We start from the raw sequence: 55,785 nt of genomic DNA, 5'->3' as shown, positions 1-55,785 counted from the left end.
CGGACTCGGGGTTTGCACCCCATGGGTTGTACAGCACGACGGAGTTGTCATCGCGCACGTCGACGACCGTGTAGGCGTGCCGCCCGACGATGGGCGAATCGTCGGGGAGGTCGTTCCGCGTCGTGAGCACGACGGACTGTCCGCTGTCGATCGAGCCCGCGATGCTGTCGCTCGTCGCCCCCTGCTGCCACGGGAGGAATGGATCGAAGCCCTGCGTCTCGATCTCTCGGCCGGTGATGAGGGCGAGCGCCTCTTCCGGTTTGCCGCCCCAGATGTCACCGTACGACTCGCCGTAGTGGTCGGCGATGGCCTTCTCGTAGACGCTCGCGTAGTTGGGCATGCCGTCGTCACCCACGGCGTACTCGTATGCGCCGGCCTCGTCGTTGTAGACGAAGCTTCCGTCAACCCGGACCTCGATCGGCTCGCCGTCCTCGTAGAGCGTCACGAGGTAGTCGTTGCTTGCCTCGTCGTACTGCACGTTCTCGGCGAGAAGCTCGGGATCGGTTCCGGCGACCGCCGCGATCGATGCGAGTGCCCAGCAGTCGCCGAGCGCCTGCTGGTTGATGTCGTACGGATCGATCGCCACTTCGTCGTTCGGAATCTCGTCCGGCACCGTCTCGTGGCGGTCAGGATCGTCGACGCGCGTGTCGTGCGCGCGTCGCTCGCCGTCACTCTTGCCCGACTCGACGTCGCCCCGGTCGGGAACGCCCGCGCCTCCGGTGCCGCCGGCGGCCGCGCTCGCGTCGTCCTGTTCGTCGGCCTGGCGCGGAAGATCGTGGATGCCGATGCGCTCGACGAGGTCTCCGAGGTCGACGAGCGCTCGGTCCGTGCGTGCTCGCCACTCGTCGACGAAGCGATCGCGATCGGGGCCCTCCCAGTCGATCCGCTCGATCTGGCCGCGCAGTGTGCTGGCGGATTGCAGCACCATGCCCCCGCGGAAGGTGAATCGGCCGGCGATGTCGCGGAGCTCCGCGGTGTTCGCGCCGTGCATCCCGAATGGCATTCCTCGCCCGCTCCCCTCGTTCGCCAACGCCTCACGCTCATCGAGCATGCGCACCGCAGGTTCGCCACGTGCGCCCGTCGTCGCGGCTCCCCCGCCGCTTCGGCCGGAACGTTCCGGACCGGCCGGCGACCACGCTACCCGGCGAGGTTAACGCATGCGTCAGACTCCGGGGGCGCGCCCACACCACCCAGAGGGGCATGTCCCGCGGGGCGCGGGGCGCGAGGCGCGCTCACGCACGCGCGAGCAACTCGCCGTGGAGCATCGAGAACCACGCGTCCGGATGCTCGGCGAACTCGAGCCACCCATCGCGGATGCCCACGAGCTCCTCTCGCGTGGCGTGGCCGCCGGCGAGCGCCTGCGTCGCGAAGGCCGATGAGACCGCCCGGTCGGCCCACGAGTGCCCCCACCACGCGGCCAGCTCGGGCGTCGCGTAGACCCACGGCGTCGCGGTCAGGCTCACGTCGCGCAACCCGGCCGCGCGCGCCCACGCGCGCAGGTGGCGTGCCGCATCCGGCTCGCCGCCGTTCTCGCGCGCGAGCAGCTCGTACAGTGCGAGCCACCGATCGAGCGCCGGCAGCCGCGGGTACCAGGCCATGGTCCCGTAGTCGGCGTCGCGCGCCGCGATGACACCGCCGGGGCGCGTCACGCGCGACATCTCCCGGAGCGCCGCGATGGGGTCGCCGAGGTGTTGCAGCACCTGGTGCGCGTGCACGACGTCGAAGGATGCTGCCGGATGCGCGAGTTCGTACACGTCGCCGACCTCGAACCGCGTGCGGTCGTCGGCCCGCAATGTCGCCGCATCCCGCGCCGCCGCGATCGCGGTCGCTGCCGCGTCGACGCCGACGACCTCGCCGCCTGGCCCGACGAGCTCGGCCAGGTCGAGGGTGATGCTGCCGGGACCGCATCCGACATCGAGCACGCGCATGCCTGGGGTGAGGTGATCGAGCAGGTAGCCGCAGGAGTTCTCGGCCGTCCGGGCCGAGTGCGAGGCCAGCACGCTGCCGTGGTGCCCATGGACGTATCCGCCGGCGGGGGCAGCTCGCATAGCCGGCGTGCAGGGCTCGGTCGTCATACCGTCAAACCTACGGCGCGGTGCCTCCCAGCGCGACAATCCGCGCGCCGTCAGTGCAATCCCAGATCGAGGGCGACATACTGAACGGCATGACTGAAGGTGGACCGAAGATCCTCGTTGTCGACGATGAGCCGAACATTCGCGAGCTGCTGAGCACCTCGCTCCGTTTCGCCGGTTTCATGGTCCGGACGGTAGGGAACGGCGCAGCGGCCATTTCCGCCGTGATCGAAGAAGAGCCGGACCTCATCGTCCTCGACGTCATGCTGCCCGATATGAACGGTTTCGGCGTGACCAAGCGTCTCCGTGCGTCGGGATTCACGTCGCCCATCCTTTTTCTCACGGCGAAGGACGAGACCGACGACAAGATCGAAGGGCTCAACTCCGGCGGCGACGACTACGTCACGAAGCCCTTCTCGCTCGACGAGATCGTGGCGCGCATCAAGGCGATCCTCCGCCGCACGATGGCCGCCGAGGAAGACGCGGTCATTCGAGCGGGCGAACTGACGATGGATCAAGACACGCACGAGGTCTTCCTCGCCGACGATCCGATCGAGCTCAGTCCCACCGAATTCAAGCTCCTGCGTTACCTCATGCTCAACCCGAACCGCGTGCTGTCGAAGGCCCAGATCCTCGATCACGTGTGGGAGTACGACTTCAACGGCGATGCCGGCATCGTCGAGTCGTACATCTCCTACCTGCGGCGCAAGCTCGACCAGCACACCGACGAGCCGCTCATCCAGACAAAGCGCGGCTTCGGATACATGTTGAAGGTCCCAGGCGCCAAGGCCTAGTCGCTCGTGGCGTATCGCGCGATTCGCTGGAACGAGCTGAGCCTCCGCAACAAGCTCACGCTCGTCATCGTCGCGCTGCTCATGCTCGGCATCGTCGTGGCCGGCATCGGCACGACCCTCTTGCTTCGGCCCACCCTGGTGGCACAGCTCGATTCGGAGCTGACCGCAGTCGCCGCCGATCCGGTCTCGGTCATCGGCGGTGACCAGACCACGCGAAGCTTCACCTACGACAACGTCCGCCAGGCGCCGCAGCCGTACTACGTCGCGGTTGTCGACGACCGGGGGCAGGTGCTGGTTGACAACTGGGGCACGCGCCCCCGGGCCGTCGCGCCGTCCCTCGCGCCGGTCGAAGGGCTCGCGTCGGCACCGGGGGGCGAGTCAGGCGCCGCTCCGCACTACACGGTGGTCGATATGAGCGACGGGCTCGGCACCAGCTGGCGGGCCGTCGTGGTACTCGAGGGCGATTACCCGAGCGATCAGGTCAACGGCACGCTCGTCATCGGGCTGCCGCTCGCAACCGTGAACTCGACCATGGCATCGTTCCTCGCCATCTTCTTCGGCTTCGGGCTCACGGTCGTGATCTTCGGCGCGGCCCTCACGCGCCTACTCGTCTCCGCGACCCTGCAGCCCCTCCGCTCGGTCGAGTCGACGGCCATGTCGTTCGCCGCGGGCGACTATGCCCAGCGCCTCCCCGAGTCGACCCCGAACACCGAAGTCGGCCGGCTGTCGCGCTCGCTCAACATGATGCTCAGCCGCATCGACGAGGCCCTCGACGAGCGGCAGGCGACCATCGCGCGGATGCGCCGCTTCGTGGGCGACGCGAGCCACGAGCTGCGGACCCCGCTCGTGACCGTGCGGGGCTACGCCGAGCTCTACCGCATGGGCGCGCTCGACGAGCCCGCCAAGGTCGGCCAGGCAATGGACCGCATTGAGAAGGAAGCCCTGCGAATGGGCGGACTCGTGGAGGACCTGCTGCAGCTCGCCCGGCTCGACGAGACTCGGCAGCTCGAGAAGTCCATCGTCGACCTCGAGCCCATCGCCGAGGATGCCGCGATGGACGCCCGCGCGCAGTCGCCGAACCGACCGGTCACGGCACTGCCAACCCGCGTGGTCCTCGGCGACCGCGACACGCGCGACGAGCGGGTGCCGACTGCTCCCGCGCTCGCTGACGCGCGCGTCAGCGAGCCGCGAGGGGACGATGTCGATCGTGACGACGACGCGGGCGCCGGGACGCCTGACCCCGGTAACGGGTCGGCGAGCGAGGGCGAGCCGGAGCCGGCGGAGACCGCCGCCAAGGCTCGCCGCCGTTGGCGGCCACGCACGCCGACCATCCCTCGCGTCTCGCGTCAGCAGCTCAGCCGATTGCTGGGGCGCGGCACGGTGACGACCTCGACACCGGAGCAAGATGAGGCGGCCGGCCGTGTGCGGGTCGGCGGCGGGCCCGACGACGACGATTTCGACATCCCGGCGATGGTGCTCGGGAACGAGGACAAAATGCGACAGGCCGTCTCGAACATCATTGGGAACGCCCTGCGATACACACCCGAGGATTCGCCCCTCGAGGTCGGCGTCGTGCTCGACGTGCCGAAGCGAACCGCGACGGTAGAGGTCATCGATCATGGCGAAGGCATCCCGCCCGAGACCCGCGACAAAATCTTCCAACGCTTCTGGCGCGCCGATACCTCTCGAGCCCGCGAAACCGGCGGCTCGGGGCTCGGCCTCGCCATCGTGACCGCCATCATGCGCGCACATGACGGCTCCGTCGACGTCGTTGAGACCCCGGCAGGAGGCGCGACGTTCCGGCTCACCTTCCCATTGCTCGTCGCCGACGATGTGGACGGCCCGTCTCCCACAGGCGGCACGGGCGAGCGAGCGGCCGACGCTGCCCCCGCGTAGCGTCGCTCGCGTCGGCGGCCATCGGGGCTGCCACGTGACACCCGGGAGACCGCAATGGCACAGATCCGCGTCGATAGTGACATCCTGCTCGCCGCCGTCAACACGACGAACGCCTCAATCGACCGCGTACGCACCGAGAACGCGAGCTTGACCACGAATCTCATCAACCTGCAGTCGACATGGACCGGCTCGGCGTCGGCGTCCTTCCAAGACCTCCTGTCGCAGTGGCGGGCCGTCCAACTGCAGGTCGAAGAGCAGCTGGCGCAGATGAACATCGCCCTCGCCACCGCGGGCAACACCTACGGTTCGACCGAGTCTGACGTGACCCGCATGTTCGCCGGTGGTGCCCGCTAGCTCGGGCCGAGCATCCAGCCCCCTGCTCCCCCGGAGTCGTCCACGCCGAAAACGACCGAACGGGCGGCCCCTCGTGGGACCGCCCGTTCGTGTGGAGTGCGTCGGCGACGCCGGCAGGACTAGAAGTCCATGCCACCGCCCATGTCGGGCGATGCGGGGGCCCCGCCGCCCTTCTCTGGCTTGTCGGCGATGACGACCTCGGTCGTGAGGAACAGACCGGCGATCGAAGCCGCGTTCTCCAGCGCCGAGCGAGTCACCTTCACCGGGTCGATGATGCCGGCGGCGACCATGTCGACGTAGTTGCCGGTGGCGGCGTCGAGGCCGTGACCGACCTCGAGGCCGCGGACCTTCTCGGCCACGACGCCGGGCTCGAGGCCGGCGTTGAAGGCGATCTGCTTGAGCGGCGCGTCGACGGCGACCCGGACGATGTTGGCGCCAGTGGCCTCGTCGCCCTCAAGGCCGAGACCCGCGAGGGCCTTCGCGCCAGCGTGGATGAGCGAGACGCCACCACCCGCGACGATGCCCTCTTCGACGGCGGCCTTCGCGTTGCGGACGGCGTCCTCGATGCGGTGCTTGCGCTCCTTGAGCTCGACCTCGGTCGCCGCACCCGCGCGGATGACGGCGACGCCGCCGGCGAGCTTGGCGAGGCGCTCCTGCAGCTTCTCGCGGTCGTAGTCGCTGTCGGTCGCGGTGATCTCAGCGCGGATCTGCGCCACGCGGCCGGCGATGGCGTCGGCCTCGCCGGCACCCTCGACGATCGTGGTCTCATCCTTGGTGATGACGACCTTGCGGGCGCGACCGAGCATGTCGAGCGTGGTGTTCTCGAGCTTGAGGCCGACCTCTTCCGAGATGACCTGGCCGCCCGTGAGGATCGCGATGTCCTGCAGCATGGCCTTGCGGCGGTCACCGAAGCCGGGCGCCTTGACGGCGACCGACTTGAAGATGCCGCGGATCTTGTTCACGACGAGCGTCGCGAGGGCCTCACCGTCAACGTCTTCCGCGATGATCAGGAGCTGCTTGCCGGCCTGGATCACCTTGTCGACGACGGGCAGCAGGTCCTTGATGTTCGAGACCTTGCTGTTGACGATCAGGACATAGGCGTCCTCGAAGACGGCTTCCTGACGCTCGGGGTCGGTCACGAAGTACTGCGAGAGGTAGCCCTTGTCGAAGCGCATACCCTCGGTGAGCTCGAGCGTCGTGCCGAAGGTGTTCGACTCCTCGACGGTGACGACGCCTTCCTTGCCGACCTTGTCGATCGCCTCGGCGATGATCTCGCCGATCTTCGCATCGGCGGCCGAGATCGACGCGGTCGCGGCGATCTGCTCCTTGGTCTGGATCTCGACGGCCGACGAGAGCAGCTCGGCCGAGACGGCCTCGACGGCCTTCTCGATGCCGCGCTTGAGCGAGATCGGGTCGGCACCGGCGGCAACGTTGCGCAGGCCCTCGCGAACGAGCGCCTGGGCGAGCACCGTGGCGGTCGTCGTACCGTCACCGGCGACGTCGTCGGTCTTCTTCGCGACCTCCTTCACCAGCTCGGCGCCGATCTTCTCGTACGGGTCCTCGAGCTCGATCTCCTTGGCGATCGACACACCGTCGTTCGTGATCGTGGGCGCGCCCCACTTCTTCTCGAGCACGACGTTGCGGCCGCGGGGGCCGAGGGTGACCTTGACGGCGTCGGCCAGCGTGTTGAGGCCGCGCTCGAGGCCGCGACGGGCCTCTTCATCAAACGCGATGATCTTCGACATAAGTGTGCTTCGTCCTTTCCGGACGTCCGGGACGTTCATGTGTTGGCACTCGGCAAGCGCGAGTGCTAGAGCAATACTTGCACTCGACGTGGGCGAGTGCAAGCCGCGAGCCGCACCCCGCCGGGCTCACCTCGAGCATCCGGAAACACGAACGGCGGCACCCGGCCGGTGCCGCCGTTCGTGACCGGTGCCCTAGAGGGGTCGCACCGCTTCGGCTTGAGGCCCCTTGGCCCCCTGGCCGATCTGGAACTCCACGACCTGGCCCTCCTCCAGGACCTTGTAGCCGGGCATGTCGATCGCCCTGTAGTGCACGAAGACGTCTTGCTGCTGCTCTCCGCCGGCGGCGTCGACGGTGATGAAACCGAAGCCCTTTTCAGCGTTGAACCACTTCACGGTTCCGTTCGCCATGATCTCCCCATTGCGTGTCGCTCGGCCGGGACATACCCGACCGCCCCGACGACCTTCCCTGCGGCGTCGGGGCGCCATGAGCGTACGTTTGCGAGGTTGCGGGAACGTGTCGCGCGGATATCGGGCGATCGACATCTGCGGGGAGACGGCTACTGGGCGACGTCGTAGCCGATGATGACCGTGATGGTGCCCGGCGGAGCCATGTTGGGGTCGAGTGTCGGCGTTCCGCCACCCAGATCTTGCGCGAGCTGGAGCGCCGCCCCCTCATTCGCCGCGTCGCCGTAGTAGATGGTCGTCGACGAGTAATCGGCCCGGTCGGCGTCGTCGATCACGGTCACGTTCCAGCCGAGGCCCGTGAGCGTCTCGGCGTTTCCGCCCGCGATTCCCGGCAGGTCGGTGCCGTTGAGGACCGTGACCTGCACGTTCGGGTCGAGCGCCGGTTGCGCCTCGGCGGGGTCGTCCGTCGGCGCCTCTTCGGTGGCGGTCGGCGTCGGCTCGGGCTCGGCCTGGAACGACACGACGTTGTCGATGACGAACATCGCGATGAGGCCGATGGCCACGAGCACGATGACGGCACCGAGGCCCCACAACCACGAGGTGATCTTGTCGCCCCGGGTTCTGGGCGCACGGTGCGCCCCGCGTCGGTCGAGCGACGCAGGGATGTCGTCGAAACGGTCCTTCGAGTACTTCACGTTCGTCTACCGGGCCTTCGTGCGTCCGGACGCTGCACTCGAGCGTCGCTGGGCTCGCCGCTCGTCGCGTTCTGCGGCGCGTGCATCTCGGACGCGACGCAGGCGCGCGACGACCAGGGGGTCGTGGGCCAGGGCTGCTGGCGCCTCGATGAGCGTAGCGAGAATTTGATAGTACTGCGCGACCGACCGGTTGAACCGCCGGCGAATCGCGTCTTCCTTGGCGGACGAATGGCGTGGGTGCGCGGCCTCGAACGCGAGCACCTCGCGTTCGAAACTCGTCAGTTCGGGAGCTGCCGAGCGTTGCGCTGCCTCCAGAGCCAAACCGCCTCCTCGTTCGACCGCGACGCACTCCGCGGGTGCCTCACTGTAGGCGCAGCCTCACGAGAATCTTGGTTCCGACGCGCGTAGACTCGCGCATCGGCGGGACCCCGATCGGCGGGGCACGGTCGAGAGGAGGCAGCACATGGGCGAGTACCAGGTCACGCGGAATGACGCGGAGTGGCGCGAGTTGCTGCAGCCGGTGGAGTTCGCCGTGCTGCGGCAGGCCGCGACCGAGCGCCCGTTCACGGGCGAACTCCTCGATGAAGAGCGCGAGGGGCTGTACTCGTGCCGCGCTTGCGGCAACGAGCTGTTCAAGAGTGGCACGAAGTTCGACGCCGGCTGCGGCTGGCCGAGCTTCTACGAGTCGATCCGCCCTGACGCGGTCGAACTGCTCGACGACGACTCACAGGGGATGGTGCGGACCGAGGTGCGCTGCGCGAAGTGCGGCTCGCATCTCGGGCACGTGTTCCCCGACGGCTTCGGCACGCCCACCGGCGACCGATACTGCATGAACTCGGTGTCCCTGACCTTCTCACCCGAGTCGTCGGGCGAGTCGAATGGCAGCGGCACGTCCGCATAGACTGGTCCGGCCCCGCGCGGGGCATGCCGGCTTAGCTCAGTTGGTAGAGCACCGCTCTTGTAAAGCGGATGTCGCGGGTTCGAACCCCGCAGCCGGCTCGATAGCGCACACGCTGCCATCGGCCCGTGCCCGGCGCGGCCGGTCTCGCGTCAGAGGTGCTCGTCGAGGAACGACCGGAACTCGGTGCTGTTGTCGATGCGACCCGTGTACGCGTCGCCGTTCGCCAGCACGAGGGGCATGCGGTCGAGTTCGGTCCCCTGGTCGCCGACGCCCCCTGCAAGCGCGGCGTCGGACTGCGACTCGATCCAGTCACCGAATCGACCCTGACTGATGCACGTGTTCACCGCGTCGATCTGCTGCACCCCCGAGTCGCGTGCGAGCGCCTTGAGATCGGCGTTCTGCAGATTGGCGAACCCTTCACTCGGCTGCATGGCGAGCAGGCCCACATGGAAGGCCCAGAGGTCCTTCTGCGACAACTCGCCCACGCAAGTGACGGCGTTCCCAGCGCGTACCGCGGCGCCGCGCTCGCGAGGATCGTCGCTCACAGCGAGCGGGTGCAGCGATATGCGCACGGCCCCCTGCTGTGTGAGGCCCTGGATCACGAGCGCGTTGACCGAGGCGAACCGCGCGCTATCTGGATGCGTGTAGTCGGTGTAGAGGGCCAGCTGCACGGGCGCGGGGGCCGGGATGGCTTGCGCATTGGCCGGGTCAGCGACGGTGGGGCCCGAGGCGTCGAGGCCGCCGTCGGCATTGACCATGGTCGGCCATTCGACGCTACCGCGGCCCGTCCCAAGCGCAAAGACGGCGACGGCGACGGCGATCGCGAGCGCCGCGACAGCGAGCACCAGGCGGCGGCGAGGTCGACTCGACGCCGCGTCTCGCGCTGTCGCGCGGCGCAGTCGGGGTTCGGGTGAGATCACAGTCATCGCTCGTCTGGGTGGCCGCGGCGGTCGGCACGCACGACCTGGGAGAGGCTACTCCCCTCCCCTTGAGGTTGCAGCCGCCGAAGTCGAAACGTCACCATTCCGCAACCTCTCCGCCCGGAGCTTCGCGACTTCGTAGAGCGTCACGCTCGCTGCGATCCCGGCGTTGAGTGACTCAGTGGCGCGGTCGATCGGGATCGACACGATCGCGTCGCATTGCTCGGTGACAAGGCGCGAGAGCCCCTTGCCCTCGCTGCCGACGACAACGAGGAGCGGCGAGGTCGCGAGATCGAGCCCTGGAAGGGACATGTCGCCATCCCCGTCAAGGCCGATGACGAACAGACCCGCAGCCTTATACGCCTTGATCGTCGCGACGAGGTTGGCTGCCATCGCGACGGGCAGGCGACTCACGGCACCCGCCGACGTCTTCCACGCCGACGCGGTCACGCCGGCCGATCGACGCTGCGGCACGACGACCCCATGGCCGCCGAACGCGGCGACCGAGCGAATGATCGCACCGAGGTTCCGGGGGTCGGTCACGCCATCGAGGGCGACGACGAGCGGCGTTTGCCGTCGCTGCGTGACACGGTCGAGGAGGAGCATCGGGTCGTCGTACTCATAGGGCGGCACCCTGATGAGCACGCCCTGGTGCACGGCATCGCGGCCGGCGAGCCGGTCCAGTTCGGGGCGCATGACCTCGAGCACGGGGATTCCGCGCGACGTGGCGACGCGCAGGATCTCCTTGACACGGTCGTCGAACTCAATGCGCGCCGCGATGTGGAGCGCGGTTGCGGGAATGCCCGCGCGGAGCGCCTCGAGCACGGAGTTGCGACCGGTCACGAGCTCGGTCTCGTCGTCACTGCGGCGCCGGGGCGCACCACCATCCCGCCCGGCGGAACGTCCGCCGGGCTGACCGCCGTGCTTCGACTCGATCCGCTCGCGGGCGGCCTTGCGCTTGCCGGCCGAGTGCCAGGCCCGGTCCTCGGCCTTGGGTGTCGGCCCGCGGCCCTCGAGTGACTTTCGGCCGTGGCCGCCGGTGCCCTTCAGCGGGCCCTTTTTCTTGCGGGCGCCGCCCTTGCCTGGTGTTGCAGCCATCGTCAGTTCACGCTCCAGGTCGTTCCGGTCGGTGAGTCTGCCACCGTAATACCTGCCCCCGCGAGAGCGTCGCGGATGCGGTCGGCGGCAGTGAAGTCTTTCGCGGACCGAGCTTCGCGACGCTGCTCGAGCAATTGCTCGACGAGCGTCGCGAGAGCCGCGGTCTCTCGATCGGAGCCGGTATCGCCGGCCCACTCGGGCGTACGCGGGTCGATGCCGAGCACGTCGAGCATGGCGCCGACCGCGGCGAGGGCCACTTCGACGCCGTCGGTGTCGTTCGCGTCGGCTGCTTGATTGCCCCGCGTGATCTCGCCGTGCAGCGCGGCGAGGGCCTGCGGAATGGCGAGGTCATCGAGCATCGCGGCCTCGAAGTCCGCGGTGACGGGCGCGGCCGGTGGTATGTCCCGTCCCGCCGCCCGCAGGAGCGACTCGGCGCGGCCGAGGAAGGACTCGATACGCGCGAAGGCCGCCTCGCCCTCCGCCATCGAGTCGTCGTTCAGCTCGATCACGGAGCGGTAGTGCGCGGCGCCGAGCACGTAGCGAATGACGATGGGGCGCGCCTGCGCGAACAGATCGGCAGCCGTGACGATGTTGCCGACCGACTTCGACATCTTCTGGCCGCGGAAATTGACGAGCCCGTTATGGAGCCAGGTCCGCGCGAACGCGTGCCCGGCCGCGTTCGACTGCGCCATCTCGTTCTCGTGGTGCGGGAACCGCAGGTCGAGGCCGCCCCCGTGAATGTCGAATGTGTCGCCGAGGTACTTCGTCGACATCGCCGAGCACTCGATGTGCCAGCCCGGCCGGCCCGGCCCCCACGGGCTCGGCCACGACGCGGATTCGGGTTCGCCCGGCTTGCGTCCCTTCCAGAGCGCGAAGTCGTGCGGCCCGCGTTTGGCGCGCGGAGCACCGTCGTCGGCCGGCTCCATCTCCGCCGTCCGCTGGTGCGTCAGCGAGCCGTATTCTGGCCACGTCGACGTCTCGAAGTACACGTCGCCAGTTCCGTCGGCGGCCACGTACGCGTGACCGCGCTCGATGAGCCGTCGAATGATCGCCTGCATCTCCATGATGGACGCAGTGGCCCGCGGCTCGTAGGTGGGCGGACGAATGCCGAGACGCGCATATGCGCGGGTGAATTCGCGTTCGACCCGATACGCGAGCGCCCACCACGGCTCCGTGTCGGTGGCGTTCGCGAGGGTCTTGTCGTCGATGTCGGTCACGTTGCGCACGAGCGTGACTCGCACGCCTCGAAACTCAAGCCACCGGCGGAGCTGGTCGTACACGAGGGCCGAACGGATGTGGCCGACGTGGGGGCCCGACTGCACGGTCGGCCCGCAGACGTACATCGACACCTCGCCGGGAACGAGCGGCGCGAAGTCGCGCAGCGCCTGCGTCTTGGTGTCATAGAACCGCTGAGTCACCCCCCGAGTCTAGGGCGGGCGGACCGTCGGATAGGATGACCGTCATGGAATCGACCATGGCCATCGTCGACCGCGGGCGTCGCGCCTAGCGGCGGACGACCGAACCCGCTGACCACCCCGCGCATCCCCGCGGAGAGCTGGTCGGCAGTGCGCGCTTCTTCGCGCGTCGACTCCGCCGTTTCGCAGGCCAGACCGGGCCCCGCGCATCCCTGCGCCGTCGTGCCCGGACCCTTCGATTCCTCCGGAGCAGCATCTTGCCGACCATGCACGGCGGCCGTCACGAGCACGGCCAGAACTTTCTCTCAGACGCGGCGACCATCCGCCGAGTCGTCGACCTCGTCGCCCGAACGCGCGGTCCAATCCTCGAGATCGGCCCGGGCCGCGGCGCCCTGACCTTCGAGCTCGAACGGCTCGGGCGACCCATCACGGCCGTCGAGATCGACCTGCGCCTCGCCCGCCGGCTCGAACAGCGCGTCGGCCCCCGCGTGAATATCGTCGCCGGAGACTTCCTCCGCTGGCCCCTGCCGACGAACCCATATGTCGTCGTCGGCAATCTCCCGTTCCACCTCACGACGGCGATGCTCCGCAAGGTGCTGCACGCGCCCGGATGGACGAACGCCGTGCTGCTCGTGCAGTGGGAGGTCGCGCGCCGCCGGGCCGGCGTCGGTGGCGTCACGATGATGACGGCGCAATGGTGGCCGTGGATGACGTTTGACCTGCACGGGCGGGTGCCCGCGCGTGCGTTCGCGCCACGGCCCTCCGTCGACGGCGGGCTCCTCGCGATCGCGCGGCGGCAGAAGCCCCTCGTCGCGACCACGCGCGGCGAGGAGTACCGCGCCTTTGTCCACGCGGTCTTCCAGGGGCGGGGCCGCGGAGTCCCCGACATCGCGCGTCGCGCGGTGACGCCGGATCGACGCGGCGCCATCGACCTCTGGCTCTCCCGCGAGCGAGTCGCGGCCGGGACGCTGCCTCGCGACCTCGGCGCCGCGCAATGGGCGGGCCTTTTCCATGCAGCGCGCGGCGAGCTGGCCGGGGCGCCGCCCGCTACCGGGGCGGGGCGACGGCGACGAGGGCGGTCGCGATGGCGATGAGGCCATCGCGGCGGCCGGTGAAGCCGAGGCGATCGCTCGTGGTCGCCGCGATCGACACGGGTGCCTCGAGCACCGCCTCGAGCGCGGTCCGCGCCTCGTCGCGGCGCGCCGCAAACCGCGGACGCTCGGCGACGAACTGCACGGAGACGTTCCGGATGCTTGCACCGTGCTCGTCGAGCAGCGCGCGCGTTCGCCGCAGGAAGAGCGCTCCCCCGGCGCCGGCGAGCTCCGGATCGTCGGTGCCGAACACGCTGCCGATGTCGCCGAGGCCCGCCGCCGCGAGCAGGGCATCACAGATCGCGTGCGCAACCGCATCGCCGTCGCTGTGCCCGGCCAGGCCGGGTTCGCCGGGCCAGTACAGGCAGGCGAGGTGCAGCGGGGCGGTGTCGTCGAACGCATGCGCGTCGACACCGATCCCAGTGCGCAGCTCGGCCGCCTCGAGGCCGCGCGAGCCCTCGGCGACGTCCATATCGCGATGGCCGGGAAAGCGCACGCTGGGCTCGGATGCGCCCGCGAGCATCCTGCTCGCCCGCTCGAGGTCGTCGGGCCGGGTGATCTTGAACGCGTGCACGTCGCCGGGCACGGTTCGCACGCGCAGTCCGGCAGCCGCCGCCAACGCCGCGTCGTCGGTGTGCTCGATCGTCGCCGACCGATACGCCTCGCGAAGTGCGGGTGCAGGGAACCCCTGGGGCGTCTGCGCAGCGACGAGCGACGAGCGTTCGGGGGTCTCGACGACCCTGTCGCCGCTGAGCCGCTTGATCGTGTCGACGACCGGCAGCACGGGCACGACACCATCACCCGTTGCGCGAACGGCGCCCGCGACCCGCTCGGCGAGAGCGCGCGGCGCGAACGGCCTCGCGGCGTCGTGCACGAGCACGACATCGCAGTCGCCCGGCAGCGCGTCGATCGCCGCCGCAACCGACGATTGGCGGGATGCTCCACCGGCGACGACCGCGAGGGTCACGTCGTCAGCGGCTGGCGGCGCGGGCGATGCGTCGGGGTCCCCGTGCGCGGGGCGGGCGTCGGCGCGCTCGGCCAGTGCGGGCGTTGCGGCGGGAAGCGCCGCCGACGCGAGCCTGCGCGCGGCATCGAGGTGCCCGGCGGGTGCCGCGACGGCGACGGCGAGGCGTCCGGGAAACCCGTGGAGGCGGCGCAGCGCGTGTTCGAGCAGCGTGCCTCCGCCGAGGTCGACGAGGGCCTTCGGCCGGCCGACGCCGAGCCTGGTGCCGCTGCCGGCCGCGACGAGTACGAACCCGGTGCGAGGAGCATCCATGCGCCCAATCCAACCGCACTCCGACGGTCGGCCTCGACGCCGCACCGCCATGAGCGCGGGCCCGCCGGCGGAAACGAGAACGGCCGCGCCGCACCGTGAGATGTGCGCGCGGCCGTCGACGGGGTCGCGTTAGGAGGCGAGCACCTTGTCGAGCACGTTCGCCGCGCTCTCTTCGTCGGTCTTCTCGGCGAGCGCGAGCTCGGAGACGAGAATCTGGCGCGCTTTCGCGAGCATGCGCTTCTCGCCGGCGCTGAGCCCGCGGTCTTGATCGCGCCGCCACAGGTCGCGAACGACCTCGGAAACCTTGATCACGTCGCCCGTCGCGAGCTTCTCGACGTTGGACTTGAAGCGCCGCGACCAGTTGGTCGGCTCTTCGGTGATGGGCGCGCGGAGTACCTCGAACACCTTGTCCAGGCCGTCTTTGCCGATCACATCGCGGACTCCGACCAGATCAACGTTCTCGGCCGGGACCTCGATGACGAGATCGCCCTGCGCGACGTCAAGCTTGAGATAGGTCTTGTCCTCGCCTTTGATCTTGCGAGTTTTCACCTCGGTGATCGTGGCGGCACCGTGGTGTGGGTAGACGACGGTCTCCCCGACTTTGAATTGCATAGATGCAGACCCCTTTCGTGTAGAGTTTACCACGATTGAGTCGTGCTAGAGTACGCCGCCGCCCGGTGGGCCGGCGCGTGAGCACGGGGGTCGCTCGTCGTCGGCTAGGCTGAGCATCGCCTTTCCGCAGCATTCACGCGCGGTGGCACACGTACACGCTCGCACCCCTGGAGGCCCCCGTCGTGAAGTTTCGCGCCGTCGCATCCGTCGCGCTCGCCGCCGCTCTTGCCGGTGGACTTGCGGGATGCAACCTGATCAGCCCGCTGGCCACGACCATCGAGTACGCCGCGAGCGACGGTGTGCACGTGACGGTCGGCGACCTCGAACTGCGCAACATCATGATCCTCGTCGACGCTGAGGGCGACACGACCCCGACGGCGGGCTCGTTCGTCGGCACGATCGTCAATCACGCCGACGATGCCGGTTCCGTCACGATCACGACCGAGAGCGCCACCGCGCAGCTTCCGCTCGACGCCTCCCAGCCGCTCACCCACATCGGTTACGGCGACGGTCCTCAGGTGCTCATCGAGGGTGTGCAGCTCGAGCCCGGCTCAACCATCGACGTGACCTTCACGGGCCCGGGAGGCACCACCGAGACCAAGAAGGTGCCCGTCCTCGACGGCACGCTCGCCGAATACTCGACGCTCCTGCCCCAGGCGCCCGAACCGACGCCAACGCTTCCCGCGCCGACGGCGACGCCGGGTGCCGAAGGCAACGCCACCGGCACGTTCGAGGGCGACGCACAGGGCGATGCGCAGGGTGACGGCCTTCAGCCGTAGCTCTGCGGCGCAGTGACGTGACGTGTGGGGCCCCGGCGTGCCGGGGCCCCACACGTGTTCCGTCGGGGTTATTCCTCGAACCGGTAGCCGAGCCCTCGCACGGTGACCAGGAGCTTGGGCGATGAAGGGGTCTCCTCCACGCGCGACCGGATGCGCTTGATGTGCACGTCGAGGGTCTTGGTGTCACCGAAGTAATCGGGCCCCCACACGCGGTCGATGAGCTGGCCCCGCGTGAGCACGCGCCCCGAGTTGCGCATGAGGTACTCGAGCAGCTCGAACTCCTTCAGCGGCATCGGCGTGACCTCGCCGCGCACCGTCACGGTGTGACGCTCGATGTCCATCCGGATCTCACCGACCTCGACGATGGCGTCGTCGACATCGCCCTCGGCGGTCGCATTGCGGCGGAGGACGGCTCGGATACGGGCGATGAGCTCGCGAGTCGAGTACGGCTTCGTCACATAGTCGTCAGCGCCGAGCTCAAGCCCGACGACGATGTCGACCTCGCTGTCCTTCGCGGTCAGCATGATGATGGGCACCTGAGAGGTCATCCGGATCTGCCGACACACCTCCGTGCCCGGGATGCCGGGCAGCATGAGGTCGAGCAGCACGAGGTCCGGCTCATTCTCGTCGAAGAGGCTGAGCGCTTCAGTGCCCGACTCGGCGATGTCGACCTCGTACCCCTCCCGCTTGAGCAGGAACGAGAGCGGTTCGAACAGCGAGGCTTCGTCTTCGACGAGGAGGATCCGTGTCACGTTCCTATTGTGCAACCTCAAGGCAAACTCCTGGTGAAGTGGATGCGATCTCCGGCGTCCTCCCGGGTTCATCGACTAGTGGTGACCAACGGTACTTCCGCCCGCGGGCGTCGTGCCGTCTGAGTCCGGATCATCGCCACCGGAGATGCCGCCGGCCCCGCCGAAGTCGTCGAACTCGTACGCGTCGCGCCTCTCCGCATCCTCGACGAGCGGCAACCGCACGGTGAACGTCGACCCCTTCCCGACACGCGACCACACCCGAATGTCACCCCCGTGGTTCTCGACGATGTGTTTCACGATGCTGAGCCCGAGCCCGCTGCCGCCCGTGCGGCGCGAGCGCGCGGGGTCGGCGCGGTAGAAGCGCTCGAAGATCCGGCTCGTGTCTTCTGGCGCGATGCCGATCCCCTGATCGGTCACCGAGATCTCGACCGCCTCGTCGAGAATGCGCGCGCCGACGCCGATGGGCGACCCCTCGGCCGAATAGTTGACCGCGTTCGACACGAGGTTGTGAAACGCCATGAGGAGCAGGCCGGCATCGCCGAACACGAGCATGCCACGCGGGGCGTTCGTGGTGATGCGGACGCCCTTCGCGTCGGCGGCCACGCGAGCCTGGTCGACCGCGAGATCGATGATCTCGCCCGTGTCGACGATCGTGGCGTGCTCGAGCGAGTCGGTCGACTGCAGCCGGCTCAGGTCGAGCAACTCGTTCGTGAGCCGCTTGAGCCTCGTGGCCTCGGTCTCGAGCCGCCCGGTGAAATACCGCACCTGCTCTTCATCGTCGGCGGCCTCGGTGAGCGCCTCCGCCAACAGGGTGATCGCGCCGATCGGCGTCTTCAACTCGTGGCTCACGTTCGCCACGAAGTCGCGGCGGACGCTCTCGACGCGCCGTGCCTCCGTGCGGTCTTCCACCATGACGACGAAATGCCGCCCCGTCACGCGGGCGGCGCGGACGTGCAGGTGCAGTTCCGCGCTGCCGAACGGGCCGCGTGGCATCTCGATCTCGGCGTCGACGGCCGCCCCCGTGTCGCGTGCCTCGTCGACGAGCGCGCCGAGGCGGTCGTCGAGGCGCCCGCCCCTGCGCGCGAACCCCATGCTGCCCGCCCCCGCCGTCATGACGAGGATGTTGTGCGAGGGATCGGTCACGAACGCTGCGGCCCCGAGCGCCTCGAGCGCGCGCTCGACCCCTTCCGGCGGCCGCGGGTCGAGCGCGGCGCTGATACGCTCGCGCTGGGACGCCGCGGCGTTCACGAGCGCGACAAAGCCTCCTCCCACGACGAGGCCAAAGGTCAGCGACAGGAAGACCGCGAGCGTCACATCCATCGTCGACAGCCTAGGGTGCTCGGATGGCGCCCGTGACAACACGGGGCGGACACGCGCGGTACATGAGCGCGTCACCTCCGCTTCGTAAAGTGTCATGGCTTGCATCCCGCAGAACGAACCTGCCTCGGGCCACCGACACCAGCAAAGGACAACAATGCGCGAAGTATTCCAGCAGGAACTTGCCGACGTTCAGGGCCGTCTCGTCGAGATCGCTCGACTCGTTCGCGCCGCCATCACGGATGCCACGAAGGCGGTGGCCACGTCGAACGTGTCGCTCGCGGAACGGGTCATCGACGGCGACCGGTTGATCGACGAGCGCTCGCTCGCGCTCGACGAGCTCGCGATCGAGATCCTCGCGCGCCAGGCACCGGTCGCACGCGACCTGCGCATCGTCGTGAGCGCGCTGCGCATCAGCGCATCGCTCGAGCGCATGGGCGACCTCGCGGCCCACATCGCGCAGGTCTCGCGCTACCGCTACCCCGGCCAGGTCGGCCCCGAAGCCATTCGCACGACCTTCGAGCAGATGGGCGCGGTCGACGTCGAGATCGCCTCGAAGCTCGTGGAGCTGCTCGCGACCCAACGCATCGACATCGCCGATGAGATCAAGAGCGACGACATCAAGGTCGACGCGCTCCACCGCTCGACGTTCGACATCCTGCAGAACGAAGACGACGGCGTGGCCGTCATCGACGCGACGCTCATGAGCCGCTACCACGAACGTTTTGCCGACCACGCGGTCTCGATCGCCAAGAAGATCGAGTACCTCGCGACGGGTGACTGGCACCAGCTCGACTGGCAGCAGCGGGACGCACCGGGCACCGCGGAGTAACCGGCCGGGCGCGACGGTCGTCACGGCCACCCACGAAAGCGGGGCCCAACCCGTCATCGACGGGGCGGGCCCCGCTTTCGTGTGCCTGCGGAGACGGTTCGCCGTGCGCCGACGGGGCCGGCTATTTGCCCTGGCTCGCGACGGCAGCTGCACCGGCGGCCGCGGCCGCGGGATCGAGGTAGGCGGCCGGCTCCGTGGGACGCAGCGTCTCGGCGTCGAGGCGATAGACGAGGGGGATCCCGGTCGGGATGTTGAGCCCCGAGATGTCGTCATCGCTGATGCCGTCGAGGTGCTTCACGAGGGCGCGCAAGGAGTTGCCGTGTGCCGCGATGAGCACGGTACGGCCGGAGCGAAGGTCTGGCACGATGTCCGATTCCCAGTAGGGCAGGAAACGCTCGAGGACGTCCTTCAGGCATTCGGTGCGCGGGATGTCGTGCCCCGCGTAGCGCACGTCGTCGGCCTGCGACCACTCGGAATCGTCGTCGAGCGGCGGCGGCGGCGTGTCGTACGAACGGCGCCACGTCATGAACTGCTCCTCGCCGAACTCATCGCGGATCTGCGCCTTGTCCTTCCCCTGCAGCGCGCCGTAGTGACGCTCGTTGAGGCGCCACGTGCGCTTCGCGTCGATCCAGGCCCGGCCGGCCTCCTTGAGCGCGAGGTTCGCAGTGTCGATCGCGCGAGTCAGGAGCGAGGTGTACAGGATCTCGGGGGCGAGACCGGCCTCGCGCATCAGCACGCCCGCCCGCTTTCCCTCCGCCCGGCCCTGCTCCGTGAGCTCGACGTCGACCCACCCCGTGAACAGATTCTTCTCGTTCCATTCGCTCTGCCCGTGACGAACCACGATGAGCGTGCGCACTTCGGTCATGCGACAAGGGTACCGGGGCGTGCTACCCCACCTTGGGCAGCATGCCACGCGCCGCGTCAGCGTCGACGCCGGTCGCGACGAGCAGGTCGACGACGAGGGGGCGGCACTGCATCACGATCATGACCTCGCCGACCGAGCCGTTGGGCACGAGCCGCGCGGGGTCGAGCCGCACCGTCGCGAGGATGCACGTCTGCTCGGCCTGCCGCCGGAGCGCCGGCCGGTCGAAGGACAGACCGAGCTCCACGATCGACGATTCGATGCCCGCGAGCACGTCGGCGAGCGCCGGTCTCGGTTTGCCGTCGGCGACGACGGCGCTGATTCGCCGGGCGATGACCCGCAGATTGCGCGTCACGAGGTCCATGCGCAACCGCAGCTCGGCCTGCGCATCGATCTCGTCGCGGTGGCCCCGTAGCAGCGGAGAGACGGCCGCGATCGACCTGGCGCTGTCGAGCGAGGTGCCCCAGTTGTCGAGCAGCGGCTGCGTTCGGCGCAGTTCGTCGAGGGCGTGCAGGCTCGCACCGGAGTCACCCGTCCGGAGCGCCTCGACCAGATCGATCGTGGCGCGCTCGAGGGCCGCGAACAGCGTCCGGGCGTCTGCCCGCGCCATGCGTCGCGCGTCGCGAGGCACGAGCGCCGTCGCGGCGATCGCGGCCGCGCCGCCGAGCACGGCATCGATCAGGCGCGTGTACTCGGCGCCGGAGCTCAACGGGATGAGGGAGACGAGGGCGGCCTGGATCGTGGCCGAGACGGCGAAGCCGGGGCTCGGGTGGAAGAAGCGGGCCATGAGCATGACCACCACGAGCACGACGGCCAACTGCCACACGCCCCGCCCGATGAGCACCAGCGCCACGTTGGCGAACAGCACGCCGAACGTGATGCCGAGCGCCGTATCGAGCACCCGCCGTGGCCGCGCGTCGCGCGCGAACCCGAGGGAGGTGACGCACACCGTGACGGCGAGGAACGGATTCTCGTGGCCAAGCACGAAGTGGGCGAACGCGTACGCGGCCATCGCCGCCACCGTGATCTGCGTGATCGCGGGAAGGGAATCTCGCACCCTTCCGAACGCCTGGTCAGGCAGCAGCCGCGGCGGCCTCGGGAGCCGCACGTCAGTCGCCGCGGGCCTGCAGCCGCCGCAGCTTCGGCACGTCGACGGTGCGGCCCGCGTCAATCGGCACGATGACGCGCTGCGCGGCCGCGATCTCACGCTCGTCGACGTCGGTCGCGAGCACGGCATCCGGCGCAAGCGACCGCTTCACGATCGCGAGCGCGATCGGCCCCTCTTCGAAGTGCAGCGCGACGGAAGTGACACGACCGACCATCTTGCGCCCCTCGTCGCCGGCCACGTGCAGCGCCGCTCCGGGTTCCGGGGCCACGCCGTCGAGGTCGAGGGCCACGAGCCGGCGAGGCGGGTGACCGAGGTTGTGTACCTTCGCGACGGTCTCCTGTCCGCGGTAGCAGCCCTTCGTCAGGTGCACGGCGCTTCGCACCCAGTCGAGCTCGTGCGGAATCGCGCGCGAGTCGACGTCGCGGCCGAGCCTCGGCCGCCACGCTGCGATGCGGAGCGCCTCGAGCGCGTCTTGGCCCGCGAGCGCCCACTCCCCCGCACCGGCGCGCCGAGCGAGCTCGGCGAGCGCGGGGCGCTCGAGGACGTGCAGCGCGAGGTGCCAGGCTGCACCGGGATGCCTCGCCGCCATCGCGTAGGTCACGCCGCCGAGCGGAGGATCGGCCCACGGGTCGCGCCACACGACCGGAACCCCGTTCGGCGCAGCGGCTCCGAGATCGGGCGCGCCGTCGCTCGGCACGGCCTCGCCCGTGGGACCGAGCGTCGCGACGACGCCATAGCCCTCATGCTCGGGCACGACTCGCACGTCGAGCATGAAGCGCATGCGGTTGAGCCATGCCGCCAACCCGACGGCGTGGGAGCGCTCGGTGATGAGCCACGTCGACGCGCCGTCGTCGACCGCGGCGACCGCGTGCTCGATTCGCCCGTTGGCGTCGAGCAGCAGCGTCTCGGCGCTGTCACCGGGTTGCAACTGCGCGAGCGCCTGCGACGTCATGGAATCGAGCCACGACCGCCGGTCGCCGCCCTCGACCCGCAGCACGGCGAGGTGCCCTTGGTCCACGATGGCGACCGGGCCGTCCCCCGGGCGCGCGAGCCGTCGTTGTTCGGTGAGGAAGCCGCCGTAGTGCGCTGGCGTTCCCGCATCCGGCCCGGTGCCCTCGACGGCGCCGTCCAGGTCGAGAAACGGCGACCGAGGCAGTTCAAGTGGTTCGGACTGATCAGCCAACCTTCACCAGCCTTCCCGAAGCGTGCGAGGCCAGCGCCCGGCCGAGCGCGGCGATGTCCCAGGCCCACAGCAGTTCGCCGCGGACGAGCCCGTACATGCGGGTCGAAGCCGTGTAGTCCTTCGCACCGGGCGCGCGCACAACGGCGTCGGTGGACAGATCAATCCGCGCGCTGCGCACCGAGCCGAAGTACAGCTCGCTGACGCCGGTGGGATGCGCGACCGCCAGTTCGATCTCGAACGCCCCGTCATCGCCGCGCAGGCGTTCGACCGCATCGGCGTCGGCGTGCGTCAGGGGAGCCGTCGCCGGCAGGTACCCGGGACCGACGTCACCCTCATCGTGTGGACGAGCAATCCGCCAGTAGCCGGTCTCGCTGGACAGAACGGGCAGATCGCGGAGTTCGTCGTCGGCGATCGCGGTGACCTCGGCGACAGCGGCCTCCTCGGGTGCCCGGACCTGGCCCCCCTCGAGCCACAGGCGCGACGCGTACTGCAGGTAGGGCATGCCCTCATCGACGACGATGTCGATGCGCTGGCGGAATGCGTGCAGCCGTACGTCGTCGTCGGTGACGGCGTACTCGACGACGCCACTGCCCTCCCACGCACCGACGAGCCATGCGAGTGGGACGAGTTCGGGAGCGAGCCCTGGCGGGAGTTCGACCATGCGACGGGTGAGCAGGGCCGGCGCTAGCTCTGACCCTTGAAGAGCCGGTAGACGACGACGCCCGACAGCCACGTGATCGTCGCGATCGCGACGATCAGCAGGCCGGTGAACGTGACTTCGATGGCGAGAAGGGGATCCATGCATTCAAGTCTACTGGGCGCCGACGTTGACCCCAACCAGCGCCCCGCCGCCGAGCAGGGCGAGCACGGCCGAGCCCAGCGCCAGGATCACGAGGGCCCCGACGAGGCTTTCGCACATGCGGCGCACGAAGCCGTCGGACTCCTGCAGTGCCAGCTGGATCACGCAGGTGAGGCAGATGAGGATCAACATGAGGGTCGACACCCACGTCACGTGCCGTTCGGGCGCGGCCCCGAACGCGATGACGAAGATGCCAGCCAGGGCGGCGACCCATACGGCCCCGACGCTCAAACGCAGCTTCGTCATGGAGCCATTGTCGCGCATGCGGAAAGGTGCGGAGCCTGTGGTCGCTACAATTCCCCGCACACGATCATTGCGCCGAGAGGACGGGTATGGCAGACCTCTTCGTTCTCTCCTCCCAGCCCCCGGAGCACATGCTTCCCAGCCTCGCCCTCCTGTCGCACCAGGTCCGCGTCGTTCCACCGTCGACGACCGGTGCCGCGCAAGCAGCAGATGCCGACGCGATCGTCGTCGACGGCACTGTGAACCTCTCGATGGCAAAACGACTGTGCGGCGTCCTCTCGTCGATCGATGCCGGGCTGCCCGTGCTGCTCGTGCTCGTCGAGGGCGGCCTGCCCGCCGTCACCCAGGAGTGGGGCGTCACCGACGTCGTCCTGCAGGGCGCGGGGCCAGCCGAAGTCGACACGCGCATCCGCCTGCTGCAGCCGCAGGCCCAAGCGACCGAGGAGCCGGCCGGCACCATCCGCGTCGGCCACCTCTCGATCGACGAGCAGAGCTACACTGCTCGCTACCGCGACCGAGTGCTCGATCTCACCTATAAGGAGTTTGAGTTGCTCCGCTACCTCGCGGCCCACCCCGAGCACGTGTTCACGCGCGAACGGCTGCTGAGCGAGGTGTGGGGCTACGACTACTACGGCGGCACCCGCACGGTCGACGTGCACGTACGGCGGCTGCGCGCGAAGCTGGGCGACCACGAGACCGTGATCGGCACGGTACGCAATGTCGGGTACCGGCTGCTGCGGTCGTCGAACGGCGACGAGGGAGGGACGGCATGACCCGCATCGAGACGCACGAACGAGCGGGCGCGCACGCCGCCGACATCGCCGAGCTGGCCGCCGCGGCGACCTCGGCCGATGGCGTCGCGCCCTTCAACGACGACGCCATGCTCCGGCTCGACGACCGCCTGCTCGTCGCCGCGCGCGCCGATGACGGAACGCTCGCGGGCGCAGCCCTCGCCCACCCCCGCGAAGGCGGGCTCGAGGCCGAGCTCGTCGTGCACCCGGATGCCCGGCGCGACGGCCTCGGACTCGCGCTGGTCGACGCGCTCACCGACCGCCTCGCAGCGGGCGCCGAGCTCGTCGTCTGGGCGCACGGGAACCTCGAGTCCGCGCGCGGACTCGCAAGCGCGGTCGGGATGCGCGAGTCGCGCGTGCTGTACAAGCTCGGTCGCGACGTGGTCGCGGCCGACGCCGACGCGGGAGCGGCACCCGCCGACGTTCGCTTCGAGACGTTCCGGCCGGGCACCGACGACGCCGAGTTCCTCGCCCTCAACGCCCGCGTCTTCCGCGACCACCCGGAGCAGGGCGCCCTCGAGCAGGCGGGGCTCGAGGCGCGGATGGGGCAGGACTGGTTCGACCCGGCCTCGTTCCTCGTGGCGCGCGACGCCGTCACCGGCGAATTGCTCGGCTACAACTGGCTCAAGGCCGATGGCGACGAGGGCGAGGTCTACGTGATAGGAGTCGCCGACGAGGCCGCCGGCCGCGGGCTCGGCCGGGCGCTCATGCGAGTGGGGCTGGCGCGCATCCATGCCCTCGGCCTCCCGCGTACCACCCTCTACGTCGAGGGAGACAACGCGCGCGCGCTCGCCCTCTATCGCTCGCTCGGATACGAGAACGACGCCGTCGACGTCCAGTATCGGCGCACCGTCGCACCCGCCGGGTAGACGGTCGGCGCCGTCACCGGACCGACATGGGCGCCCGCTACGATTCCTTCGCCCGGCGACACCCCAGGCCGGGAAAGTTCGACAGGAGACCCCATGGATGCGCCGCAGGACACCTCCCCCGCCGACATGGATGCCTCGACACCCCCAGCCGTCGACGATCTGCCGCTGAGCCGCTTCGTCGACCGCGAGCTCAGTTGGCTCGCCTTCAATCAGCGAGTGCTCGAACTCGCCGAAGACGAGCGCGTTCCGCTCCTCGAGCGGACGAACTTCCTCGCCATCTTCGCGTCCAATCTCGACGAGTTCTTCATGGTGCGCATCGCGGGCCTCAAGCGACGCATCCTCACGGGACTCGCGGTGCCCACGCCTGATGGCACGCCCCCTGAGGCGATCCTCGAGACGATCCAGACGCAGGCCCGGGAATTGCAGGTGCGCCACGCACGCACCTACCTCGACAGCGTCGCGCCGGCGCTCAAACGCGAGAGCATCCACATCGTCAACTGGGAAGACCTCTCGAGTGACGAGCGGGAACACCTGCACGATGTCTTCGACGAGCAGATCTTCCCCGTGCTCATGCCGCTCGCCGTCGACCCGGCGCACCCGTTCCCGTACATCTCCGGCCTGAGCCTCAACCTGTCGGTTCGCGTGCACAATCCCGTCTCGGGCAAGGTCGAGTTCGCGCGGCTCAAGGTGCCGCCGGTGCTGCCGCGCCTCTACCCGTTGCAGTCCGTGTCGGGAGAGTCCAGGTTCATTCCGCTCGAAGACCTCATCACCCACCACCTCGGCTCGGTGTTCGCGGGCATGGAGATCCTCGACTTCCACGCGTTCCGGCTCACGCGAAACGAGGATGTGACGATCGAGGAGGACGAGACCGAGAACCTGCTCCAGGCGCTCGAGCAGGAGCTGCTGCGCCGCCGATTCGGCCCGCCGATCCGGCTCGAAGTGTCGGACGACATGGACGAGGAGACGCTCGAGCTGCTCGTGTCTGAGCTCGACATCACCCGCAACGAGGTGAGTGTGCTCCCCGGTCCCCTCGATCTCCGGGGCCTGTTCGAGCTCGGCCGCGTGCGACGCCCCGACCTCAAGTATCCGACGCACGTGCCCGTGACGGCGGCGGACTTCCGCACGAGCGACTCCGACGAGCAAGCCGACATCTTCGGCGCGATCGCCGCGCGGGACGTGCTCGCGCACCACCCGTACGAGTCGTTCTCGACGAGCGTGCAGGCGTTCCTGGAGCAGGCGGCGAGCGACCCCGACGTCCTCGCGATCAAGCAGACCCTGTACCGCACGTCGGGCGACAGCCCCATCATCGAGGCGCTCATCGACGCCGCGGAAGCCGGCAAGCAGGTGCTGGCGCTCGTCGAGATCAAGGCGAGGTTCGACGAGCAGAACAACATCGAGTGGGCGCGGAAGCTCGAGAAGGCCGGCGTGCACGTCGTCTACGGCCTCGTCGGACTGAAGACGCACTGCAAGCTGCTGCAGGTCATCCGAGAGGAAGACGGGCGGCTGCGCGCCTACAACCACGTCGGCACGGGCAACTACAACCCGAAGACGAGCCGCATCTACGAGGACTTCGGGCTGTTCACGTGTGACCCGGTCGTCGGCAACGACATCACGCGCCTCTTCAACCAGTTGTCCGGCTACGCGATCGAGAAGAAGTTCCAGCGCTTACTGGTGGCGCCGCTGCACCTGCGCAAAGGCCTGCTGCAGCACATCGATCATGAGCGCCGCGCGGCGCTCGACGGGCGCCCCTCCCGCATCCGCATCAAAGTCAACTCAATGGTCGACGAGCAGATCATCGACGCGCTCTACGCGGCCAGCCGCGTCGGCGTGCCGATCGACATCTGGGTGCGCGGCATCTGCGCGCTCCGCCCGGGCGTCCCCGGCATGAGCGAGAGCATCCGCGTGCGCTCGGTCGTGGGCCGGTATCTCGAGCACTCGCGCATCTTCACGTTCCATAACGACGGCGACACGCACCTGTTCATCGGCTCGGCCGACATGATGCATCGCAACCTCGACCGTCGCATCGAAGCGCTGGTGCGGCTCGCCGACCCGCACCAGATCGCCGCGATCGAGTCGATGTTCGACCTCGCGATGGACGACGGCACGGCCACGTGGCACCTCGACGCCGACGCACAGTGGACGCGCCATGTCATCAACGAGCACGGCGAGCCACTCACCGACCTGCACGATGAGATGATGCGTCGCACGATGCGGCGCACCCGCCGCAGCACCCTGAACTCCGAGGAGCACATCGCGTCATGACGTCACGAACGCACGAGGCCGCAGCCGACTCCCCGACGGGCGTATACGCGGCCGGAGTGCTGTTGTGGCGTGAGACCGGCGACGGAGTGGAGACCCTCGTCATCCACCGCCGACGGCATGACGACTTCTCGCTCGCGAAGGGCAAGGTCGACCCGGGCGAGACACTGCCGCAGACCGCGGTGCGGGAGACGTGGGAGGAGACCGGGCTCCGTGTGGCGCTCGCCGCTCCGCTCACGACGGTCGCGTACGACCTTCCGGACGGCCGGCCCAAGGAAGTCGCCTACTGGACGGCCGAGATCGACGAAGCCGCCCATGCCTCACACGCGTTCGTGCCGAACGACGAGGTCGATGCGCTCGAGTGGCTGCCGCTGGCGGCGGCCCGGGAGCGGCTCACGTACGACATCGACCGGGGTGTGCTCGATGAGTTCGCCGCCCGCGTCGACGCAGGGACCGCCCGGACCTTCGCCGTGATCGCACTGCGCCACGCCAAAGCCGCGCCGCCGCTCTCCTGGCCAGGCGCGGACGAATCGCGGCCACTCACCGGCCGTGGGCACGAGCAGGCAGAGCTCCTGGTGCCCATTCTGGAGGCGTTCGGGCCGCGGCGCGTGATCACGTCGTCCGCCGTGCGCTGCCGCGCCACGGTCGCCCCGTTTGCCACCGCGACCGGCATCGAGCCCGAGGTGAGCACCGCCATCTCGCAGCTGGCCTACGACGGCGGCGACGATGCCGTCGACGAGACCATCGCGGCGGTCATCGCCGACCGCACCCCGACGGTGCTGTGCAGCCACTCGCCGGTCATGCCGGAGATCGTGCGCGAGACCGCGCACGCGACCGACACGCCGACCGATCGCGTCATGCGTGCATCGATGCTGTCGACGGGCGAGTGCGTTGTGCTGCACGTCGCCCACGACGACCCGTCGCTCGGGATCGTTGCGACGGAGACGCACGGGCCACTCGTCTGACCCGCAGAAATCCCCCGAATCAAGGGCTTCTCACAGCCAGTTCACCTCGCGTTCACCAATTCAGCGCGATCACGTCACGGGCCGCACCTACATTCAGCCACGCAGTTCATACGGACTCATCACGACGATCCCCCCTGGAGGGAAATTCAATGAAGTTCACGCGTGTTGGCGCCTCGGTCGCCATGGCCGCTATCGCCGCCCTGACGCTCGCAGCTTGCGCGGGCGACGACACCGCCCCCGAGACCGACACCACCGCTGAGGGTGGCGAGAACGGCGGCGGCCTTTCGGGCACCCTCAACGCGACGGGCGCGAGCTCGCAGGAGCAGGCTCAGCTCAACGGCTGGATCCCCGGTTTCCAGGACGTCGAGCCCGGTGTGACCGTCAACTACACCCAGACCGGTTCCGGCACCGGCCGCGACAACTTCGTGGCGGGCCAGTCCGACTTCGTCGGTTCGGACCGCGCGTTCACGACCGATGAGATCGAGGAGAACGCGTTCGGCGCCTGCGCCGAGGGCAGCGACATCGTCGAGTTCCCCGCGTACATCTCGCCCATCGCGATCGGTTACAACCTGCCGACCGTCGACTCGCTGAACCTCGACGCCGCTACCCTCGCGGGCATCTTCGCCGGCGAGATCACGACGTGGAACGCGCCGGAGATCGCCGCCCTCAACGAGGGCGTCGAGCTGCCCGAGACGGCCATCACCGCCGTGCACCGCGGCGACTCGTCGGGCACCACCGGCAACTTCCTCGGCTACCTCGAGGAGGCCGCACCCGAGGCCTGGACCCACGGTGCGGAAGACGACTTCCCCGCCGCGCTCGGCGGCGAGTCGGCTGACGGCACCGCTGGTGTCGCGGCCGCGGTCGGTGGCGCCGAGGGCACCATCGGCTACCTCGACGCCTCGGCTGCCGAGGGTCTCCAGACGGTGGCCATCCAGTCTGGCTCCGACTTCGTCCAGCTCAGCCCTGAGGCCGCTGCCGCTGTCGTCGCCGGTTCGCCGCAGGAAGAGGGCCGTGCCGAGACCGACGTGGTCTTCGAGCTCGACTACACGGGCGTTGACGGCGCCTATCCGATCGTGCTCGTCTCGTACCTCATCGGCTGCGCCGAGTACCAGGATGCCGAGAAGGCCGAGCTCGTGAAGGCGTACTTCAGCTACATCATCACGGCCGAGGGCCAGGAGGCCGCTTCGGCTGCCGCCGGCAACGCTCCGATCTCGGACGAGATCCGCAGCGCCGCCCAGGCCGCGATCGACGCCATCAGCTAGCTCCCCGCAGCTTCGAGTGCCGTTCACCGGCGAATGAGTTAGACCGTGCCCGGTGCCGCGCAATCCTGCCGGCACCGGGCACGCCTGCTCTCGCAATCTCCAACTCACGAACGCTGACGAAGCCCCTGCTTCGTAAGGAAGGTCAGTTCGATGTCGAGTACGAAATCCTCGATGGAGCGTACTGAAGCAGCTCCCGCGTCCGGCGGGGCGTCGCGCACTGTGCGCCGCCCGGGCGACACCATTTTCCAGACGATCTCGACGACGTCTGGTGCGCTCATCCTGGCCACGCTTGCGGCCGTGTTCTTCTTTCTGCTCATCCAGGGTTCCGAATCGCTCGTCGCGCCGATCAGCGACGCGCACGACGCCTCGCTCCGGGCCGGCGCGAACCCGCCCGGCTTCTGGGGGTACGTGGCGCCGCTCGTTTTCGGCACCGTCTGGTCGTCGGTCATCGCGATGATCATCGCCCTGCCGGTCGGCGTCGGCGTCGCCCTCTTCATCAGCCACTTCTCGCCGCGCCGCCTCGCGGTGTCGCTCGGCTTCCTCATCGACCTGCTGGCTGCCGTGCCTTCGGTCGTCTACGGCCTGTGGGGCATCCTCGTCTTCGCCCCGGTCGCCGGCCCCCTCTACGCGTGGCTCAACGAATATCTCGCCTGGATCCCGTTCTTCGGCGGACAGGCGACCCCGACCGGCAAGAACATGATGACCGCCGGTATCGTGCTGGCGATCATGATCCTGCCGATCATCACGGCGCTCTCGCGAGAGATCTTCCTGCAGACGCCGCGCCTGAACGAGGAGGCGTCGCTCGCGCTCGGCGCGACCCGCTGGGAGATGGTGCGCATGGCGGTATTCCCCTACGCGAGCTCCGGCATCTTCGCCGCGAGCATCCTCGCCCTCGGCCGTGCCCTCGGTGAGACGATGGCGGTCACCATGGTGCTGTCATCGGCATCGATCATCTCGTTCGAGGTGTTGACGTCACAGAACCCCATGACGATCGCCGCGAGCATCGCCAAGCGATTCCCCGAGGCGTTCGGCACGAACTCATCGACGCTCATCGCCGGAGGCCTCGTCTTGTTCGCGATCACGCTCGTCGTCAACTCGCTGGGCCGGTGGGTCATCGCCCGCCGGGCGAAGTAAGGGAACCGGACCATGTCGACTGAAACCGTCAAATCGACCTCCGCCGGGTCATCGAGCGGCCCTGGCGCTTCGAAAACGACACCCCCGAATCGCCCGTCGAAGACCGTCAACGCGCTGACCTCTGGGCGTCTGCCCAAGTGGGCCATGCCCGTCCTGGTGCTCGCGAGCTTCGTCGCGAGCTTCCTCATCTTCCTCGGCATCTGGGCGGCCGACCCTGAGGGGAAGCCGCTCATCAACGTGGTCGAGCAGACCGGCAACCTCACGATCGGCTACAACTGGGGCGGCTTCCTCGCCCTCGGCGGTGTGATCTTCATCGTCGTCGGCTGGCTGATGTCGCGCATCGTCGAGGGGGCGCGGCAAGCGGCCAACCGTTTCGTGCAAAGTCTCGTCGTGACCGCCTTCGTGCTCGCGCTGATCCCGCTGGCGTCGCTCATCACGATCCTCTTCATCAACGGTCTCCCCGGCCTCGTCGATCCCGACTTCTTCCTGCACGACTCGTCGCGCCCAGGTGAACGCGGTGGTCTCCACGCCATCGTGGGCACGCTGCTGATCACGTTCTTCACGAGCCTCATCACGATCCCGATCGGCATCTTCACCGCCGTCTACATCGTCGAGTACGGCCGGGGTGGACGCCTGACGAAGGCGATCACGTTCTTCGTCGACGTCATGACGGGTATCCCGTCGATCGTCGCCGGTCTCTTCGCGTTTGCCCTGTTCATGCTGTTCACGCAGACGTTCGGCGGCGACCTCACGACGGTGCGCGCCGGCATCGTCGGCTCCATCGCCCTCATGGTGCTGATGCTGCCGACCGTGGTCCGCTCGTCGGAGGAGATGATCCGCCTCGTGCCGCAGGAACTGCGCGAGGCGTCGTACGCGCTCGGCGTTCCCAAGTGGCTCACGATCGTCAAGGTCGTGTTGCCCACCTGCCTCGCCGGCCTCGTCACCGGCGTGCTGCTCGCCATCGCCCGCGTTATCGGCGAGACGGCCCCGCTGCTCGTCGCGGCGGGCATGTCGATCAACATGAACACCAACCCGTTCGGCGGCGTCATGTCGTCGCTTCCGACCTTCGTGTATCAGCAGTGGAACTTCACGACGGCGGAGGGCAACCAGCTCGCCTGGGCGGGCGCACTCGTGCTGTTGCTCATCGTGGTCGTCCTCAACGCGATCGGCCGCGTCGTGTCGTACTACTTCTCGCCCAGGGGCAGCCGCTAAGCGGCGGAGCCCGGACACCAGAAAGGAACCGCCGTGTCCAAGCGCATTGAGCTCAAGGATCTCGACATCTACTACGACAAGTTCAAGGCTGTCGAGGGCGTCAACATGTCCATCGACCCACGGAGCGTCACCGCGTTCATCGGCCCCTCGGGCTGTGGCAAGTCGACCGTGCTCCGCTCGCTGAACCGCATGCACGAGGTCATCCCCAAGGCCTGGGTCGACGGCGAGATCCTGCTCGACGGCGACAACCTGTACGGCCCCGGGGTCGACCCCGTGCTCGTGCGTCGCCAGGTCGGCATGGTCTTCCAGCGCCCCAACCCGTTCCCCACGATGTCGATTCGTGAGAACGTCATCGCTGGTGTGCGCCTCAACAACCGTCGTATTTCGAAGTCGGACGCCGACACGCTCGTCGAAAAGTCGCTCACGGGTGCGAACCTGTGGAACGAGGTCAAGGACCGCCTCGACCTGCCCGGCGCAGGTCTTTCCGGCGGTCAGCAGCAGCGTCTGTGCATCGCCCGCGCCATCGCGGTCGAGCCCGAGGTGCTGCTGATGGACGAGCCCTGCTCGGCCCTCGACCCGATCTCGACGCTCGCGATCGAAGACCTCATCGACGAGCTGAAGAGCGAGTACACGATCGTGATCGTGACGCACAACATGCAGCAGGCCTCCCGCGTCTCGGACAGAACGGCGTTCTTCAACATCGCCGGCACCGGCAAGCCGGGCAAGCTCATCGAATACAACTCGACCAAGCAGATCTTCGAGAACCCGGTCGAGAAGCAGACGGAAGACTACGTGTCGGGCCGCTTCGGCTAAACCTCGGCACCGTCCCACGAGCGGGCGGCCGGCTGGCGGACGCCACCTGGCCGCCCGCTTCGTCATTGGAGCGGGGCCGACGTCGGCGAACGAGTAGCGCCGAGCCGCAGAACGCCTCTCGGCGAGTGGCCGCTCGAAGCGGCGAATAATTGGAGCCCGGGGTTACTGCGGCCCGGCCCTGCGAGTGTACAGAACGAGCCGGGGCGGAATCGACCCTTCCGGGGCGTGCTCGCGCAGCGCGAACAGGAGGCGGGCGGCGAACGGGCGCGACGGCCGCATCCGGCGCTAATCGAGCGCGTCGTCGTGCCAGCGCATGGCCGCGGCGTGCAGGTCTTCGGCGACTTCGAGGTATCGGGCTCCTCGGCGGGTGAGAACGGCCGCACGCCGCTCGTCGGTTGCATCGCTCGAGGCGGCGAGTTCGGCTGCCCCCTGCGACATGATGCGGCTGAAGGCGCTTGCGCGTTCGAGCGCGATGCCCACATCGCCGACGAACGCGCCCCGCAGGATCTCGTCGCAGAGGGCGACGATCTTCTCGGGATCGGTCGGAGTCTCGGCACCGGCCACGACGTGGCTGATCGTGCGATCGAGCTCGATGCCGCGCTGGAACATGTCTGCGGTCGACTCCGGGCTGTTCCGAGCGACATCGCGGATGAGATAGAGACGCCACATGGCTCCCGGCAGTGAAACCGCGGCCGCGGCCGCCCAGAGCTCGGCGAGGTCGTCGATGCCGTGCTCGTCGGTGAAGGCGACGAGTCGCGCGACCACGTCCGGGTCAGCGGCGTCACGTCCACGGTGCAGCAGCGCTGCGGCGGTGTCATGCGCGATGCGGCTCACCTCAGACGGATCGGCGGAGCCGCAGAGGTTCTCGAAGGCGCGCGCGGGCACCCGCACCGGTCGGTGATGACGGTGGGTCACATGGACTCCTTCCACGCGCCGGGCGCGACGCTCGCGCCTCGACAAGTCTGCGCGCATCCGGCGCCGATCGCGACACGTGCCGCGTGACGCGAATGGCGGTTCCACGGAAGGGTCGGGCGGGCGCGCGAGCGACCACGGTACCCGACGCGCCGCGCCCGCCCGCGCAGGTGCGGTCGTTAGGCTGAGGACCATGTCGAGCACGCAAGGCCCCAGCGACCGCGGCGACGACTCGCTCGTCGAAGACTCGTACGCGATGTCGTCGTACCCGGCGTTTCGCGGCAAGCAGGTCGTGCTCGGCGTCGCCGCGCTTGTGATCCTCGTCACGATGTTCCTGCCGTGGTGGGATGCTGAGCTCCTGCTCGATCGCGCGGCCGACACCCTGAACGGCTGGCTCATGCTGGTGACCGGATTCTCGGTCGGAAGCCTCGGCATCCTCACCGGGTATTCGTGGTTCGGCAACGTGATGTTCGGCCTCGTGCCGGTGCTTCCGCCCCTCGTGGTCGCGGTGCTCGCGGTGCTGCGGGTGCTGCGGGTGTACGTCGCTCCGGCGATCACGATCGCCCTCTGGGCGATCGTCTCGGCCATCGGTCAAGTCTGGATCATCTTCTACGGCACCCTGCGCATCGATGCGGCGAACGGCGTGTACCCCGTCATGGCCGGCCCGTGGATCGTGCTCGTCGTCTCGATCGGACTCGCGGCGCTGTGCCTGCTCTGGTGGCGCGCCGAGCGGGTGCACTTCCCGCCGCAGCGCCTGTTCGGCATGCGCCGCAAGCCGCACGCCGAGCCCGCGCCGGACGAGGTGCCGGGCCAGGCCGTGGACACGGCTCGATCGTTGGAAGCCGACGAGCTCTTCGCCGACCTCGATGAGGAGGATCCGGCTGGAGACGACGCCCAGCTCTCGCTCGGCAATGATTTGCGCGTCACCGGTGAGGGGGCGGCAGGCGAGGCGCCGACCGGCGCACACGATGACGGCGAGGCACCGACGCGTCGCGCTGACGACTCGGGCGAACCGTCCAGGTGAGGGAGGGCCGCGATGCGTCTCGTGCACCGAGTTCGGGTCTCGCGGCCCGCGAACTTGGGTAGCCACGGCGGCCGGTCGAGGCGCTACTCTTGACGGTGCCGCAACGCGGCATCGGGCCTGTAGCTCAGTTGGTAGAGCATCGGACTTTTAATCCGCGGGTCGTGGGTTCGAGCCCCACCGGGCCCACTCGACCTCGGTCTCGATCCGATCGGGCGCGATGCCGGCGACGGCCTCGTCCACCTCGAGCTCGATGACCTCTGCTGGACCAGACCGACGCGGGCCCGTCATCCAGGACGGCGGGGTCACGGCAATGTCGAACTCACCGGCTGTTGCCGTCGTTTCCTCCGCTCGTCGTGGTGGTGTGGTCGGCGAGGAGCGCGAACCCGTGGCGGTCGACCGATATTGATGTGGCGGACAGGATGACCACGCCCGTGCCTGCGGCGCGGTCAAGCCCGAGCCAGGATCGGAAGCCACCGGAGCCGCCGTTGTGCCAGGTGATCTCTCGGCCGTTCACCTCGGTGGTGATCCAGCCGGCGCCGATGCGTGCGCTTCGGCCGAACGGGGCGACCGGATCGAGCGCGGCGATACCGGGGGCCGAGCCAGCAAGCAGGGCGGCCGCGACCGTGGCCATGTCGCGGATGCAGGCACGGATGCCGCCGGCTGGCCCGAGGGCCTCTCCCGTCCAAGGCTGGCGCGGCGCACCTCGCCTACTCCGGCCGGTGAGCGCGTCGGCTCGAAGCTCGTCGATCGTCGCCGGAACGTAGCAGCACCCGAGTCCAAGTGGATCGGCAAGGCGAGTACGGACCAGCTCGGCGAAGGTCGTTCCCGCGGCGCTGGCAATGGCATGACCGAGCAACTCGAACTCGAAGTTGGAGTAGCGAGCCCGCGGCTCGCCCACCTCGACGCCGCGCGCCTGGGCGAGAAGCTGCTCCAGGCTCTCGCCGTACGGGTTGCTCCCATACCGCCACAGCGCGACGGTCCGTCGAAGCGGCTGGGCCGACTTGGGAAGGCCAGGTAGCCCGGAGCGATGGGCACTGATCGACGCCAACGTCACGCGCGCGGCGGGAACCTCGCCCAGCGGCAGCAACGCCCCCAAGGTCGAGTCAGGCCCGATCTCTTCGCGTGCCAACGCCTCGGCGTAAAGCAGCCCGGTGATCCCCTTCGAGACCGAGGCGATCTCGAAGTCGGCGTCAAGCCCGGCCCCCTGGGTGGCCACAGTTCCTCCTGTCGGCACGACCGTAGCGGCGGCGAACACCCGATGCCGAGGCCCGAGCATCTCCCCGACTCTGGCAGCGAGCCGCTCATCAGATGCCATCTCCGTCACGACGTGCCACCCGACAGCCGACGACCACCGTGCTTCTTGTGGACGGCCTGCTTGGAGACCCCCAGCACCGCCGCGATCTCCGCCCACGTCACCCCCGCGTTGCGAGCCCGGCGAACGAGCACTGCCTCCACCCGCTCCATCTCGCCGCGCACTCGCATCATGGCTCCCAACCCGACCAGGGGATCATCATCGGCAATGGTCACTGTCAGACCCGTAGGCTGCTCAACATCCACGACGTCAACCTACGTTGACCGACCGCTCTGACGTCAACTCAAATTGACCAATGATCGGCACATTGCCGGTTGACCGACGAGCGACCAACCTCATCGGCCAACCGACGCCGCCCGGACACCTTTCCATGATTCCTCGCCATCTGAGGCCAAAGCTCGAAGACGCCTTCAGGCACGCGTACGTGCTAGGCGCCGGCGGCGAGGAGCATGCGGCAGCGGCCGTCGTCGGGACGATGGCGGGCGCGGGCGAGGCGGCGGGGCTCCGTCGGGATGCGCTCGGCGGTGCGGTGCGGTGCGACGCGGCGCTGCCGCCCGGCAGCGGGGACACAGGCGAGCGGCCTAGCGTCGCCCCATGAGCGATCAGCGAAACCTCGACCCCGACAACGACCAGCAGATCCGCGACGACACCGTCTACAGCCCCTCGAGCGAGACCGAGACCGAGGTCAAGCAGGACGAGCCGCCGACGGCGCCGGTCGATGACGACATCGACGCGTCGGCGGTCAAGACCGCGCCGGGCACGGGCGGTCCCGACGATGTGGGCGAGGTCGAGGTCGACCCCGCCGACATCCACCTGCCGCAGGGCGACGGCGGGCCGGCGTAGCCCGATTCCGACCTCGCGCCGGCGCCCCTCGATGGACCGCCGGGCGGCGGCGTGGCGCGTCAGCTCTCCTCCTCGAGACCGTCGCCCGCATCGACCGCGCTCCCAGGAGGCGGGCGTTCGATAGCGGATAGACCATCACCATCCCGGAACGCAGAAGGAGAGCGAGCGCATGACGCAGGAGCGCGACGAGCGAGACCGCGAGCAGCCCACCGCCCCGATCGACGGGCGCACGCCCGACGGTGAGCCCGACGGGGTGCTGTCGGCCCCGCAGACCGGACACCCGAGCCAGGCCGAGGGCGAGGACCCGGCCGCGCGCGAGGGCGACCACCCCGATCCGGCCACCCGCGGCTTCCCCTCCCAGGCTGAGGGCGACGACCGCGCCTAGGCCGTATTGGGGGCGGGAGCCGGGGCGGCGGCGAGCGGGGCCCCGGCGTCACCCGCCCACACGCCGGCCATGGCGCGCCCGACGTCCAGCGACGCCTCATAACCTGACGCCATGCACCTGCTCCCTTCCTCCGCCGCGGCCCGAGAGCGCGCTCCCGGTCGCGGCTCGCCCCGCCTCACGCGTAACGTCGTGCCCGGCGTGCACCGCCTCGAGCACGCGCACGTCAACTGTTACCTGCTCGACGACGCGCAGGGCATCACGATCGTCGACGCCGCCCTGCCCGCCACCTGGCGGCACGTGCCGGCCGCGCTCGACGCCATCGGCCGCATCCCCTCCGACGTGCGCGCGGTCGTCCTCACGCACGCGCACTTCGATCATCTCGGCTTCGCCCGGCGCATCCGCACCGCCTGGGGCGTGCCGATCCTCGGGCACGCCCTCGAGCAGCCGATCGCCTCGCACCCGTACCGCTACGCGCACGAGTCGCCGCGGTTCGGCTCCGCTCTCCGGCACGTGAGCGGCGCGGCCATCATCGCCCGCATGGCCGCCGCCGGAGCGCTCATGGTGCCCGGCGTCGACGACCTCGAGCCCATCGCGCCCGGCACCGAGCTCGACCTGCCGGGGCGTCCGCGCGTGGTGTTCACACCGGGGCATACGTTCGGCCACTGCGCGCTCCACCTGCCCGCGGCGGATGCGGTGCTCACTGGCGACGCCCTCGTCACGCTCGACCCCTACACGGGCGCCCGCGGGCCGCGCCTCGTCTCGCGCGACGCTACGGCCGACTCGGCGGCCGCGCTCGACGCCCTCGACGCCCTCGACGAGCTCGACGCTTCGGTCCTCCTGCCCGGGCACGGCGAGCCGTGGCGCGACGGCGTTCGCGCCGCGACCGCGGCCGCCAGGCGGGCCGGCGTGCACTGAGCGCGCGTCGGCGGCGCTCGTGCCGGCGCTCGACCCGCCGCTCGCTGCGGTGAGGTCCGTGCCGCGCCGCCTCGCCTCGGCCCGCCCCGCTTCGGCCCGCGAACACGATCGACCTCCTGCTGTGTGTTCAAGTGTCTCAGCGCAGAAGGTCAGCTGAGAAGTCCCTGCACGATTCGCTCCTCTGCACAGGTTCGCGGTGTCGCATTGTCGGGTCAAGCAAAAAGGGAGATGCAGTCATGATCGGAAAAGGCAGCGTGCGCAAGGCCGCTGAATCAACGGCGTGGAGTCCGGTTCGGACGCTCTCGGGCTGGGGCGTGCGGAGCGGACACGCCTACACGGCGGGGTTCGCGTCGATCGGGTTCACGCTCGTCTCGTGGCTCATGTCGCGCGGAAACGACGACAGCAAACCGCAGGCCGACCGCTGGGGCTTGTTCATCGGGGAATGGGCGCCAACCTTCTTCGCGCTCGGCATTGCACTCAAACAGGAAGAGGGTTAGGCGCCGTGGTTTGGATCACCCGCATCGCCACCGCGCTCACGGCCATCGGAGGCATCAACTGGGGCCTTGTCGGCGCGTTCTCGTTCAACCTCGTCGACGCGATCTTCGGGGAGAGATCGGTCGTGTCGCGCATTGTCTATGTCCTGGTCGGAACCTCGGCACTGGTGACGCTCGCAACGCTCGTGCGCCCGAACCCGGATGTGGCTCGCATCGACGAGTGAGTTCACCCGTTCTGAGGGCACGCTCTTGCTCCACCGGGCACGCAGCCCCCACCGACTGAGGACGCCTGTATTGACGCACGGCCAGCGGGAGGAACGCGGCCATGATCGCGGCCGGCCAAACGACGGCAGCGGTCAGCGTGCCAGCCCGGCATCATCTCCGGCGGAGTGAAGACCGAGGAGATGAAGCCGAGCGGAAACGCCACGGCGAAGAGCATGTTGGCGGTCTCGTTGTTTGCGCGGCAAAGTCCCAGAAAATGCCTCCGAATGCCAGAGCCAGGCGCGGCCTCGGGCCGCTCCCCGCGCTGGCTCAGCTCTCCGACGACACCAGACCCCCGACTCAGGAAGCGCTCGCCGCGTCGTAGACGATCTCGCCGCCGATCACTGTCTGCTCGATCGGCACGTCCAGGATCTCGTCGGGGGTGAGCGAAAGCAGGTCGCCGCCGAGCACGACGAGATCGGCCGCCATGCCCTCTGCGAGTGTGCCCTTCCAATCCTCGGCGCGATCCTGATGCGCACCCGCCACGGTGTACGTGCGCAGGGCCTCCTCGAGCCCGATCCGCTCCCCCGGCCCGAATACCTCGCCGGTCACGGCGCTCGTTCGCGTGAGCATCGTGTGGATTCCCTCCCGGAAGCTCGGGTGCACGACGGGGGCATCGGACGAACTCGCCACGACGACCCCGGCATGCAGCGCCGTGCGATACGGCCACTCATAGTCGATGCGCTCACGGCCGACCACGTCCATGAGCTGGTGCGCCGTCGACCGCTTGATGTTGGGGTTGAAGCTGGCGCCGAATCCGGCCGCGGCCATGCGCGCCAGGGTCGCCGGCGATGCGAAGTCAGAGTGAATGACGTAGTGCCGTAGGCCGCGGTCGCCGAGCTGCGCGACCGCGTGCTCGTACATCTCGACCGTCACGTCAATCGCCCGGTCGCCCGTTGCGTGCGTGCCGACCTGGAACCCGAGTTCGTGCGCCGTGAGCACCCACTCCCGGAACGTCGCGAGCTGCTCGGCCTCCGTCTCGCCCGGCAGGATCGGCCCACCCGTGCCGCCGCCGACGTAGGGCTCCGACATCCACGCCGTGCGCGCCTGCGTTGGTACCCCGTCGGCCGCGATCTTCACCTGGTCGACGGTGAGGAAGCGGGGGTCGACCCCAGCATCCTTCATCGTCGCCGTCACGGTGAGCAGGGCCTCGCGCAGGTCGCCGACCTGGCTCGCCATGACCATGAGCGTGCCCCGCTGGCGGATGTCGCCCGCGGCGTAGGCCTCGCGGTACAGCTCGATCGAGCCGAGGTCGAGGCCGGCGTCGGTGAACGACGTGATGCCCTCGGAGCGCATCATCGTCGTCGCGAGTACGAGCGCCTCGCGGCGCTCGGCGTCCGTGAACGGCGGTATTGCCGCGTTCATCATCCAGGCGGCGCCCTCGAGCAGGATGCCGGTCGGCTCACCCCGGCCGTCTTTGACGATCTCGCCGCCCGCGGGCGGCGCCGTGTCGCGACCGATGCCGGCGATCTCGAGCGCCTTCGAGTTGACCCATGCGGCGTGCCCCGACCACTGCGTCAGCACCACGGGATGATCGGGCGCGATGTCGTCGAGGTCCTCGCGCGAGGGGGTGCGCCCCTCGGCGAGGTACCCGACGTCCCACCCGAACCCGCGAATCCACTCCCCCGGCGCTTTGTCGCGAACCGCCCGCGCCACGACGTCGCGGATGTCGGCGATCGACGAGACCTGTTCCTTGCCGATCGATAGCGTGAACGGCGGCCGGAAGGTGCCGATGCCGACGGGGTGCAGGTGCCCGTCGTTGATGCCGGGGATGACGGTGGATCCGCCGAGGTCGATGACCTCGGTGCGCGGCCCCACGAGCGATCGCACGTCGCGATCGTCGCCGACCGCCTGTACCACCCCGCCGCGGATGGCGATCGCCTCGCGCGGCGCGAACTCGCCAGCCAGGGTCAGCACCCTGCCGCCGTGGAAGACGAGATCGGCATGGTTCTCAGTGGTGGTCATTCGTGCTCCTCGTGAGGCTCGAGAGGGCTGCCTCGCAGCCCGCGTTACGGTTTCCGGTGAGTGGATGCGGCGCGCGGCCGGTTAGGCCACGGGCTGGAAGTCGAAGAGCGACAGCCCGCCGACCTGCGGCGCCTCGGCCGTGACGACGTCCGGGTTGAGGAACATCGAGGCCTGGCCACGGCCGTACATCGTGTACCAGGCCTGGTCGACGACGTACTCGTTGAGCTCCTGCGCGATCGCCGGGCGCTCCTCATCGGTACCGAACTGGTAGTCGTCGATGAGCCCCTGCGCGGTCTCGTCGGTCGCGCCGAACGGGTTGAAGGGCGCGTTGTCGCCCAGGAAGGTCGTCATGGTCGCCCAGTCGCCCTCGTACGACGCCGTGTACATGCCCATGGGGAACTGGCCGCCGAGGATCGCCGGCGGCACCTCCGACGGCGACATGCTCTGGTAGTCGACCGTGATACCGATCTCGGCGAGCATCGACTCGATGCTGGTCATGATGCCCGCGCCGAGCACCTCGTAGTACGGCATCGTGACGCTGAAGCCGTCGGCGTAGCCCGCCTCGGCCATGAGCTCCTTTGCGCGCTCGGGGTCAAACGAGTTCGCCGAGTCGAGCTCGGGCACATACCCCTCCGTGCTCGGGCCAAAGACCTGAGCGGTCTCTTCGCTGGCCTCTTCGCCACCGAGATAGGCGTTCTTGATCGACTCCGTGTCGATTGCGAGCTGAATGGCTTCGCGAACGCGCTGGTCGCCGAGCGCCGGCACGACACTGCCGGCGCGGTCGAAGATGACGAGGCCGGCCCAGCTCGGACTCGTGCCGAGCCTCGTGAACCCGGCCTCCTCGGCGGTCGCGGCCGCCTGGAGGTCATTGAGGAAGGTCACGTCAACCTGGCCGGCCTGCAGGGAGTTCAGCGCGGCCGACTGGTCGGCAAGCAGCAGGATCGTGAGGTCCTGGAACTGCACCTCGTCGGCCCGCCAGTTGTCGGGGTTCGCCTGGAACACGTACTGCGAGCCGATGGTGGTCTGCGTCTCGTCGAGCGTATACGGGCCCGTGCCGACCGGATGCGAGGCGATGTCGCCGCTTTCGATGGCCGTGGGCGACATGATGTGCCCGATGCTGAACGAGAGGTTTTCGAGCAGTGCGGGGTCGGGCGCCGAAAGGCCAAGGTCGACCGTGTATTCGTCGGTCGCCTGGATGCTGTCTACGAGCGCGAGATCGGCGGTCGCGGGGCCGTTGGCATCCCGGTAATGCTCGAGGTTAGCGACGACGGCGTCGGCGTTGAACGGCGTGTCGTCCGTGAACGTGACCCCCTCGCGCAGCTCGAGCGTGAGCGTGGTCTGCTCGTCGTCGTACTCCCACGACTCGGCGAGCCCGGGGGTCAGTTCGCCGTCGGACTGGCGCACGATGAGGCGGTCGTAGACGGCCTCGTAGTAGTTGGCGGTGAAGGTGATGTCGCCCAGGGCGGCATCCCACGTGGCGGGCTCGGCCGACGTGCCGAAGGTGAGCGAGCGGGTCTCGTCGCCCTGCGCGCCGGCGTCGCCGCCGCCGCAGGCGGTGAGGGCGAGGATGCCCGCCAGTGCTGTGGCGGCGATCGTCGCCGTGAGAGATCGGGGTCTGGTGCGTTGCATGATTGCTCCTTTATCGGGGGGGGGTGGCAGCTACGTTGCCGCGGTCAGGTGGTTGCGGTCGTGCGCTCGGTGGCTGGGGTGGACTCCATGGATCGCAGGTACACGCGGCGGCCACGGAACCAGGTCTCTTGCACGCGGGTGCCGGCGATGTCTGCGGGGTCGACGACGAACGGGTCTCGGTCGATCACGGCGAAATCGGCCGATTTCCCGGGCTCGAGCGAGCCGGTCACGTGGTCGAGCCCGGCGGCCTCCGCGCCGTTGATCGTGAACACGCGCAACGCCTCGGCAACGGTCAGCGCCTGCTCGGGCCACAGCGTCCCCGGATACTCGTTCGTCGGGTCGGCGCGCGTGACGAGCCCCGCGATGCCCTCCCAGAGGTTCGGCGAGGGGCACACGGGCCAGTCCGACCCGCCCGCGACGAGCACGCCGAGGTCGGTGAGGGCGCGGTTCGGTTGCATGCGGCGCGCGCGATCCTCGGGGAGGACCTCGGCAATGGCCTTCGGGATCTCACCCGGGTACCAGAGGAACGGCGAGATCTCGGCGATCACGCTGAGGTCGCGCATGCGTACTCGGTCGTCCTCGCTCACGAACTGCCCGTGAGCGATCTGGAAACGGGTGCTCGTGTATCCCTCGGACCGGAGCACCTCGATGGCGTCCAGGCAGGCGCGGACGCTCGCGTCGCCCGTGCAGTGCACCTTGACCGAGCGCCCGGCATCGGCGTACCCGCGGAGCATCCCCACCAGTTTCTCGTGCGGGTGGAACACGTCGCCACGATGGTCGTGTCCGTGCTGCGGGGTCGGCAGGTAGGGGTCGAGGAAGGCAGCGGTGCGCGCGGGCGGAACGCCGTCCATGTGCAGCTTGACCCAGTCGGTGCGCAGCAGATCGGACTCGACGTCGCGCGCGAGCCGGTCGAGGTCTTCCGCGCTCATCGCGTTCTGGTCGAGGGAGCCGGCGAACAGCAAACAGCACGAGACTCGGCCGATGAGCTTGTCTTCCTGCTCCATGCGGTGCAGCGTGCGCAGCTCTCGTGCCTCCGCCACGGCTTCCTGCAGGCCAGTCACGCCCATCGCGGAGTACATCTCCCACGCCTTCTGGCTGTACACCATCCAGTCGGTCTCTGACTCCGACGAGTGCGCGTCGCGCGCGGCCCTGATGGGCAGCACGGCCCGCTCGAGCAGCACGCCGGTGGTCTCGCCCGTATCTGCGTCGAGCACCGTGCCCTCGGCGAGATCGTCACCGCCCTCGAGCGGAATTCCGGCGAGTTCAAGGGCCGCGGTGTTGGCCCAGTTGTTGTGGTGGCTGTCGTCGAACAACACGACGGGATGGCCGTGCGAGACCGCATCGAGCCGGCGGCGGGCGGCAACTGTGGAGAGCTGTTCGAGCAGCGAGCTCCCCCAGCTCCCACCCATGATCCACTCCCCGTCGGGGGCCTCGCTTGCCCACGCGTCCACGGCCTTGAGGACCTCGTCGACCGAGGCGCTCGTGGGAAACCGCAACTGGCTCAGCTCGGTCGCGCCGCCGATGAGGTGGTGTGAGTGCGCGTCGAAGAGGCCTGGGACCACGACCGCGCCGTGGAGATCGCGCACCTCGGTCTCGGGCCCGATGAGCGCATCCAGCTCTCGGTCATCGGAGCGGGCGATAGCGAGCACCGTCCCGCCGGCGACGGCGAGGCCGCGCGCGGGGGTGTCGTCATGCGATGCGAGCGGATAGACGCGCGCGTTGCGAAGTATGAGATCTGCAGTTTCGGCCATCGTTGATGGTCACCTCCGGGTGTTCACGATTGCGTTTCCGGTTGGGCCGCGCAGCGCACGCGAGCCCCCCGTGATATGGGACTGTTTACTTAACTGATGCCGACCGGATGGGCTCGTCGACAAGGGGCGGAGCACTGCCCCCGCCGGCGGCCTCGGCGAGGAGACCGGCGACGTGGATCGCCGTGAGGTCGTCGCATTCGGCCGCCGCCACCTGTGCCCCGACGGGCAACCCCGCGTCGTCGAGGCCGACAGGCGCGATCGTGGACGGCAGGTACGCGACGCCCGTGATCCCCGGCCAAACTCGCAGGTCCGGCAGGTTCGGGCGCAGCACGCCGTCGTTGTCGTATCGGCGTTCGAGGGGCGGTCGGTCGAGATCGTGCGGATGCGCCTGAACGGGAGCGACGGGCGTCACGAGCGCGTGCACGTCCGAGAAGTAGTCGTCCCACTCCTCGCGGAGCCTGCGCCGCGATTCGTCGAGTCGCAACCATTCGCGGTGCGTCATGCCCGCGGCCCGTGCGTGCAGCTTCCACAGCCAGCCGACGCCGCCGAGTCCGGACTCGGACTCGGTTTCAGCCTCAGCCTCGGCCTCGAGGGAGGCGATCCGTTCACGCCAGGCGGCCTCGGGCATGGTGCCACTGAGACCGATGAACGACAGCGTCTCGAAGAGCTCGCAGAGCGCTGGCACGGGCCTGGGCAGCGGTTTCTCGACGATCGTCACGCCTCGTGCCCGAAGTGCCGCGAGGCCTTCCTCCAGCACTCGGCGCGTCTCCCGAGAGGTCGGCACGAAGGGGTCGTCGAGCAGCACCGACACGACGAGGTCGGAGGCATCGCGGACCCGCGGCGGTGGCAGGGTCGCGGTCCAGGCGCGCCGGTCAGGCGCGAGCGGGCCCACGAGCACGTGCATGATGAGGGCGAGGTCGCCGGCCGCACGGGCCACGAGGCCCGTCGCGCCGATATCGATCGCCGTGTCCAGCGGCAGGCCCGAATTCTCGGGCCGCAACGGGTCGCGCGTCTGCGGGACGAGCCCCCACGTCGGCTTGTGGCCGAAGACGCCATTCCAGGCTGCCGGCGTGCGGACCGATCCTCCCATGTCGGCACCGAGGTCGAACGCGGCCATGCCGGTCGCCACGGCGACGGCCGAGCCCCCGGATGACCCTCCCGCGGTGCGTTCGAGATCCCACGGATTCCGCGTGAGCCCGAACAGCTCGTTCCACGTCTGCCCGTCCTTGCTGAACGCCGGCAGGTTCGTCTTGCCGAGAAGCACGACGCCCGCGTCGCGGAGCCTCGCGACCACTTCGCTGTCGTGGGCGGCGACGCGCGTCGCGAACGCCGCATGCCCATCGGTCGTCGGTTGGCCGGCGATGTCGTGGGTGTCCTTGACGGTGGCCGGGATGCCGTCGAGCGGGCCGCGGGCGAGCCCCCGCGCGCGCCGCTCATCGGACGCCTGCGCTGCCGCCAGCGCGGCCCCCCGATCGACATGCACGACCGCGCCCAACAGCGGGTTCAACCGGTCGATCGTGGCGATGCATTGACGCACGATGTCGACGCTCGTCGTGAGCCCTTCGCCGAGCGCCGATGACAGGGCTTCCGCGCTCTCGAGTGCCACCGCCGTGCCGGTCACGCGTGCGCCTCCAGCTCGAGGAATCTGCGGCGTTCCGCACGCCGGACGGCCTGTTCATCGGGGTCGGGCAGAGGCGAGCTCATCCACAGCTTGCGCGTGTAGGGATGCTCGGGTTCGGTCGTGACGCGTTCCGCGACATCCTGTTCGACGATCTCGCCGCGGTAGATCACGGAGATGTCGTGGCTGACGTGCCGGACGACGGCGAGGTCGTGGGAGATGAAGAGATACGAGACGCCGGTGTCTTCCTGAATCTCGACGAGGAGTTCGAGGATACGCGCCTGCGTCGTGAGGTCGAGCGCCGAGACGGGTTCGTCGCAGACGATCAGCTCAGGCCCGAGCGCGAGCGCGCGGGCGATCGCGAGGCGCTGCCGTTGGCCGCCCGAGAACTCGTAGGCGTAGCGGCGCATGCTCTCGGCCGGGAGGTGCACCCGATCGAGGAGTTCGTGGATGCGGGTGCTGGCAGCGTCTCTCGTGCCGCCCTGCGCGCGGAGGGGCTCGGTGAGGAGCTGCTCGACCGTCATCGCCGGGTTCAATGACGAGTACGGATCTTGGAACACCACCTGCACGCGGGACGCGAGTCGCCGGCGGTCAGACACGGTCTTGCGCCGGATGGGCTCGCCCTTCAGGAGGATCGTGCCACGCGTGACCGGCGCAAGACCCAGGATTGCCCGTCCAAGCGTCGTCTTCCCCGATCCCGACTCGCCGACGAGACCGTGGGTCTCGCCGGCCCGGATCGTGAGATTCACGCCGTGCAGGACTTCGATCGGTTTGGCGCGAAGGCCGCGTCCGGGGTAGGCAACGGCCAGGTCGGACACGTCCAGCGTTGTGGACTCAGACATGGGCGATACCTCGCTCCGTCGCAGCGGGCCGCCGGGGGGTGATCAGCGGCGGCTTGTTCTCGACCATCGCGCCGAGCAGGGCGCGCGTGTAGGGGTGGCTCGGGGACCGGAGCACGGTCCGCACGTCGCCGCGTTCGACGATCATGCCCTTGCGCATGACCGCGACCTCGTCGCACAGGTCCGCCACGACCCCGAAGTTGTGCGTCACGAGCAGCATGGTCATGCCATTCTCGCGCTGCAGGTCGCGAAGGAGATCGAGCACCTCGGCCTGCACGGTCACGTCGAGCGCGGTCGTGGGCTCATCGGCCACGAGCAATTCCGGTTCGCACGAGATGGCGCCGGCGATAAGGACCCGCTGCGCCATGCCTCCCGAGATCTGGTGCGGGTACGAGTCGTAGACCCGCTGCGGGTCGGTGATGCCGACGCGATCGAGCAGCTCGAGTGATCGCGTCTTGGCGTCTGCGGACGAGAGCCCCAACACCGCCCTGAGCGGCGTGTGCAGCTGGTAGCCGATCTTGAACGACGGGTCGAGGTTGACGAGCGGCTCCTGTGGAATGTAGGCGATGTGGCGGCCGAGCAGCTCGCGGCGCTCGGCCCTGCTACGGCCCATAAGGTCGTCGCCGTCGAGCTCGATCCGGCTCCCCTCGAGCACGGTCCCGCCCGACGGCAGCAGACCGAGCACCGACAGGATGGTCTGCGTCTTTCCGGAGCCCGATTCGCCGACGAGGCCGAGCACCGTGCCCGCATGCAGGTCGAGGTCGACGCCGTGCACCACCTCGGTCATACCGCTGTCGTTGTGATAGCCGATCCGCAGGTCGCGAATCGCCAGCTTCACGGGGGCTGGGTCCGCAGCGCCTCCCGCGACCTCCGGTTGATCGGCGCCGAAGATGATGCCAGTCGTGGCTCCTGTCGTCGGGCGCTGCCGCTTCGGCTCTGGCCGGCCGAAGGCGTCGGTGAGCGCGTTGCCGCCGAGCACCGCGGCCGCGCAGAACAACCCGACGGCGAGCGTCGGCCACAGGATCTGCGTGGGATCGCTGTAGACCTCGCGGAAGCCGTTGTTGAGCATCGAGCCCCACGTACGTGTGTCTTGGCTGCCGATGCCGAGGAACTCGAGACCCGCCTGCATCGCGATCGCGAGCGCGCTCATGAACGCGGCCTGAATGATGATCGGCCCGCGCACGACACGCAGAATGTGCGAGCCGATGATGCGACCGGTCGAGAGGCCGTTCACCCAGGCCGCGTCGACATAGAGCTCGCCGCGCACGCCCGACGTCGCCGCCCGCACCACCCGGTAGATGGCGGGGCTGAGCATGACGCCGAAGACGCCCATATTGAGCGCGAGCGAAGGACCGACGAGCCCGCGGACGACCAGCAGCACGAGGATGGCCGGAATTGCCATGAGCAGGTTCGCCACCCAGTCGGTGACGTTGTCGAACCAGCGCCCGCGCGAGTAGCCCGCCATGAGACCGGACGGGATGCCGATCGCCATCGATACGCCGACGGCGATCAGCATGCCGAACAGGCTCTCGGGCGTGGCGTAGATGAGTTCGCTCAGGATGTCGCTGCCGCCGCGGTCGAGCCCGAGCGGGTGCTCGGCGCTCGCCGGGCCCATCGACTGCGTGACGTCGGACCAGCCTTGCGGCCACGGCGCGATGAGCGGACCGAGGATCGAGACGAGCACCACGACGAGCAGCACGAGCGCGGTGAACCACGCCCGCGGGTCGCGCACGAGACGCCGGAGTACCCGATCGCCTCTGGTCGCCTTGGCTGCGGATGCGGGAGCCTCTGCGGCGGGAGCGGTCATGTGAGGGCCACCTTCGGATTGAGGAGGGCGATGACGAAGTCGGTGACGATGTTGATGGCGAAGACGATGAGCGAGAGGGCCAAGAGGATGCCCATGACGGTCGGCAGGTCACCTCGCGGCGTAAAGCTGATCGCCGAGGCGCCGAGCCCCGGCATGGCGAAGATCTGCTCGGCGATGACGGCACCGCCGAGCAGGCCGATCGCCTGCAGCGCGAGCACCTGGAAGCTGACGCCCGTGGCGTTCTTCAGCACGTTCGTCCAGACGATTCGCCGCTCGCTGAGGCCGCGACTGCGCAGCGTGCGGACGAAGTCCTTGTCGACGATGTCGATTACCGACCGCCGCATCTGCTGCGTGACGCCGGCGACCACGCCGAGACACAGCGATGCGACCGGCAGGATGAGGGAGGCCGCCCACCCCGCGGGGTCGCGATCGAGCGGCACGTAACCCGTCGGCGGGAGCCAGCGCAGCTGCACCGAAACCACCAGGATGAGCGCGAGCGCGAGCAGGAACGGCGGGATGATGAAGCCGGTGACGGTCACGAGCTGCACGACACGGTCGACCCAGCCGCGCCGCACGCCGGCGAGCAAGCCGAGCGACACCGCGATGAGCAGGGAGATGACGATTGCACCGAGCACGAGGCTGAGCGTGACGGGTACGCGACCGGCCACGAGCTGCGAGACGGGCTCGGGAGCAAACCAGGCGACACCGAGGTCACCGCGCAGTGCGCCGAGGAGCCAGTTCAGGAATCGCAGGAGCACCGGATCGTCGAGTCCGAGTTCGGTGTTTTTCGCCTCGAGCTGCTCGTCGGACGCGCCGGGTCCCAGGATGCTCAACGCGACGTTTCCGGTGAGCGACGACATCATGACGTAGCCGAGCAGGAGCGTTGCGAGGAGCATGGAGAGGCCGAGCGCCAGGCGCTTGCCCATGAATTTGAATATGTACATTAGCCCACCGGGGTCCAGTCGAGAACGGAGGGGAAGCCGACGCAATCGGCCGGCATCGTGACCTTCGAGGGGTCGGACAGAATGGACGGGCGACCGTGGGCCCAGACGTTCGACCACGCCTGCTCCGTGAGATACGCGTTGAGGTCCTTGGCGATGGCGGGGCGGTCTGCGTCGTCGGCGAACTGGTAGTCGGTCATCTTGGCGATGCCCTCGTCGTCCGTCACTTCGAACGGGTTCCATGACCCGTTCGGGTCGAGCTGCTGTGTCATCGTCATCCAGCTCGAGGCGAGTCCGAATGATTGCAGCGACGCCGCATACTTCCCGGAGAGCACCGCCGGACCGACCTCTTCTGGCGGGATCTGGTCGTACTCGACCGTGATGCCAACGGCGCCGAGTTGCTCTTGGACCGCGTCGGGCAGGCCGGGGCCCCAGTTGATGACGTGCGGCATTGTCAGTGTGAAGCCGTCGGCATAGCCCGCCTCCGCGAGCAGTTCCCTCGCGGCATCCGGGTTGAACGGGTAGCGCTCGTCGAGCGACGGGTCGTACGCGTCGGAGGATTCGCTGAAGAGCTGCCGGCTCGGTGTGCCGACCTTCACTCCCCCGAGAAACGCGTCGATGAGCGACGCTGCATCGATCGCGTGGTTGATCGCCTGTCGCACCCGGACATCGGCGAGTGCGGGCTGGATCGTGCCATCGAGGTCGAAGAAGGCGATGCCGACCGTCGCCGGGGAGAACACCGTCCGCTTGGAGCCGGTGGACTCTGCTTCGTCCGCGGCCTGCGGATCGAGCAGCAGGGCCGCCTCGACCTGACCGCCCTTGAGGGCATTGAGCGCCGCGGTGCCGTCCATGACGGAGGCGATGACCGTCCCGTACGTCAGGTCCTTCCACGTGTCCGGGTTCGCCGCGAACTGCCATTCCGAACCGGACATGGAGTTCGCGCCATCGAGCACGTACGGGCCGGACCCGACCGGCTCCGTCTCGATCGTGCCGGCCTCGATCGATGCAGGAGCGGCGATGTAGCCGATATACGACGCGAGGTCTTCGAGGAACGACGGGTCAGGGGCAGAGAATCCGACTTCGACGGTGTCGTCGTCGACGGCGGCGATGCTCTCGACGAGGGCGAGCTCGGCCGTCCCCGGGCCGTTCGCATCGCGGTAGTGCTCGAGGTTGGCGACGATGGCGGCGGCGTCGACGGAGGTTCCATCGGTGAAGACCTGGCCGGTGCGGAGCTCGAGGGTCAGCGTCGTCTGGTCATCGTCGTAGCTCCACGATTCGGCGAGGCCCGGCTCAAGCTCGCCATCCGCCGTGCGCGTGACGACGGTGTCGTAGACGAGGTTGTAATAGAACGCGTTGCCCATGTAGTCGCCGACGGCGGGGTCCCACGAACTCGGCTGAAAGAGCGACGCGAATCGCACCGTCCCCGTCGGTCCATCACCGCTCGTCTCAGCGACAGCACCCCCACCGCACGCCGTGAGCGCAAGTACTGCAGCAAGTGCGAACGCACCGGCAACAGGTGTTCTGCGTCCGTTCATGGTTCCTCTCCATACGAGCCGGGTGCCCCGTGTCGCGTCGGGCCCGTGGCTCAGAGTTATGTAAGTAGTTAGTGAATCCAGATTATTGAGCGGCTGCTCAATTTGGGTTTCGCGGACGTTTCTGTTGTGTATCCGCCCGGTCATCCCCCGCCGAACCGCTCCGTCCGACGAGGGGAGGCGCGCAACGGCGCGCGCATCCCTCGCCACTATATTGAGCGATAGCTCAATCCACAATGAAGTACCGCGAGTACCCGTCTCGTCAGCGAGGCGCTGCCACGGACCCGACGGCCACATCGGCGAGATACACCGTCTCACCCGCGACGACCGTCTCGACGACCTTCGTGCCACCGAGCTCCCGAGGATCGACGGTGAACGGGTCGCGATCGATAACGACGAAGTTGGCGGCCTTCCCCACCTCGATCGAGCCGATGACGTCGTCGAGTCGGGCCGCTTTCGCGCCGTTGATGGTGAAGATGCGCAGAGCCTCTTCAACCGTCACGGCCTGCTCCGCCCACAGCTGTCCGGGGAAGTGCTCGAGCGGGTCTTCGCGCGTGACGAGACCACCGATTCCCTCCCAGGCGTTCGGCGTCGGCACGACCGACCAGTCCGAGCCGCCGGCGACGAGCACTCCCAGGTCGAGCAGTTCGCGGTTGGGTTGCATTTTCGACGCGACGTCCTCCGGCAGCACCGCCGCGATCGCCTGCGGGATCACGCCCGGGTACCAGATGAACGGCGAGATCTCAGCGACGACGTCGAGCTGGGCCATGCGCCGCCGGTCCTCCGGCGCCACGAACTGTCCGTGCGCGATCTGGTAGGTGAGCGTCGAGCCCTCGTTGCGCATGACCTCGAAGGCGTCCATCGCGACCCGAACACCCCAGTCTCCGGCGCAGTGGATCTTCGTCGACCGCCCCTGCGCTCGATAGCCGCGAAGCAATTCGGTCAGTTCATCGACCGAGTAGTAGACGAGGCCGTGGTGATCGTGACCGTGTTCGGGCGTTGGGAGGTACGCGGGGATCATGCCGGCGGTCTGGGTCGGCGGGACCCCGTCGACGGCGAGCTTCGTGAAGTCGGTGCGGACGCGATCGCTCGCTCGCTGCCGCGCGTAGCGGTCCCACTCGTCCGTCGCCAGATCCTTCGGGGCGAACAGGCCGTGCACGCCCAGGCAGCACGAGACCCAGCCCTTCAGATCGCCGTCCTCGTGCACCGCGACGATCGCGTCGAGCGACTCCCTGTCGACCCCGGCGTCCTGAATGCCCGTGATGCCGAACGAGTGCAACAGCTTCCACGTGGTACGAACGTAGCCCTTCCGGTCCTCCAGCGTCTCGGTCTCGGACGACGCGTGCGCCTCGCGCAGGGGCGCGCTGGCATGCTCGAAGAAGACGCCTGCGGTCTCCCCCGTCTCCCGGTCGACCACCGTGCCCTCGATCAGCTCGCCGCTCCCGTCGAGCGGGATGCCGGCGGCGACGAGCGCCGCCGTGTTCGCCCAGGCGTTGTGGTGGCTGTCATCGCTCAGCAGCGCCGGGTGCCCATGCGACACCTCGTCGAGGCGGCGCCGTGCGTCTGCCCGCGATACGTCCGGCACGAGCGTGCTGCCCCAGCCGCTCCCGATGATCCACGCACCATCGGGGAGCTGCTCGGCCCACGCGTCGACCGCGGCGAGCACCTCATCGAGCGATGAACGCGACGAGAGCTGCAGCTCGCGCGTCAGCATGCGCCCGCCGTAGACGTGGTGGATGTGGTCGTCGAAGAGACCGGGCACGATCGGCGCCCCATCGAGGTCTCGCACAACCGTGTTCGGCCCGATGTGCGCAGCGAGCTCGGCGTCATCCGCGACGACGGCCGCGAAGACGCCATCGCGCACGGCGAAGCCTGTCGCGTACGCCAACTCCCCGCTCGCCGCGGTAAACACCTTCGCCCCGCGAACCACGAAGTCGGCCTCGATGCGGTCGTTCATATCGCGCTCCCCATTGTCGCTCTCGATCGCTGCGCTGACGTCAGTCGCCATGACGATCGCCGCTGCAGCCGACGCCATCGAGTGGCGCCCGTGTGACAGAATGCCACCGAATGAGAATTAAGTAAATCTTTACGGAGGCCTCGATGTCAAATATCATCCTGGTTCACGGCACGTACGCCGGCGGGTTCATGTGGAACACCGTTGCGGCGCTGCTCCGCGAGAAGGGCCACGCCGTGTGGACGCCGACCCTCACCGGCGTCGGCGAGCGAACCCACCTGCGCGGGCCCCACGTGGGGCTCCAGACGCACATCACCGACATCGAGAACGTGCTGTACTACGACGACATCACCGATGCCGTCATCCTCGGCTTCAGCTACGGCGGCATGGTGCTGGCGGGGCTAGGGCGCGATGCGGTCGAGCGCGTGCGGTCCGGCATCCTGCTCGACGCGGCCCTCCCCGAGGACGGCGAGTCGATGCACGACGTCTACGCGCACGTCGGCACCGACACGCTGCCGCCAGAGGTCGCCGAGTTGCACGCGCAGCCGGAGAAGCCCCTAGACGCTCCCGACCTGCAGGTGCCGCCGTGGGCCGCCGGCAATCCGCGCTTCTCGCCCATGCCGATCAACTGCCACTGGGATCGCGTCAAGCTCGGGCCGCTCTTCACGAGCCGACCGAACACCTACATCGAGGCCACCAGGTGGTCGATGAACCGGCGCTGCGCCGAGCGGGCCGCTGCACTCGGGTGGACGGTCGTCGGCGTCGATTCGGAGCACGGTGTCATGGACAGCGACCCGCAGGGGTTGAGCGAGCTCATCGACCGCAGCGCCCGCGAGACGCGGCCGAACGTCGCCGACGTCGCGTAGTCGAACCGTCGCCGGCGCGTTCGCATTACTGCGTCTCGGCGGGCGCGTCGCCACCCCCGGCAACGAGGCGGCCGAGCACCGTCAAGAACGCACCGAACTCCTCCGCGAACTCCGCACTCTCCGGGTCGATCCCCGTCGCATACCTTGCCAGCGAGGGGAAGGCGTACGGCGCCCTGGTGAGCGCGTGCATCACGAAGTACAGCATGGCCGCGTCGATCTCGGCCGGAAGCCTGCCGGCCGCCTGCGCGGCTCGCAGCAGTTCGATACGCGCCTCGGCCTGGCTCCGGCGCTCGCCGAAGTTGGCGAGGTCGGCGTCGGTCGTGGCACTCTCGAGCTCCTCCCACTCGAGGAGGCGGATGAACCTCGGGTTCGGCGTCTTCGTCCCGAAGAGGGCCCGGAACGGGTCGGCCGCGACATCGTCGATCGACACCCCCTCGAGCGAGTCATCGTTCGCGCTGATCACGTACGCGTTCACCGCTTCGTAGAGGCCCCGCTTGTTGTCGAACCAGTAATAGATCATGCGAACGTTGGCCCCGGCGCGCTTCGCGATCGTTTCGACTCTCGCTCCCGCAATGCCCTTCATCGCGAATTCATCGAGTGCGGCTTCGAGAATCCGCTTACGGGTCGACCCCTCGTCCGTTTCCATATTCGCCCGATCGTACCAGCGGCTCCGACTTCGAGTTCGATGATCAGAACTGAAGGCGCGACCCTTCCGTCAGCTCATCCAATTCCCCGAACGGATTCTCGGTCACCCGGCTCGTGACGTCGAATGCCATCGCGGATCGGGCATTCGGCTCCCACGTCGGCCACGTGGGAATGCCTGAGTGGTCCGGGCTGCCCGTGCGCATGAACGCGAGCCACGCCTCGCTCATCTGATCCGCGAGGAGCTGTGGCTCATCGCCCTCCCCCACGAACGCGCGGGCGCGGTCGACGTTGTCGAACACGAGCGGCAGATCGAGCGCATGCGTCGTCCGGTAAATGCCGTCACCGACGGGCGTCTCCCACTCGACCTGATAGCAATACACGGGAGCGTCCCCCAGCGACTTCATATCGGCGATGCGCTTGTAGTCGCGGATCATCTGCACCGACACCATCGCCGAAGACAGGTGCCCGGGTGAATAGTCGGGAAAGGCGCGCCGGAGCGCGTCGACGACCCGGTCCGCGGTAGCACCGAACATCGTCGAGGCGGCCGCGAGGAAGTCCGATTCGCTCATGCGCACGAATCCCGGGTCGCGTTCGACGAGCATGAGGTTCCACTCGTCCTTCATCCATCCCATGAGGACGGGCACGTCCGAGATGATCCCGGAGGCCGTGCCGTCGTCATACGGGTGCGCCGGCACGATGACGCCGTCGCGCGTCGGGCCGAGCAGTTGCGCGAGGTCCTCCTGAAAGGCGCTCGCGGCCCGGATGCGTTCCACCTCGACGTCACCCTGCGCCTCATACGAGATGATCGTCGATTCGAGCAGCTCCGTTGCCGGGAGCGCCGCGAGGGCCTCCGGCGTCACCTCATCGACGCCCGCCGCCGCGAGGATCCTGTCGGTTACCCCACGTATCGCGTCGCCCTCGCGAAGTCGCGCATGCGCGCCCGACTGCATGATCGCCTTGTGAAACAGCCCCGTCGCCGACGGCATGGCCATGAGCGCGTTGACCTTCGCGGCACCGCCGGACTCGCCCGCGATCGTCACGTTGTCCGGGTCTCCCCCGAATGCCGCGATGTTCGTGCGGACCCAGCTCAGGGCGTGCACGAGGTCTTGCTGGCCGACGTTGACGGCGTCGTCGTAGTGCGGGTGCGTCCCGACGAGGTTGAGATATCCGAACAGGTTCAGCCGGTGATTGACCGTCACGATCACGGCGTCTCCCCGCGCAGCCAGCCTGGCGCCGTCGTAGAGCGGCTCACTGCCGGCGCCGTAGGCGAACCCGCCGCCGTGAATCCAGAACAGCACCGGCCGCTTCGCGCCGTCGGTCGCCGGCGTCCACACGTTCAGCCAGAGGCAGTCCTCGCTATTGATCTTCACGAGGCCGCCGATCGGCATGACGACCATCTGGGTGAGCGCGAAGTCGCTGCGCGGGGCCGTTTCCGGCCCACGTACGCCCTGCATGGCCGGTGCGCCGTAGTGGATCGCTTCGGCGGTCTCAGTCCACGGCCGCGGGTCGACCGGGGGCGTGAAGCGCCGCAGCCCCGTCGGCGCTGCTGCGTACCTCATGCCGAGAAACCGGTGGATG

The 55,785-nt window shown here is 68.9% G+C and carries 54 protein-coding genes and 2 tRNA genes (2 of these 56 only partly in view); 24 read left to right on the top strand and 32 right to left on the bottom strand.

Annotation, left to right across the window (positions count from 1 at the left end; translation table 11 throughout):
• Together F8O04_RS03920 and F8O04_RS03915 are read right to left on the bottom strand one after the other, a co-directional pair.
• On the bottom strand, positions 1 to 991 hold the 5' portion of the coding sequence (locus F8O04_RS03920) for a C2 family cysteine protease (protein WP_188726285.1). The gene continues 95 nt to the left of window position 1, outside the view; 991 of the gene's 1,086 nt are visible here — the first part of the coding sequence; it begins with the start codon at positions 989 to 991; its stop codon lies off the left edge, out of view.
• Between the two features lie 241 nt (positions 992 to 1,232).
• Positions 1,233 to 2,075 (bottom strand): class I SAM-dependent methyltransferase, encoded by an 843-nt coding sequence (locus tag F8O04_RS03915; protein ID WP_225734855.1) that lies wholly within the window; start codon positions 2,073 to 2,075, stop codon positions 1,233 to 1,235.
• An 89-nt stretch (positions 2,076 to 2,164) separates the two neighbouring features.
• Between F8O04_RS03915 and F8O04_RS03910 the strand changes: the two genes are divergently transcribed.
• The 3 genes from F8O04_RS03910 (at position 2,165) to F8O04_RS03900 (ending at position 5,116) form a co-directional block, all read left to right on the top strand.
• Positions 2,165 to 2,866, top strand: a complete 702-nt coding sequence (locus F8O04_RS03910; RefSeq protein WP_158028010.1) for a response regulator transcription factor — start codon at positions 2,165 to 2,167, stop codon at positions 2,864 to 2,866.
• 81 nt (positions 2,867 to 2,947) lie between these two features.
• Entirely contained in the window at positions 2,948 to 4,762 is a 1,815-nt protein-coding gene (locus F8O04_RS03905) for a sensor histidine kinase (RefSeq protein WP_158029084.1), read from the top strand.
• A 54-nt stretch (positions 4,763 to 4,816) separates the two neighbouring features.
• On the top strand, positions 4,817 to 5,116 hold the full coding sequence (locus F8O04_RS03900; RefSeq protein ID WP_158028009.1) for a WXG100 family type VII secretion target: 300 nt from the start codon (positions 4,817 to 4,819) through the stop codon (positions 5,114 to 5,116).
• A gap of 119 nt (positions 5,117 to 5,235) precedes the next feature.
• On the opposite strand, the gene groL is transcribed toward F8O04_RS03900, so the two are convergent.
• From groL to F8O04_RS03880, 4 genes are all read right to left on the bottom strand, one after another.
• On the bottom strand, positions 5,236 to 6,861 hold the full coding sequence (groL, locus tag F8O04_RS03895) for a chaperonin GroEL (RefSeq protein ID WP_158028008.1): 1,626 nt from the start codon (positions 6,859 to 6,861) through the stop codon (positions 5,236 to 5,238).
• A gap of 192 nt (positions 6,862 to 7,053) precedes the next feature.
• Entirely contained in the window at positions 7,054 to 7,269 is a 216-nt protein-coding gene (locus F8O04_RS03890; RefSeq protein WP_158028007.1) for a cold-shock protein, read from the bottom strand.
• A gap of 149 nt (positions 7,270 to 7,418) precedes the next feature.
• The gene (locus F8O04_RS03885; RefSeq protein ID WP_158028006.1) at positions 7,419 to 7,961 is read right to left on the bottom strand and encodes a LytR C-terminal domain-containing protein; all 543 of its coding nucleotides are present in this window, start codon (positions 7,959 to 7,961) and stop codon (positions 7,419 to 7,421) included.
• Between the two features lie 6 nt (positions 7,962 to 7,967).
• Entirely contained in the window at positions 7,968 to 8,282 is a 315-nt protein-coding gene (locus tag F8O04_RS03880) for a DUF3263 domain-containing protein (RefSeq protein WP_225734853.1), read from the bottom strand.
• A 142-nt stretch (positions 8,283 to 8,424) separates the two neighbouring features.
• On the opposite strand from F8O04_RS03880, the gene msrB reads away from it, so the two are divergent.
• Both msrB and F8O04_RS03870 read left to right on the top strand, forming a co-directional pair.
• Positions 8,425 to 8,862, top strand: a complete 438-nt coding sequence (gene msrB / locus F8O04_RS03875; protein ID WP_158028005.1) for a peptide-methionine (R)-S-oxide reductase MsrB — start codon at positions 8,425 to 8,427, stop codon at positions 8,860 to 8,862.
• 25 nt (positions 8,863 to 8,887) lie between these two features.
• Positions 8,888 to 8,960 (top strand) — tRNA-Thr (locus F8O04_RS03870).
• 51 nt (positions 8,961 to 9,011) lie between these two features.
• On the opposite strand, the gene F8O04_RS03865 is transcribed toward F8O04_RS03870, so the two are convergent.
• The 3 genes from F8O04_RS03865 to cysS are packed head-to-tail and all read right to left on the bottom strand — an operon-like array spanning position 9,012 to position 12,298.
• Complete coding sequence (locus F8O04_RS03865) at positions 9,012 to 9,788, bottom strand: DsbA family protein (RefSeq protein WP_158028004.1); 777 nt, start codon at positions 9,786 to 9,788, stop codon at positions 9,012 to 9,014.
• A gap of 48 nt (positions 9,789 to 9,836) precedes the next feature.
• Complete coding sequence (rlmB, locus tag F8O04_RS03860) at positions 9,837 to 10,880, bottom strand: 23S rRNA (guanosine(2251)-2'-O)-methyltransferase RlmB (protein ID WP_158028003.1); 1,044 nt, start codon at positions 10,878 to 10,880, stop codon at positions 9,837 to 9,839.
• Positions 10,881 to 10,882: 2 nt separating this feature from the next.
• Complete coding sequence (cysS, locus tag F8O04_RS03855; protein ID WP_158028002.1) at positions 10,883 to 12,298, bottom strand: cysteine--tRNA ligase; 1,416 nt, start codon at positions 12,296 to 12,298, stop codon at positions 10,883 to 10,885.
• A 254-nt stretch (positions 12,299 to 12,552) separates the two neighbouring features.
• Here cysS and erm point away from each other — a divergent pair, with 254 nt between their 5' ends.
• Positions 12,553 to 13,389 (top strand): 23S ribosomal RNA methyltransferase Erm, encoded by an 837-nt coding sequence (gene erm / locus F8O04_RS03850; protein WP_158028001.1) that lies wholly within the window; start codon positions 12,553 to 12,555, stop codon positions 13,387 to 13,389.
• Here erm and ispF read toward each other — a convergent pair.
• Positions 13,343 to 14,713, bottom strand: coding sequence for a 2-C-methyl-D-erythritol 2,4-cyclodiphosphate synthase (gene ispF, locus F8O04_RS03845; RefSeq protein WP_188726286.1), 1,371 nt, complete (start codon positions 14,711 to 14,713; stop codon positions 13,343 to 13,345). The genes erm and ispF overlap by 47 nt on opposite strands.
• A 78-nt stretch (positions 14,714 to 14,791) precedes the next feature.
• The gene (locus tag F8O04_RS03840; RefSeq protein WP_158027999.1) at positions 14,792 to 15,274 is read right to left on the bottom strand and encodes a CarD family transcriptional regulator; all 483 of its coding nucleotides are present in this window, start codon (positions 15,272 to 15,274) and stop codon (positions 14,792 to 14,794) included.
• 182 nt (positions 15,275 to 15,456) lie between these two features.
• On the opposite strand from F8O04_RS03840, the gene F8O04_RS03835 reads away from it, so the two are divergent.
• Complete coding sequence (locus F8O04_RS03835) at positions 15,457 to 16,053, top strand: hypothetical protein (RefSeq protein ID WP_158027998.1); 597 nt, start codon at positions 15,457 to 15,459, stop codon at positions 16,051 to 16,053.
• Positions 16,054 to 16,121: 68 nt separating this feature from the next.
• Here the strand turns inward: F8O04_RS03835 and F8O04_RS03830 are convergent, their stop codons facing one another.
• Together F8O04_RS03830 and F8O04_RS03825 are read right to left on the bottom strand one after the other, a co-directional pair.
• Entirely contained in the window at positions 16,122 to 16,805 is a 684-nt protein-coding gene (locus F8O04_RS03830; RefSeq protein WP_158027997.1) for a response regulator transcription factor, read from the bottom strand.
• A 75-nt stretch (positions 16,806 to 16,880) separates the two neighbouring features.
• Complete coding sequence (locus tag F8O04_RS03825; protein ID WP_158027996.1) at positions 16,881 to 18,125, bottom strand: sensor histidine kinase; 1,245 nt, start codon at positions 18,123 to 18,125, stop codon at positions 16,881 to 16,883.
• A 154-nt stretch (positions 18,126 to 18,279) separates the two neighbouring features.
• Between F8O04_RS03825 and phoU the strand changes: the two genes are divergently transcribed.
• Positions 18,280 to 18,954, top strand: coding sequence for a phosphate signaling complex protein PhoU (phoU, locus tag F8O04_RS03820; RefSeq protein ID WP_158027995.1), 675 nt, complete (start codon positions 18,280 to 18,282; stop codon positions 18,952 to 18,954).
• Positions 18,955 to 19,075: 121 nt separating this feature from the next.
• Here the strand turns inward: phoU and F8O04_RS03815 are convergent, their stop codons facing one another.
• From F8O04_RS03815 to F8O04_RS03795, 5 genes are all read right to left on the bottom strand, one after another.
• Positions 19,076 to 19,819, bottom strand: coding sequence for a phosphoglyceromutase (locus F8O04_RS03815; protein WP_158027994.1), 744 nt, complete (start codon positions 19,817 to 19,819; stop codon positions 19,076 to 19,078).
• A gap of 22 nt (positions 19,820 to 19,841) precedes the next feature.
• On the bottom strand, positions 19,842 to 20,873 hold the full coding sequence (locus tag F8O04_RS03810; protein ID WP_188726287.1) for an FUSC family protein: 1,032 nt from the start codon (positions 20,871 to 20,873) through the stop codon (positions 19,842 to 19,844).
• Positions 20,874 to 20,925: 52 nt separating this feature from the next.
• A complete protein-coding gene (gene ygfZ / locus F8O04_RS03805; RefSeq protein WP_158027992.1) occupies positions 20,926 to 22,107 on the bottom strand; it encodes a CAF17-like 4Fe-4S cluster assembly/insertion protein YgfZ in 1,182 nt (393 codons plus the stop codon).
• The gene (locus F8O04_RS03800) at positions 22,100 to 22,768 is read right to left on the bottom strand and encodes an FABP family protein (RefSeq protein WP_158027991.1); all 669 of its coding nucleotides are present in this window, start codon (positions 22,766 to 22,768) and stop codon (positions 22,100 to 22,102) included. The genes ygfZ and F8O04_RS03800 overlap by 8 nt, the downstream gene beginning before the upstream one ends.
• 150 nt (positions 22,769 to 22,918) lie before the next feature.
• Complete coding sequence (locus F8O04_RS03795; protein WP_158027990.1) at positions 22,919 to 23,212, bottom strand: hypothetical protein; 294 nt, start codon at positions 23,210 to 23,212, stop codon at positions 22,919 to 22,921.
• Positions 23,213 to 23,298: 86 nt separating this feature from the next.
• Here F8O04_RS03795 and F8O04_RS03790 point away from each other — a divergent pair, with 86 nt between their 5' ends.
• From F8O04_RS03790 to pstB, 8 genes are all read left to right on the top strand, one after another.
• On the top strand, positions 23,299 to 23,982 hold the full coding sequence (locus tag F8O04_RS03790) for a winged helix-turn-helix domain-containing protein (protein ID WP_158027989.1): 684 nt from the start codon (positions 23,299 to 23,301) through the stop codon (positions 23,980 to 23,982).
• A complete protein-coding gene (gene mshD, locus F8O04_RS03785; protein WP_158027988.1) occupies positions 23,979 to 24,869 on the top strand; it encodes a mycothiol synthase in 891 nt (296 codons plus the stop codon). Before F8O04_RS03790 ends, mshD begins: the two co-directional genes overlap by 4 nt.
• Before the next feature lie 93 nt (positions 24,870 to 24,962).
• Positions 24,963 to 27,131 (top strand): RNA degradosome polyphosphate kinase, encoded by a 2,169-nt coding sequence (locus F8O04_RS03780; protein WP_158027987.1) that lies wholly within the window; start codon positions 24,963 to 24,965, stop codon positions 27,129 to 27,131.
• Entirely contained in the window at positions 27,128 to 28,093 is a 966-nt protein-coding gene (locus tag F8O04_RS03775; RefSeq protein WP_158027986.1) for an NUDIX hydrolase, read from the top strand. Before F8O04_RS03780 ends, F8O04_RS03775 begins: the two co-directional genes overlap by 4 nt.
• Before the next feature lie 149 nt (positions 28,094 to 28,242).
• The gene (pstS, locus tag F8O04_RS03770; protein ID WP_158027985.1) at positions 28,243 to 29,355 is read left to right on the top strand and encodes a phosphate ABC transporter substrate-binding protein PstS; all 1,113 of its coding nucleotides are present in this window, start codon (positions 28,243 to 28,245) and stop codon (positions 29,353 to 29,355) included.
• Between the two features lie 171 nt (positions 29,356 to 29,526).
• Complete coding sequence (gene pstC, locus F8O04_RS03765; protein WP_225734852.1) at positions 29,527 to 30,489, top strand: phosphate ABC transporter permease subunit PstC; 963 nt, start codon at positions 29,527 to 29,529, stop codon at positions 30,487 to 30,489.
• A gap of 12 nt (positions 30,490 to 30,501) precedes the next feature.
• Entirely contained in the window at positions 30,502 to 31,701 is a 1,200-nt protein-coding gene (gene pstA, locus F8O04_RS03760; protein WP_158027983.1) for a phosphate ABC transporter permease PstA, read from the top strand.
• Between the two features lie 33 nt (positions 31,702 to 31,734).
• Entirely contained in the window at positions 31,735 to 32,514 is a 780-nt protein-coding gene (pstB, locus tag F8O04_RS03755) for a phosphate ABC transporter ATP-binding protein PstB (RefSeq protein ID WP_158027982.1), read from the top strand.
• A 285-nt stretch (positions 32,515 to 32,799) separates the two neighbouring features.
• Here the strand turns inward: pstB and F8O04_RS03750 are convergent, their stop codons facing one another.
• Positions 32,800 to 33,429 carry a DNA-directed RNA polymerase subunit beta gene (locus F8O04_RS03750; RefSeq protein WP_158027981.1) on the bottom strand — a complete coding sequence of 210 codons (630 nt, stop codon included), beginning with the start codon at positions 33,427 to 33,429 and terminating at the stop codon, positions 32,800 to 32,802.
• A 190-nt stretch (positions 33,430 to 33,619) separates the two neighbouring features.
• On the opposite strand from F8O04_RS03750, the gene F8O04_RS14745 reads away from it, so the two are divergent.
• Both F8O04_RS14745 and F8O04_RS03740 read left to right on the top strand, forming a co-directional pair.
• Positions 33,620 to 34,450 (top strand): hypothetical protein, encoded by an 831-nt coding sequence (locus F8O04_RS14745; RefSeq protein ID WP_188726289.1) that lies wholly within the window; start codon positions 33,620 to 33,622, stop codon positions 34,448 to 34,450.
• A gap of 113 nt (positions 34,451 to 34,563) precedes the next feature.
• Positions 34,564 to 34,636: transfer RNA gene (locus F8O04_RS03740), tRNA-Lys, on the top strand.
• 133 nt (positions 34,637 to 34,769) lie between these two features.
• On the opposite strand, the gene F8O04_RS03735 is transcribed toward F8O04_RS03740, so the two are convergent.
• Both F8O04_RS03735 and F8O04_RS03730 read right to left on the bottom strand, forming a co-directional pair.
• Entirely contained in the window at positions 34,770 to 35,726 is a 957-nt protein-coding gene (locus tag F8O04_RS03735) for a serine hydrolase domain-containing protein (RefSeq protein ID WP_225734973.1), read from the bottom strand.
• A gap of 44 nt (positions 35,727 to 35,770) precedes the next feature.
• Positions 35,771 to 36,007 (bottom strand): hypothetical protein, encoded by a 237-nt coding sequence (locus F8O04_RS03730; protein ID WP_158027979.1) that lies wholly within the window; start codon positions 36,005 to 36,007, stop codon positions 35,771 to 35,773.
• Between the two features lie 349 nt (positions 36,008 to 36,356).
• Between F8O04_RS03730 and F8O04_RS03725 the strand changes: the two genes are divergently transcribed.
• From F8O04_RS03725 to F8O04_RS03705, 5 genes are all read left to right on the top strand, one after another.
• Positions 36,357 to 36,605: a hypothetical protein gene (locus tag F8O04_RS03725; protein WP_158027978.1), complete on the top strand. Its 249-nt coding sequence runs from the start codon at positions 36,357 to 36,359 to the stop codon at positions 36,603 to 36,605.
• Positions 36,606 to 36,774: 169 nt separating this feature from the next.
• Complete coding sequence (locus F8O04_RS03720; protein WP_158027977.1) at positions 36,775 to 36,990, top strand: hypothetical protein; 216 nt, start codon at positions 36,775 to 36,777, stop codon at positions 36,988 to 36,990.
• Between the two features lie 111 nt (positions 36,991 to 37,101).
• Entirely contained in the window at positions 37,102 to 37,905 is an 804-nt protein-coding gene (locus F8O04_RS03715) for an MBL fold metallo-hydrolase (protein WP_158027976.1), read from the top strand.
• 236 nt (positions 37,906 to 38,141) lie between these two features.
• On the top strand, positions 38,142 to 38,402 hold the full coding sequence (locus F8O04_RS03710; protein WP_225734851.1) for a hypothetical protein: 261 nt from the start codon (positions 38,142 to 38,144) through the stop codon (positions 38,400 to 38,402).
• Between the two features lie 5 nt (positions 38,403 to 38,407).
• Positions 38,408 to 38,623 carry a DUF378 domain-containing protein gene (locus F8O04_RS03705; RefSeq protein WP_225734850.1) on the top strand — a complete coding sequence of 72 codons (216 nt, stop codon included), beginning with the start codon at positions 38,408 to 38,410 and terminating at the stop codon, positions 38,621 to 38,623.
• Positions 38,624 to 38,960: 337 nt separating this feature from the next.
• On the opposite strand, the gene F8O04_RS03700 is transcribed toward F8O04_RS03705, so the two are convergent.
• The 9 genes from F8O04_RS03700 to F8O04_RS03660 form a co-directional block, all read right to left on the bottom strand.
• Entirely contained in the window at positions 38,961 to 40,625 is a 1,665-nt protein-coding gene (locus tag F8O04_RS03700; RefSeq protein WP_158027974.1) for an amidohydrolase, read from the bottom strand.
• 81 nt (positions 40,626 to 40,706) lie between these two features.
• A complete protein-coding gene (locus tag F8O04_RS03695) occupies positions 40,707 to 42,254 on the bottom strand; it encodes an ABC transporter substrate-binding protein (protein WP_158027973.1) in 1,548 nt (515 codons plus the stop codon).
• A 44-nt stretch (positions 42,255 to 42,298) separates the two neighbouring features.
• Positions 42,299 to 44,005 (bottom strand): amidohydrolase, encoded by a 1,707-nt coding sequence (locus F8O04_RS03690; protein WP_158027972.1) that lies wholly within the window; start codon positions 44,003 to 44,005, stop codon positions 42,299 to 42,301.
• An 85-nt stretch (positions 44,006 to 44,090) separates the two neighbouring features.
• Positions 44,091 to 45,626: an amidase family protein gene (locus F8O04_RS03685; RefSeq protein ID WP_188726290.1), complete on the bottom strand. Its 1,536-nt coding sequence runs from the start codon at positions 45,624 to 45,626 to the stop codon at positions 44,091 to 44,093.
• Positions 45,623 to 46,465 carry an ABC transporter ATP-binding protein gene (locus F8O04_RS03680; protein WP_158027970.1) on the bottom strand — a complete coding sequence of 281 codons (843 nt, stop codon included), beginning with the start codon at positions 46,463 to 46,465 and terminating at the stop codon, positions 45,623 to 45,625. The genes F8O04_RS03685 and F8O04_RS03680 overlap by 4 nt, the downstream gene beginning before the upstream one ends.
• Positions 46,458 to 48,269, bottom strand: a complete 1,812-nt coding sequence (locus F8O04_RS03675) for a dipeptide/oligopeptide/nickel ABC transporter permease/ATP-binding protein (RefSeq protein ID WP_158027969.1) — start codon at positions 48,267 to 48,269, stop codon at positions 46,458 to 46,460. The genes F8O04_RS03680 and F8O04_RS03675 overlap by 8 nt, the downstream gene beginning before the upstream one ends.
• Positions 48,266 to 49,195 (bottom strand): ABC transporter permease, encoded by a 930-nt coding sequence (locus F8O04_RS03670; RefSeq protein WP_188726291.1) that lies wholly within the window; start codon positions 49,193 to 49,195, stop codon positions 48,266 to 48,268. The genes F8O04_RS03675 and F8O04_RS03670 overlap by 4 nt, the downstream gene beginning before the upstream one ends.
• 17 nt (positions 49,196 to 49,212) lie before the next feature.
• Positions 49,213 to 50,745 carry an ABC transporter substrate-binding protein gene (locus tag F8O04_RS03665; protein WP_188726292.1) on the bottom strand — a complete coding sequence of 511 codons (1,533 nt, stop codon included), beginning with the start codon at positions 50,743 to 50,745 and terminating at the stop codon, positions 49,213 to 49,215.
• 259 nt (positions 50,746 to 51,004) lie between these two features.
• Positions 51,005 to 52,750, bottom strand: coding sequence for an amidohydrolase (locus tag F8O04_RS03660; RefSeq protein WP_188726293.1), 1,746 nt, complete (start codon positions 52,748 to 52,750; stop codon positions 51,005 to 51,007).
• A 92-nt stretch (positions 52,751 to 52,842) separates the two neighbouring features.
• Between F8O04_RS03660 and F8O04_RS03655 the strand changes: the two genes are divergently transcribed.
• Positions 52,843 to 53,562 carry an alpha/beta fold hydrolase gene (locus F8O04_RS03655; RefSeq protein ID WP_158027965.1) on the top strand — a complete coding sequence of 240 codons (720 nt, stop codon included), beginning with the start codon at positions 52,843 to 52,845 and terminating at the stop codon, positions 53,560 to 53,562.
• Positions 53,563 to 53,587: 25 nt separating this feature from the next.
• Here F8O04_RS03655 and F8O04_RS03650 read toward each other — a convergent pair whose 3' ends face one another.
• Together F8O04_RS03650 and F8O04_RS03645 are read right to left on the bottom strand one after the other, a co-directional pair.
• Positions 53,588 to 54,208 (bottom strand): TetR/AcrR family transcriptional regulator, encoded by a 621-nt coding sequence (locus tag F8O04_RS03650; protein ID WP_158027964.1) that lies wholly within the window; start codon positions 54,206 to 54,208, stop codon positions 53,588 to 53,590.
• Between the two features lie 43 nt (positions 54,209 to 54,251).
• Positions 54,252 to 55,785: the 3' portion of a carboxylesterase/lipase family protein gene (locus F8O04_RS03645; RefSeq protein WP_158027963.1), read on the bottom strand. It continues 104 nt past the right edge of the window; only the last 1,534 of its 1,638 coding nucleotides appear in the window; its start codon lies beyond the right edge, outside the window; its stop codon occupies positions 54,252 to 54,254.

This window comes from Pseudoclavibacter endophyticus (genome assembly GCF_008831085.1).
Classification (GTDB): Bacteria; Actinomycetota; Actinomycetes; order Actinomycetales; family Microbacteriaceae; genus Pseudoclavibacter; species Pseudoclavibacter endophyticus.
The sequence above is the reverse complement of the archived record's forward strand: the minus strand, read 5'-3'. Positions and strand labels throughout refer to the sequence as shown.

Excerpts from the sequence above, each read along its gene's own strand:
- pstC (WP_225734852.1), top strand. The coding sequence starts at position 29,527 with ATGGAGCGTACTGAAGCAGCTCCCGCGTCCGGCGGGGCGTCGCGCACT.
- F8O04_RS03825 (WP_158027996.1), bottom strand. The coding sequence starts at position 18,125 with ATGGATGTGACGCTCGCGGTCTTCCTGTCGCTGACCTTTGGCCTCGTC.
- msrB (WP_158028005.1), top strand. The coding sequence starts at position 8,425 with ATGGGCGAGTACCAGGTCACGCGGAATGACGCGGAGTGGCGCGAGTTG.
- F8O04_RS03815 (WP_158027994.1), bottom strand. The coding sequence starts at position 19,819 with ATGACCGAAGTGCGCACGCTCATCGTGGTTCGTCACGGGCAGAGCGAA.
- F8O04_RS03800 (WP_158027991.1), bottom strand. The coding sequence starts at position 22,768 with ATGGTCGAACTCCCGCCAGGGCTCGCTCCCGAACTCGTCCCACTCGCA.
- F8O04_RS03655 (WP_158027965.1), top strand. The coding sequence starts at position 52,843 with ATGTCAAATATCATCCTGGTTCACGGCACGTACGCCGGCGGGTTCATG.
- F8O04_RS03710 (WP_225734851.1), top strand. The coding sequence starts at position 38,142 with ATGATCGGAAAAGGCAGCGTGCGCAAGGCCGCTGAATCAACGGCGTGG.
- F8O04_RS03650 (WP_158027964.1), bottom strand. The coding sequence starts at position 54,208 with ATGGAAACGGACGAGGGGTCGACCCGTAAGCGGATTCTCGAAGCCGCA.
- F8O04_RS03660 (WP_188726293.1), bottom strand. The coding sequence starts at position 52,750 with ATGGCGACTGACGTCAGCGCAGCGATCGAGAGCGACAATGGGGAGCGC.
- F8O04_RS03715 (WP_158027976.1), top strand. The coding sequence starts at position 37,102 with ATGCACCTGCTCCCTTCCTCCGCCGCGGCCCGAGAGCGCGCTCCCGGT.
- mshD (WP_158027988.1), top strand. The coding sequence starts at position 23,979 with ATGACCCGCATCGAGACGCACGAACGAGCGGGCGCGCACGCCGCCGAC.
- F8O04_RS03725 (WP_158027978.1), top strand. The coding sequence starts at position 36,357 with ATGAGCGATCAGCGAAACCTCGACCCCGACAACGACCAGCAGATCCGC.
- ispF (WP_188726286.1), bottom strand. The coding sequence starts at position 14,713 with ATGGCGGTGCGGCGTCGAGGCCGACCGTCGGAGTGCGGTTGGATTGGG.
- F8O04_RS03840 (WP_158027999.1), bottom strand. The coding sequence starts at position 15,274 with ATGCAATTCAAAGTCGGGGAGACCGTCGTCTACCCACACCACGGTGCC.
- F8O04_RS03700 (WP_158027974.1), bottom strand. The coding sequence starts at position 40,625 with ATGACCACCACTGAGAACCATGCCGATCTCGTCTTCCACGGCGGCAGG.
- F8O04_RS03905 (WP_158029084.1), top strand. The coding sequence starts at position 2,948 with ATGCTCGGCATCGTCGTGGCCGGCATCGGCACGACCCTCTTGCTTCGG.
- F8O04_RS03780 (WP_158027987.1), top strand. The coding sequence starts at position 24,963 with ATGGATGCGCCGCAGGACACCTCCCCCGCCGACATGGATGCCTCGACA.
- groL (WP_158028008.1), bottom strand. The coding sequence starts at position 6,861 with ATGTCGAAGATCATCGCGTTTGATGAAGAGGCCCGTCGCGGCCTCGAG.
- F8O04_RS03775 (WP_158027986.1), top strand. The coding sequence starts at position 27,128 with ATGACGTCACGAACGCACGAGGCCGCAGCCGACTCCCCGACGGGCGTA.
- F8O04_RS14745 (WP_188726289.1), top strand. The coding sequence starts at position 33,620 with ATGTCGAGCACGCAAGGCCCCAGCGACCGCGGCGACGACTCGCTCGTC.
- phoU (WP_158027995.1), top strand. The coding sequence starts at position 18,280 with ATGCGCGAAGTATTCCAGCAGGAACTTGCCGACGTTCAGGGCCGTCTC.
- F8O04_RS03795 (WP_158027990.1), bottom strand. The coding sequence starts at position 23,212 with ATGACGAAGCTGCGTTTGAGCGTCGGGGCCGTATGGGTCGCCGCCCTG.
- F8O04_RS03790 (WP_158027989.1), top strand. The coding sequence starts at position 23,299 with ATGGCAGACCTCTTCGTTCTCTCCTCCCAGCCCCCGGAGCACATGCTT.
- F8O04_RS03865 (WP_158028004.1), bottom strand. The coding sequence starts at position 9,788 with ATGACTGTGATCTCACCCGAACCCCGACTGCGCCGCGCGACAGCGCGA.
- F8O04_RS03695 (WP_158027973.1), bottom strand. The coding sequence starts at position 42,254 with ATGCAACGCACCAGACCCCGATCTCTCACGGCGACGATCGCCGCCACA.
- F8O04_RS03665 (WP_188726292.1), bottom strand. The coding sequence starts at position 50,745 with ATGAACGGACGCAGAACACCTGTTGCCGGTGCGTTCGCACTTGCTGCA.
- F8O04_RS03735 (WP_225734973.1), bottom strand. The coding sequence starts at position 35,726 with ATGCTCGGGCCTCGGCATCGGGTGTTCGCCGCCGCTACGGTCGTGCCG.
- F8O04_RS03900 (WP_158028009.1), top strand. The coding sequence starts at position 4,817 with ATGGCACAGATCCGCGTCGATAGTGACATCCTGCTCGCCGCCGTCAAC.
- F8O04_RS03670 (WP_188726291.1), bottom strand. The coding sequence starts at position 49,195 with ATGGGCAAGCGCCTGGCGCTCGGCCTCTCCATGCTCCTCGCAACGCTC.
- F8O04_RS03910 (WP_158028010.1), top strand. The coding sequence starts at position 2,165 with ATGACTGAAGGTGGACCGAAGATCCTCGTTGTCGACGATGAGCCGAAC.
- pstA (WP_158027983.1), top strand. The coding sequence starts at position 30,502 with ATGTCGACTGAAACCGTCAAATCGACCTCCGCCGGGTCATCGAGCGGC.
- F8O04_RS03720 (WP_158027977.1), top strand. The coding sequence starts at position 36,775 with ATGACGCAGGAGCGCGACGAGCGAGACCGCGAGCAGCCCACCGCCCCG.
- pstS (WP_158027985.1), top strand. The coding sequence starts at position 28,243 with ATGAAGTTCACGCGTGTTGGCGCCTCGGTCGCCATGGCCGCTATCGCC.
- F8O04_RS03690 (WP_158027972.1), bottom strand. The coding sequence starts at position 44,005 with ATGGCCGAAACTGCAGATCTCATACTTCGCAACGCGCGCGTCTATCCG.
- rlmB (WP_158028003.1), bottom strand. The coding sequence starts at position 10,880 with ATGGCTGCAACACCAGGCAAGGGCGGCGCCCGCAAGAAAAAGGGCCCG.
- F8O04_RS03890 (WP_158028007.1), bottom strand. The coding sequence starts at position 7,269 with ATGGCGAACGGAACCGTGAAGTGGTTCAACGCTGAAAAGGGCTTCGGT.
- F8O04_RS03680 (WP_158027970.1), bottom strand. The coding sequence starts at position 46,465 with ATGTCTGAGTCCACAACGCTGGACGTGTCCGACCTGGCCGTTGCCTAC.
- F8O04_RS03915 (WP_225734855.1), bottom strand. The coding sequence starts at position 2,075 with ATGACGACCGAGCCCTGCACGCCGGCTATGCGAGCTGCCCCCGCCGGC.
- F8O04_RS03675 (WP_158027969.1), bottom strand. The coding sequence starts at position 48,269 with ATGACCGCTCCCGCCGCAGAGGCTCCCGCATCCGCAGCCAAGGCGACC.